The organism is Bradyrhizobium sp. AZCC 2289, from assembly GCF_036924615.1.
GTDB lineage: Bacteria > Pseudomonadota > Alphaproteobacteria > Rhizobiales > Xanthobacteraceae > Bradyrhizobium.
The window spans coordinates 6,951,234-7,007,592 of sequence record NZ_JAZHRY010000001.1 but is presented as its reverse complement, the minus strand read 5'-3'; the positions used below and the strand labels follow the sequence as shown (position 1 = coordinate 7,007,592).

56 protein-coding genes and 1 pseudogene (2 of these 57 only partly in view) are annotated in these 56,359 nt (G+C 61.2%); 23 read left to right on the top strand and 34 right to left on the bottom strand.

The genetic code is table 11. The features are described 5' to 3' along the window. Window positions 1-714: pseudogene (locus tag V1289_RS33305) on the top strand (hypothetical protein) (it extends 388 nt beyond the left edge of the window). 287 nt (window positions 715-1,001) lie between these two features. Here the strand turns inward: V1289_RS33305 and V1289_RS33300 are convergent. Beyond that, entirely contained in the window at window positions 1,002-2,027 is a 1,026-nt protein-coding gene (locus V1289_RS33300; RefSeq protein WP_334402399.1) for an alpha/beta hydrolase, read from the bottom strand. A 287-nt stretch (window positions 2,028-2,314) separates the two neighbouring features. Between V1289_RS33300 and V1289_RS33295 the strand changes: the two genes are divergently transcribed. Then, a complete protein-coding gene (locus tag V1289_RS33295; RefSeq protein ID WP_334402397.1) occupies window positions 2,315-3,535 on the top strand; it encodes a Vgb family protein in 1,221 nt (406 codons plus the stop codon). 68 nt (window positions 3,536-3,603) lie between these two features. Here the strand turns inward: V1289_RS33295 and V1289_RS33290 are convergent, their stop codons facing one another. Continuing rightward, entirely contained in the window at window positions 3,604-4,134 is a 531-nt protein-coding gene (locus V1289_RS33290) for a cupin domain-containing protein (protein WP_334407779.1), read from the bottom strand. Window positions 4,135-4,262: 128 nt separating this feature from the next. On the opposite strand from V1289_RS33290, the gene V1289_RS33285 reads away from it, so the two are divergent. Beyond that, window positions 4,263-4,478 carry a CsbD family protein gene (locus V1289_RS33285; RefSeq protein WP_334402396.1) on the top strand — a complete coding sequence of 72 codons (216 nt, stop codon included), beginning with the start codon at window positions 4,263-4,265 and terminating at the stop codon, window positions 4,476-4,478. A gap of 94 nt (window positions 4,479-4,572) precedes the next feature. Here V1289_RS33285 and V1289_RS33280 read toward each other — a convergent pair whose 3' ends face one another. The 4 genes from V1289_RS33280 to ggt form a co-directional block, all read right to left on the bottom strand. After that, entirely contained in the window at window positions 4,573-5,553 is a 981-nt protein-coding gene (locus V1289_RS33280; RefSeq protein ID WP_334402394.1) for a D-2-hydroxyacid dehydrogenase family protein, read from the bottom strand. Between the two features lie 27 nt (window positions 5,554-5,580). Further along, window positions 5,581-6,042, bottom strand: a complete 462-nt coding sequence (locus tag V1289_RS33275) for an FKBP-type peptidyl-prolyl cis-trans isomerase (RefSeq protein ID WP_334402392.1) — start codon at window positions 6,040-6,042, stop codon at window positions 5,581-5,583. A gap of 65 nt (window positions 6,043-6,107) precedes the next feature. Then, the gene (locus V1289_RS33270; RefSeq protein WP_334402390.1) at window positions 6,108-7,316 is read right to left on the bottom strand and encodes an NAD(P)/FAD-dependent oxidoreductase; all 1,209 of its coding nucleotides are present in this window, start codon (window positions 7,314-7,316) and stop codon (window positions 6,108-6,110) included. A 212-nt stretch (window positions 7,317-7,528) separates the two neighbouring features. Next, the gene (ggt, locus tag V1289_RS33265) at window positions 7,529-9,115 is read right to left on the bottom strand and encodes a gamma-glutamyltransferase (RefSeq protein ID WP_334402388.1); all 1,587 of its coding nucleotides are present in this window, start codon (window positions 9,113-9,115) and stop codon (window positions 7,529-7,531) included. A gap of 194 nt (window positions 9,116-9,309) precedes the next feature. Between ggt and trhO the strand changes: the two genes are divergently transcribed. Both trhO and V1289_RS33255 read left to right on the top strand, forming a co-directional pair. Continuing rightward, entirely contained in the window at window positions 9,310-10,062 is a 753-nt protein-coding gene (gene trhO, locus V1289_RS33260; protein WP_334402386.1) for an oxygen-dependent tRNA uridine(34) hydroxylase TrhO, read from the top strand. Then, a complete protein-coding gene (locus tag V1289_RS33255) occupies window positions 10,055-10,270 on the top strand; it encodes a SlyX family protein (RefSeq protein ID WP_334402384.1) in 216 nt (71 codons plus the stop codon). The genes trhO and V1289_RS33255 overlap by 8 nt, the downstream gene beginning before the upstream one ends. A gap of 63 nt (window positions 10,271-10,333) precedes the next feature. Here the strand turns inward: V1289_RS33255 and V1289_RS33250 are convergent, their stop codons facing one another. The 13 genes from V1289_RS33250 to V1289_RS33190 form a co-directional block, all read right to left on the bottom strand. After that, window positions 10,334-10,600, bottom strand: a complete 267-nt coding sequence (locus V1289_RS33250; protein WP_334402382.1) for a hypothetical protein — start codon at window positions 10,598-10,600, stop codon at window positions 10,334-10,336. Window positions 10,601-10,668: 68 nt separating this feature from the next. Continuing rightward, window positions 10,669-10,890 carry a hypothetical protein gene (locus V1289_RS33245; protein WP_334402381.1) on the bottom strand — a complete coding sequence of 74 codons (222 nt, stop codon included), beginning with the start codon at window positions 10,888-10,890 and terminating at the stop codon, window positions 10,669-10,671. A 205-nt stretch (window positions 10,891-11,095) separates the two neighbouring features. Beyond that, window positions 11,096-12,460, bottom strand: coding sequence for a sensor histidine kinase (locus V1289_RS33240; RefSeq protein WP_334402379.1), 1,365 nt, complete (start codon window positions 12,458-12,460; stop codon window positions 11,096-11,098). 36 nt (window positions 12,461-12,496) lie between these two features. Continuing rightward, window positions 12,497-13,174 (bottom strand): response regulator transcription factor, encoded by a 678-nt coding sequence (locus V1289_RS33235; protein ID WP_309184877.1) that lies wholly within the window; start codon window positions 13,172-13,174, stop codon window positions 12,497-12,499. A 142-nt stretch (window positions 13,175-13,316) separates the two neighbouring features. Beyond that, window positions 13,317-14,783 carry a YncE family protein gene (locus V1289_RS33230; RefSeq protein ID WP_334402378.1) on the bottom strand — a complete coding sequence of 489 codons (1,467 nt, stop codon included), beginning with the start codon at window positions 14,781-14,783 and terminating at the stop codon, window positions 13,317-13,319. 9 nt (window positions 14,784-14,792) lie between these two features. After that, window positions 14,793-15,332 carry a DUF305 domain-containing protein gene (locus V1289_RS33225; protein WP_334402376.1) on the bottom strand — a complete coding sequence of 180 codons (540 nt, stop codon included), beginning with the start codon at window positions 15,330-15,332 and terminating at the stop codon, window positions 14,793-14,795. A 170-nt stretch (window positions 15,333-15,502) separates the two neighbouring features. After that, on the bottom strand, window positions 15,503-17,116 hold the full coding sequence (locus V1289_RS33220; protein ID WP_334402374.1) for a GMC family oxidoreductase: 1,614 nt from the start codon (window positions 17,114-17,116) through the stop codon (window positions 15,503-15,505). A gap of 57 nt (window positions 17,117-17,173) precedes the next feature. Further along, window positions 17,174-17,302: a hypothetical protein gene (locus V1289_RS33215; protein WP_334402372.1), complete on the bottom strand. Its 129-nt coding sequence runs from the start codon at window positions 17,300-17,302 to the stop codon at window positions 17,174-17,176. A 113-nt stretch (window positions 17,303-17,415) separates the two neighbouring features. Continuing rightward, window positions 17,416-18,231 carry a GntR family transcriptional regulator gene (locus tag V1289_RS33210; protein ID WP_334402370.1) on the bottom strand — a complete coding sequence of 272 codons (816 nt, stop codon included), beginning with the start codon at window positions 18,229-18,231 and terminating at the stop codon, window positions 17,416-17,418. Between the two features lie 140 nt (window positions 18,232-18,371). Beyond that, the gene (locus V1289_RS33205; RefSeq protein ID WP_334402368.1) at window positions 18,372-18,713 is read right to left on the bottom strand and encodes a 2Fe-2S iron-sulfur cluster binding domain-containing protein; all 342 of its coding nucleotides are present in this window, start codon (window positions 18,711-18,713) and stop codon (window positions 18,372-18,374) included. A 37-nt stretch (window positions 18,714-18,750) separates the two neighbouring features. Next, window positions 18,751-19,104 (bottom strand): ferredoxin, encoded by a 354-nt coding sequence (locus V1289_RS33200; protein ID WP_334402366.1) that lies wholly within the window; start codon window positions 19,102-19,104, stop codon window positions 18,751-18,753. A gap of 28 nt (window positions 19,105-19,132) precedes the next feature. Beyond that, complete coding sequence (locus tag V1289_RS33195; RefSeq protein WP_334402363.1) at window positions 19,133-19,465, bottom strand: 2Fe-2S iron-sulfur cluster-binding protein; 333 nt, start codon at window positions 19,463-19,465, stop codon at window positions 19,133-19,135. 27 nt (window positions 19,466-19,492) lie between these two features. Further along, window positions 19,493-20,263, bottom strand: coding sequence for a TenA family transcriptional regulator (locus V1289_RS33190; protein ID WP_334402361.1), 771 nt, complete (start codon window positions 20,261-20,263; stop codon window positions 19,493-19,495). A 327-nt stretch (window positions 20,264-20,590) separates the two neighbouring features. On the opposite strand from V1289_RS33190, the gene V1289_RS33185 reads away from it, so the two are divergent. From V1289_RS33185 to V1289_RS33175, 3 genes are read left to right on the top strand one after another with little or no spacing between them, the layout of a single operon-like run. Then, a complete protein-coding gene (locus V1289_RS33185; RefSeq protein WP_334402359.1) occupies window positions 20,591-22,135 on the top strand; it encodes a hypothetical protein in 1,545 nt (514 codons plus the stop codon). A 14-nt stretch (window positions 22,136-22,149) separates the two neighbouring features. Further along, window positions 22,150-23,649 (top strand): aldehyde dehydrogenase family protein, encoded by a 1,500-nt coding sequence (locus V1289_RS33180; protein WP_334402357.1) that lies wholly within the window; start codon window positions 22,150-22,152, stop codon window positions 23,647-23,649. Between the two features lie 45 nt (window positions 23,650-23,694). Then, window positions 23,695-24,168: a GlcG/HbpS family heme-binding protein gene (locus V1289_RS33175; protein WP_334402355.1), complete on the top strand. Its 474-nt coding sequence runs from the start codon at window positions 23,695-23,697 to the stop codon at window positions 24,166-24,168. A gap of 58 nt (window positions 24,169-24,226) precedes the next feature. On the opposite strand, the gene V1289_RS33170 is transcribed toward V1289_RS33175, so the two are convergent. From V1289_RS33170 to V1289_RS33160, 3 genes are all read right to left on the bottom strand, one after another. Then, a complete protein-coding gene (locus V1289_RS33170; RefSeq protein WP_334402353.1) occupies window positions 24,227-25,009 on the bottom strand; it encodes an enoyl-CoA hydratase in 783 nt (260 codons plus the stop codon). Beyond that, a complete protein-coding gene (locus tag V1289_RS33165) occupies window positions 25,006-25,446 on the bottom strand; it encodes a MarR family winged helix-turn-helix transcriptional regulator (protein WP_334402351.1) in 441 nt (146 codons plus the stop codon). The genes V1289_RS33170 and V1289_RS33165 overlap by 4 nt, the downstream gene beginning before the upstream one ends. A 144-nt stretch (window positions 25,447-25,590) precedes the next feature. Continuing rightward, window positions 25,591-26,178 (bottom strand): TetR/AcrR family transcriptional regulator, encoded by a 588-nt coding sequence (locus V1289_RS33160; RefSeq protein ID WP_334402350.1) that lies wholly within the window; start codon window positions 26,176-26,178, stop codon window positions 25,591-25,593. A gap of 113 nt (window positions 26,179-26,291) precedes the next feature. Here V1289_RS33160 and V1289_RS33155 point away from each other — a divergent pair, with 113 nt between their 5' ends. The 5 genes from V1289_RS33155 (at window position 26,292) to V1289_RS33135 (ending at window position 31,242) form a co-directional block, all read left to right on the top strand. Then, window positions 26,292-26,657, top strand: a complete 366-nt coding sequence (locus tag V1289_RS33155; protein WP_334402348.1) for a nuclear transport factor 2 family protein — start codon at window positions 26,292-26,294, stop codon at window positions 26,655-26,657. Window positions 26,658-26,872: 215 nt separating this feature from the next. Further along, on the top strand, window positions 26,873-28,834 hold the full coding sequence (locus tag V1289_RS33150; RefSeq protein WP_334402346.1) for a putative bifunctional diguanylate cyclase/phosphodiesterase: 1,962 nt from the start codon (window positions 26,873-26,875) through the stop codon (window positions 28,832-28,834). Window positions 28,835-28,933: 99 nt separating this feature from the next. Next, window positions 28,934-29,299, top strand: coding sequence for a hypothetical protein (locus V1289_RS33145; protein WP_334402345.1), 366 nt, complete (start codon window positions 28,934-28,936; stop codon window positions 29,297-29,299). Next, the gene (locus V1289_RS33140; RefSeq protein WP_334402344.1) at window positions 29,296-30,165 is read left to right on the top strand and encodes a fumarylacetoacetate hydrolase family protein; all 870 of its coding nucleotides are present in this window, start codon (window positions 29,296-29,298) and stop codon (window positions 30,163-30,165) included. Before V1289_RS33145 ends, V1289_RS33140 begins: the two co-directional genes overlap by 4 nt. Window positions 30,166-30,201: 36 nt before the next feature. Further along, complete coding sequence (locus V1289_RS33135) at window positions 30,202-31,242, top strand: 5-methyltetrahydropteroyltriglutamate--homocysteine methyltransferase (protein ID WP_334402343.1); 1,041 nt, start codon at window positions 30,202-30,204, stop codon at window positions 31,240-31,242. 11 nt (window positions 31,243-31,253) lie between these two features. On the opposite strand, the gene V1289_RS33130 is transcribed toward V1289_RS33135, so the two are convergent. Together V1289_RS33130 and V1289_RS33125 are read right to left on the bottom strand one after the other, a co-directional pair. Then, window positions 31,254-31,520: a hypothetical protein gene (locus V1289_RS33130; protein ID WP_309182906.1), complete on the bottom strand. Its 267-nt coding sequence runs from the start codon at window positions 31,518-31,520 to the stop codon at window positions 31,254-31,256. Between the two features lie 390 nt (window positions 31,521-31,910). Further along, window positions 31,911-32,258 (bottom strand): hypothetical protein, encoded by a 348-nt coding sequence (locus V1289_RS33125; RefSeq protein ID WP_334402342.1) that lies wholly within the window; start codon window positions 32,256-32,258, stop codon window positions 31,911-31,913. Window positions 32,259-32,385: 127 nt separating this feature from the next. On the opposite strand from V1289_RS33125, the gene V1289_RS33120 reads away from it, so the two are divergent. Then, on the top strand, window positions 32,386-33,333 hold the full coding sequence (locus tag V1289_RS33120) for an IS481 family transposase (protein WP_334397941.1): 948 nt from the start codon (window positions 32,386-32,388) through the stop codon (window positions 33,331-33,333). Between the two features lie 113 nt (window positions 33,334-33,446). Here V1289_RS33120 and V1289_RS33115 read toward each other — a convergent pair whose 3' ends face one another. Next, window positions 33,447-34,874, bottom strand: coding sequence for a hypothetical protein (locus V1289_RS33115; RefSeq protein WP_334402340.1), 1,428 nt, complete (start codon window positions 34,872-34,874; stop codon window positions 33,447-33,449). A gap of 423 nt (window positions 34,875-35,297) precedes the next feature. Between V1289_RS33115 and V1289_RS33110 the strand changes: the two genes are divergently transcribed. Beyond that, entirely contained in the window at window positions 35,298-36,917 is a 1,620-nt protein-coding gene (locus V1289_RS33110) for a hypothetical protein (RefSeq protein ID WP_334402339.1), read from the top strand. A 6-nt stretch (window positions 36,918-36,923) separates the two neighbouring features. Here the strand turns inward: V1289_RS33110 and V1289_RS33105 are convergent, their stop codons facing one another. Further along, window positions 36,924-37,349 (bottom strand): DOPA 4,5-dioxygenase family protein, encoded by a 426-nt coding sequence (locus V1289_RS33105; RefSeq protein ID WP_334402337.1) that lies wholly within the window; start codon window positions 37,347-37,349, stop codon window positions 36,924-36,926. A gap of 224 nt (window positions 37,350-37,573) precedes the next feature. On the opposite strand from V1289_RS33105, the gene V1289_RS33100 reads away from it, so the two are divergent. The 3 genes from V1289_RS33100 (at window position 37,574) to V1289_RS33090 (ending at window position 40,936) form a co-directional block, all read left to right on the top strand. Beyond that, window positions 37,574-38,449 (top strand): S1C family serine protease, encoded by an 876-nt coding sequence (locus tag V1289_RS33100; protein WP_334402335.1) that lies wholly within the window; start codon window positions 37,574-37,576, stop codon window positions 38,447-38,449. Then, window positions 38,446-38,823 carry a response regulator transcription factor gene (locus V1289_RS33095; protein ID WP_309182900.1) on the top strand — a complete coding sequence of 126 codons (378 nt, stop codon included), beginning with the start codon at window positions 38,446-38,448 and terminating at the stop codon, window positions 38,821-38,823. The genes V1289_RS33100 and V1289_RS33095 overlap by 4 nt, the downstream gene beginning before the upstream one ends. A gap of 382 nt (window positions 38,824-39,205) precedes the next feature. Then, entirely contained in the window at window positions 39,206-40,936 is a 1,731-nt protein-coding gene (locus V1289_RS33090) for a site-specific integrase (protein WP_334402332.1), read from the top strand. A gap of 777 nt (window positions 40,937-41,713) precedes the next feature. On the opposite strand, the gene V1289_RS33085 is transcribed toward V1289_RS33090, so the two are convergent. Both V1289_RS33085 and V1289_RS33080 read right to left on the bottom strand, forming a co-directional pair. Further along, window positions 41,714-43,033 carry an MFS transporter gene (locus V1289_RS33085; RefSeq protein ID WP_334407778.1) on the bottom strand — a complete coding sequence of 440 codons (1,320 nt, stop codon included), beginning with the start codon at window positions 43,031-43,033 and terminating at the stop codon, window positions 41,714-41,716. Between the two features lie 77 nt (window positions 43,034-43,110). Next, on the bottom strand, window positions 43,111-43,962 hold the full coding sequence (locus V1289_RS33080) for an isocitrate lyase/PEP mutase family protein (RefSeq protein WP_334402330.1): 852 nt from the start codon (window positions 43,960-43,962) through the stop codon (window positions 43,111-43,113). 124 nt (window positions 43,963-44,086) lie between these two features. Between V1289_RS33080 and V1289_RS33075 the strand changes: the two genes are divergently transcribed. Further along, window positions 44,087-44,986 carry a LysR family transcriptional regulator gene (locus V1289_RS33075; RefSeq protein ID WP_334402328.1) on the top strand — a complete coding sequence of 300 codons (900 nt, stop codon included), beginning with the start codon at window positions 44,087-44,089 and terminating at the stop codon, window positions 44,984-44,986. A gap of 133 nt (window positions 44,987-45,119) precedes the next feature. On the opposite strand, the gene V1289_RS33070 is transcribed toward V1289_RS33075, so the two are convergent. From V1289_RS33070 to V1289_RS49920, 5 genes are all read right to left on the bottom strand, one after another. Continuing rightward, entirely contained in the window at window positions 45,120-46,577 is a 1,458-nt protein-coding gene (locus tag V1289_RS33070) for an MmgE/PrpD family protein (protein WP_334402326.1), read from the bottom strand. 361 nt (window positions 46,578-46,938) lie between these two features. Then, window positions 46,939-47,511 carry a cysteine hydrolase family protein gene (locus tag V1289_RS33065; RefSeq protein WP_334402324.1) on the bottom strand — a complete coding sequence of 191 codons (573 nt, stop codon included), beginning with the start codon at window positions 47,509-47,511 and terminating at the stop codon, window positions 46,939-46,941. Window positions 47,512-48,096: 585 nt separating this feature from the next. After that, a complete protein-coding gene (locus V1289_RS33060; protein ID WP_334402322.1) occupies window positions 48,097-49,662 on the bottom strand; it encodes a cytochrome-c peroxidase in 1,566 nt (521 codons plus the stop codon). Window positions 49,663-50,336: 674 nt separating this feature from the next. Next, complete coding sequence (locus V1289_RS33055) at window positions 50,337-51,107, bottom strand: alpha/beta fold hydrolase (RefSeq protein WP_334402320.1); 771 nt, start codon at window positions 51,105-51,107, stop codon at window positions 50,337-50,339. A gap of 322 nt (window positions 51,108-51,429) precedes the next feature. Then, window positions 51,430-51,540, bottom strand: a complete 111-nt coding sequence (locus V1289_RS49920; protein ID WP_442896099.1) for a DUF3050 domain-containing protein — start codon at window positions 51,538-51,540, stop codon at window positions 51,430-51,432. Between the two features lie 747 nt (window positions 51,541-52,287). On the opposite strand from V1289_RS49920, the gene V1289_RS33050 reads away from it, so the two are divergent. The 4 genes from V1289_RS33050 (at window position 52,288) to V1289_RS33035 (ending at window position 55,778) form a co-directional block, all read left to right on the top strand. After that, the gene (locus V1289_RS33050; protein WP_334402318.1) at window positions 52,288-53,166 is read left to right on the top strand and encodes a LysR family transcriptional regulator; all 879 of its coding nucleotides are present in this window, start codon (window positions 52,288-52,290) and stop codon (window positions 53,164-53,166) included. A 692-nt stretch (window positions 53,167-53,858) separates the two neighbouring features. Continuing rightward, window positions 53,859-54,431, top strand: a complete 573-nt coding sequence (locus tag V1289_RS33045; RefSeq protein ID WP_334402316.1) for an isochorismatase family cysteine hydrolase — start codon at window positions 53,859-53,861, stop codon at window positions 54,429-54,431. Then, a complete protein-coding gene (locus V1289_RS33040; RefSeq protein ID WP_334402314.1) occupies window positions 54,431-55,474 on the top strand; it encodes an FUSC family protein in 1,044 nt (347 codons plus the stop codon). The genes V1289_RS33045 and V1289_RS33040 overlap by 1 nt, the downstream gene beginning before the upstream one ends. Before the next feature lie 16 nt (window positions 55,475-55,490). Next, a complete protein-coding gene (locus V1289_RS33035) occupies window positions 55,491-55,778 on the top strand; it encodes an ATP-binding protein (protein WP_334402313.1) in 288 nt (95 codons plus the stop codon). Window positions 55,779-55,843: 65 nt separating this feature from the next. Here V1289_RS33035 and V1289_RS33030 read toward each other — a convergent pair whose 3' ends face one another. Next, a protein-coding gene (locus V1289_RS33030; RefSeq protein WP_334402311.1) for a thiamine pyrophosphate-dependent enzyme crosses the window boundary here: on the bottom strand, window positions 55,844-56,359 show its 3' portion. 372 nt of this gene lie beyond the right edge of the window; 516 of the gene's 888 nt are visible here — the last part of the coding sequence; the start codon falls outside the window, past its right edge; its stop codon occupies window positions 55,844-55,846.

The window sequence follows — 56,359 nt, the reverse complement described above, 5'->3', positions numbered from 1 at the left end:
AGCCTGACCGCCAATCTGTCGCTGCTGGCGGGCATCGCCTACACCCAATACAGCGAGGGCGGCTACAGCGTCACCAGCGCGCCGATCGGTGCGTTCGCGCTGCGCTATGATTTCGTCGACTGGGGCTCGTCGCGGCCGTTCTTCGATATCGGGGCGATCCTCACCCCCTATGAGAAAGTGCGCTATCGCCGCGGCTACATGACGAGCCTCGGGGCGGTGTCGCTGGATAGCCAGACAACGGCAGACAATTACGGCGCCTATGGCCGTGCGGGCTGGATCAGCCGGCTGTCGCCGCGCGATGAAGTCGCAGCCTCCGTCGAGGTCTGGCAGCTATGGCAGCGCGTCAAGGGCTACACGGATCCCGCCGCCGCGTTCAACCCGTTCGATGCCTCGATCGCCGGCGGCACCGATCGAACCAACCTGGTCAAGGTCGGCGGGCAATGGACGCATCTGTTCGGCTCCAGCGTCGAGGCCAATATCAATGGCGGGTTCGTGCAATCCTTTGCCTCGCATTCCGGCATTGTCGCCACCGTCACCGGCGATGGCCTGGTGGTGCCGACGATCGGAAACCAGAACTGGTTCGAATATGGCGGCCGCCTCGGCTTCCGGATCACCAATGGCTGGATTGCCGACCTCTTCGTCAACGGCACCGCCGGCCCGCAGCCGGTCGGCAACACCATCCACGGCGGCGTCGGCCTGCGGATCAGTTACTAGGCTGAGTACCAGACCGCGACCGTCATCCTGAGAGTCTGCGAAGTTATCTCGGACCTCATCCTGAGGAGCGGCGTCTTCGCCGCGTCTCGAAGGATGGCCGCGAGTACGTGTGTTGCGTCCATCCTTCGAGACGCTTGCTTCGCAAGCTCCTCAGGATGAGGTCCGTACTATCCGTCATCCTGAGGAGCCGCGCATTTGCGCGGCGTCTCGAAGGATCGACGGCCCGGGTGTCTCATCCTTCGAGGCTCGCGGAGCTAGCGGCACCTCGCGGCTATGTGCCGGTCAACTTACGTCGCAATCGGGGTCGGCATCGTCAGAAACGCCCGCGTGACGTGCCAGAACAATTGCCGGTTGGTCGCCAGCGTCACCGAATGGGCGGTGCCGGGCAGGATGATGAACTGGCGGTCGCCGCTCGGCAGCTTGTTATAGAATTCCTCGAGGTCGGCGACGGTGGCGATGCCGTCATATTCGCCGCGCACCAGCAGCACCGGCGCCAGCACCTTCTCCGGATGCACCACCGGCAGATTGGCGGTCATGTCGAGATAGGTGCCGGTCGGGATCTGGTCGCCGAACACCATCTCGGCGTCCGCCAGCGCCTCAATGGCGGCGGGATCGGAGGTGCCGGGCTTGTCGCGGGTAGCGATTGATCTGATCATCTCGCGGTCGCGTTTGCGCATGTTGTGCGAGCGATAATATTCAAGCTGCTCGGCGCGTTTTGTCAGGGTCGGCGATCCCTCGCCCTTGTAGGTGAAGGCTGCGAACACCAACCGGTCGATGTGCTCGGGCGCCGCCATGGCATAGGCGCCGGCGCGCAGTGCGCCGGAGGACTCGCCGAGGAAATGAAACTTCTTCCGGCCGGTTTCGCGGGTAACGACTTCGACGGCGACCTTGAGATCCTCGACGCCGCTGGCGATATCGGCATTGCCGGACGTGCGGCCCGACTTGCCGTAATTCTCGTGATCCATGGTCCAGCAGTCAAAACCGTAGCGGGCGAATTCGTTCATGACCGAATATTCGCCGTGCCCGGGCACGTTGAGATCGAACGTCCTGGATGTCACCGACGAGCCATGGACGAAGAACAGGACCGGCCGTGCCGGCTCGCCGGCCTTGGGCGCGCCGAGCCGCTTGCGATATATCCACAGCGGAATATCGCCCTTCTTGGCCCAGTATTCGCTGCTCCAGATTTCGCCGCCCTCGGATGCATCCGCGGTCGCGGCCTGCACCGGCATGGCGCCCGTCATCCCGGCGGCCACACCCACGCCAATGCCCTTGATCACCGCGCGCCGTGGCAGCGGATGCTTCGAACCAGTCATAGCTGATCTCCCTTTCGCTCCCGGATTCCTCGTCCGGTGTTGCTGTCGCCACGATAGCAGCCCGCGCGCTTGTTTGCGAGTGAACCGACGCAAGCGCGTGTCGCTCCATTCCACAATGTCGGATGAACCCACGATTTTGTGAACAAGGCCGCCAAAACAGCGCGCGCCTGCGCTCGGGAAGACGGCTTAGTCTTGGCGGCCTCCTGACCGGAAAAATCCGGCATGAAGCATGGGAGCGAATTGATGCGCAGCGGGGCACCGTAGAGCGCGAAACTCAGGGAGGAATCATGTTCAAAACATCATGCGCGGTTTTGACGACTGCGCTGCTCTGCTGCGGATTTCCCGCGATCGGCCAACAGCTGCCCGACGGACCCGGCAAGGAGTTAGCCGAGGCCAATTGCAACATCTGCCATACGTTGTTGAGCCGCGTGGGTTCGGGCTATACGGCGAGTGGCTGGAGCACCGTGCTGCGGATGATGGTCAATCAAGGCGCTCCGCTGCCGGCTGATCAGATCGAGCCGCTCAAGGCCTACCTGGTCAAGAGCTTCCCGGAAAAGGGCAAGCCCGACGGCGTGGTCATTCCGGGACCGGCCGAGGTTTCGTTCCAGAACTGGCAGGTCCCCACCCCGGGCTCACGACCGCATGACCCGTTGGCAACGAAGGACGGTGCGCTCTGGTACACCGGCCAATTGGCCAACGTGCTCGGCCGGCTGGATCCCGCGACCGGCAAATTCACGGAATTCAAGCTCAAGACGCCGCACTCCGGACCGCACGGGCTGCAGGAGGACCATGACGGCAACATCTGGTACACCGGCAACACCGGATCCTTGATCGGAAAGCTCGATCCGAAGACCGGAGCCGTCACCGAATACCCGACCCCGGAGCAGGGCGATCCGCATACGCTCATCTTCGACAAAAATGGAATCCTGTGGTTCACGATGCAGAACCTCAACCGGATCGGCCGTCTTGACCCGAAGAGTGGCGAGATCAAGCTGCTCACGCCACCGACAGCCAATTCGCGCCCCTACGGCATGGCGTTGAATTCGAAAGGCAGCATTTTCTTCGTGGAGTTCGGCACCAACCAGGTCGGCAGCATCGATCCAAAGACGATGGAATTTCACGAGTACCGGCTGCCGGATGCGGCATCGCGACCGCGCCGCATCACGATCACGAGCGACGACATCGTGTGGTACTCCGACTACGCGCGCGGTTATCTCGGCCGTCTCGATCCGGCGACCGGCAAGGTGACGGAATGGCAGTCGCCGAGTGGACCGAAGTCGGAGCCGTATGGCATCTCGGCGATCAACGATATCATCTGGTATAGCGAGTCCGGCTCGACCCCGAATACCGTGGTGCGCTTCGATCCCAAGACTGAAAAATTCCAGAGCTGGGCGATCCCCGGCGGCGGAAACATCGTGCGCAACACGTCGGTCACGCGCGACGGCAATTTCCTGCTGGCCGACAGCCTGATGAATGACATTACGCTGGTCACGATAAAACGGGACTGAGGCAAGACGACGGATATCGCATGCGATTCCGCGGGCGACGCTTAAGCGTCGCCGGCGGATAGACGCCCCTACTTCTTCTCCGCCGGGTCCCTGTGCACCGGGTCGACCCACAGCACGGTCTCCGGCTTCTCCACCGGCTCGATGTCGAGATTGATCGCGACTGCCTCGCCGTCGCTGCGCACCAGCACGCATTCGAGCGTCTCGTCGCGGCTGGCATTGATTTCCTGATGCGGCACGTAAGGCGGCACGAAAATGAAATCGCCGGGACCCGCTTCCGCGGTGAACTGCAGCTGCTCGCCCCAGCGCATCCGCGCCTTGCCCTTCACGACATAGATGATGCTTTCGAGATGGCCGTGGTGATGCGCGCCGGTCTTGGCGTCGGGCCTGATGGTGACGGTGCCCGCCCATAATTTCTGCGCCCCGACGCGCGCGAAGTTGATCGCGGCCTTGCGGTCCATGCCCGCGGTCGACGGCACGTTGGGATCGAGCTGATTGCCGGGAATGACACGGACGCCGTCATGCTTCCAGCGCTCGTCGTGATCGTGGGAATGATCGCCGTGGGAATGACCGGAATGGGTGTGATCGTGAGAGCCTGACATCATGCTGCTTTCGCTGAAATGTTCATTCGCGAACGGTACATAAAACCGTGATCGCAAGCCAGACGAATAAAGGAACGATCGCCGCATACGAGGCTTGTCCTGTCGACGCTTAACAAAGGAGAGTTCCCATGGGTTCAACGGCAGACAAGATCAAGGGCACCACCAACGAAGCCATCGGCAAGGCCAAGCAGGGCATCGGCGAAGCCACCGGTTCCGATCGCCTGCAGGGCGAAGGCGTGATTCAGGAAGTGAAGGGCAAGGGCCAGAAGGCCGTCGGCGACGCCAAGGAAGCGACGAAAGATGCCGTCAACAAGGCGGCCGCCGCGGCGAACAAGAATCTCTGATCGGCGCTGGTAAAACTGGAATCGAAGAGACCGGTCCATTTGGGCCGGTCTTTTTTGTTACCTCGCCCCGCTTGCGGGCGAGGGAGTTCGAACATCACCGCCGGTTGCCCATCACATCCGGATTAACGACATTCGTCGGTGTGCCCGCGGCGTAAGCCACGATCTGGTCGAAAATATCCGTGAACTGGATTTCGTATTCGTCGCGCGAGACGTAGCCGAGATGCGGGGTGCAAACGACGTTGTCCATGGTCAGCAGGGGATCGTTGACGTCGCGCAGCGGTTCCTTCTCGTAAACGTCCACCGCCGCCATGCCGGGCCGCCCGGCCCGCAGTGCATCGACCAGCGCATTCGGCTCGATCAGCGGCGCGCGGCTGGTATTGACCAGGAGCGCCGTCGGCTTCATGCGCGCGAGATCGTCCGCCCTGACGATGCCGCGGGTGCCATCGACCAGCCGCATATGCATCGAGAGCACATCGCATCGCTCGAAGAAGTCTGCCTTGCTGCTGGCGGTCTCGTAACCGTCGGCGCGCGCTTTCGCCAGTGCTGCTTCCCGCGCCCATACCAGCACCTTCATGCCGAACGCCTTGCCGTAACCGGCAACGACCGCCCCGATCCGCCCGTAGCCGTAGATGCCGAGCGTCTTGCCGCGCAAGGTGTGGCCGACACCGATCTGCCATTTGCCGGCCTTTAGCGCCGCCATCTGCTGCGGGATCGCGCGCATCGCCGAGAGGATCAGGCCCCAGGTGAATTCGGCGGTGGAATAGGACGGCGTATCGGCGTGCTGGCCCGACGACACGACGATGCCGAGCCGGGTGCAGGTGTCGATGTCGATATGGGGATAGACGCTGCGCTGACTAATCAGCTTCAGCTTCGGCAACCGCTCCAGAAGTGGCGTGCGGATTTGCGTCCGCTCGCGGATCAGCACCAGCGCTTCGGTGTCGCGCAGGCGTTCCGCCAGCGCGTCAACATCCTGAACGTGATCGTTCCAGATCGTGACGTCATGGCCGTCGAGCTTGCGAAAGCAGTCGAGGGTGCGCAGCGTGTCGAAATAGTCGTCGAGGATGGAGACCTTCACGATACGCGCTCCCTTCCCTCGCGGCGCTTATTTCACTGCGAGCAATTCGACATCGAACATCAGCGTCGCGTTGGGCGGGATCACACTGCCGGCGCCGCGGGCGCCATAGCCGAGCGCGGGCGGGATGATCAGCGTGCGCTTGCCGCCGACCTTCATGGTGGCGACGCCCGCGTCCCAGCCGGCGATCACCCTGTGCTGCCCGATCGGAAATTCGAACGGCTCGTTGCGGTCGACGGAAGAGTCGAATTTCTTGCCCTTCACGCCGTTTTCGTAGAGCCAGCCGGTGTAATGCATGACGCAGGTCTGGCCGGGTTTCGGCGAAGCGCCGGTGCCGACAGTGCTGTCGATGATCTGCAAACCTGATGCTGTGGTCATGGGTTTTCCTGCGGTCTGGGCTGATGCCATCGTGGCAATAACAACGGGCGTTGAAACCGCTGCCGCTATCGCGGCAAAGCTGGTTTTGATGATCGTGCGTCGGGAAGATCGCATATTGAATACCTCTTCTGAAGGACGGACGTCTCTAGCCCAAGACGGGCCATTTCCATAGCCATTTTTCAGAGAGCAGCCATTCCGTCATTCCGGTCCAGCGCGAAATCGCGCAGCAGTGGCGAGGTCGAGCCTGCGATCAAATCACCGATCAATTGCGCGGCCATAAAACTGAACGTGATCCCGTTGCCACCATAGCCGTAGGCGGCATAGATGCCTTTGGCGCCGGGGACGGGACCGATCAGCGGCAGGCCGTCGCGTGTGGTATCGAAGGTGCCGGACCAGCGGAATTCGATCTCTGTGTTCGCAACCGGCCAGAGTGCTGCGAGCTTTTTTGCCAATGCCCTGGATTTCTCCAGGATCAGGCGATCGCGCCGCTCGGGTTCGATCTCTTCCTCGCTGTCCTCGCCGCCGATGATGATCCGTCCCGCCCGCGTTGTTCGCGCATAGAGATAATCCTTGCTGTTCTCCCAGATCAGTGCGGCGTCCTTCCAGACATTCTGCGGCTGCGGCGTGGTCCCGATGGCCCAACTGGAAGATACAGTTTGAATGGTCGAATGGACGATATCGGGCATGACATAGCCGGTGGCGAGCACGACCGAACGGGCCTCGATCTGGCGGCCGTTATGGAGCTGAACGCCGACCGAGCGCGCGGCCGCGTCGAATTCGACGGCTTCTCCCTCGAACAGGCGGGCGCCGCGGGTAACAGCCAGCCGCAGCAGACCACGCACCAACTGCATGGGATCGGCGTCGGCCGCGCCCGGCGACACGATCGCACCGGCGCGTGCGATCCCATAGCCATCGAGCAGCGGCGCATGGTCCAGAAAATCGCCGGGCAGACCGGCGCGCATTCGAAGCTGATGTTCTCCAAGCAATTCAGCGCTGGTATCGCCCGCAGCCAGATAAAGTGAATCCTTGTCGCGCATGTCGCAGGCGACGCCGAGTTGCAGGACCAGCGATTTCAGGCCGGTAACCGCGGCAAGGCTGGCGCGATAGGCGCGCGATGCCCGCTCGAAGCCATAGGCCTCAGTCAATTCGGTCAGCGATCGATCGATCTCCCACAGCAGCATCGACGTGCTCGCGGCCGTGCTGCCGCGCCCGGGCAGTTCGCGATCGATGATGACGACATTCAGTCCCTGACGCGTCAGTCGCTCGGCGATCAGCGATCCGGTGATACCTGCGCCGATGATAAGTGCATCGCATTTGATGTTCTCGACGACTTCGCGGCGGACCGGTTGTCCGGCGACCGCAAACCACGGCGAACGGCCGCCGCGCAAATCGGCCTGTTCGGTATCGTCTGGATCGAGAACGCCGATAACAAACCCTCTAACGCTGGCGCAAAGTGTCGCGGCGCACGCCTGCGCCTCATCGTCTTAACAGAGACGATAAGATGTTGTTCCGAGTGGAGGAGCGCGGTGCCGTGAGGACGGCGCCGGTTCCACTTTCCTGCCGATGAAACGATCGGAAAGAGCTAAGAAACAGCGATGCCTCAATACCCCAGCGCGCAACCATCCTTGCGCGGATCGGAACCGCCGGTCAGCGTGCCCTTGTCCCAGTCGATCCAGATCGCCTGGCCGCCGCCGAGCGGGCCGACCACGCTGGTGGTCTTGTGCCCGATCTTTTTCAGGCCCTCGACGATGTCGGCCGGCACGCTGTCCTCGAGCTGGTAGACGCCCTCGTAATGCAAACCGCGCGGCATATCGATCGCTTCCTGCACGTCGCAGCCGTAGTCCAGCATGTTGGTCAGCACATGGGTCTGGCCGACCGGCTGATACTGCCCACCCATCACGCCGAACGGCATCACCGCGCGGCCGTTTTTGGTCGCAAGGCTGGGAATGATCGTGTGCAGCGGCCGCTTGCCCGGCGCGATGCAATTGGGATGGCCGGGCTGGATACGGAAGCCGCCGGCGCGATTCTGCAGCAGAATGCCGGTCTTGTTCGACACGATCGCCGAACCGAAGGAGTGCGCGATCGAGTTGATGAACGAGCAAACGTTGCGGTCCTTGTCGACCACGGTGATATAGACGGTCGAGGGATTCATCGGCGGCGCGACGTTGGGCAGATCAAGCAGCCCGTCCATCCGGATCTTGCTGATATGCTCCTCGGCGAATTCCTTTGCCAGAATGCCGGCGACGTCGACGTGAACCTGCTGGGGATCGCCGATATATTGCTCCCGCATCATGTAGGCGATGCGCGCCGCTTCAGCTTCCAGGTGGAAGCGCTCGACGCTGAGCGCCGGAAACTTCGTCAGGTCGAAGCGGGAGAGGATGTTCAGCATGACCAGCATGGTGATGCCCGGGCCGTTCGGCGGGCACTGCCAGACGTCATAGCCCTTGTAGATGGTGCCGATTGGCGACGTCGTCTCGGTGGTATGAGCTGCGAAATCTTCCAGCGTGTGCAGACCGCCGATGCCGCGCAGGGTATCGACCATGTCGGCGGCAATCTCGCCGCTGTAGAACGCATCGCGGCCGCCCTTGGCGATCGCGCGCAGTGTCTTGCCGAGTTCGGGCTGATGGATCACGTCGCCGGCGACCGCGGGCTTGCCATGCGGCAGCAAATAGCGCGCGGTGTTGGTGCCGTTCTTCAGCTTGTCAAAGCCGTTCTTCCAGTCGAAGGCGATGCGCGGGGCGACGATGTAGCCTTCTTCCGCGGCCTTGATCGCGGGCTGCAGCAAAGTGTCGAAACCGAGCTTGCCGTGATCGCGCAGCAGCGTGTCCCAGGCATCGATGGCGCCGGGAATGCTGACTGCATGCGCCGACGTCAGCGGCACCGAATGGATCTTGCGTTCCAGATACCAATCGGCCGTTGCCGCCATCGGCGCGCGGCCCGAGCCATTATAGGCTGTGATCTTGCCCTCGCCCTTGGGCTGCACCAACGCGAAGCAGTCGCCGCCGATCCCGGTCGATTGCGGCTCGATCACCGCCAGCAGCGCGGAGGCCGCGATCGCAGCGTCCACGGCGGTACCGCCGGCGCGCATCACGTCGACCGCCACCAGCGCCGCCGCCGGATGCGACGTCGCCACCATCGCGTTCTGGGTGTGGACCGTCGAACGGCCGGCGAAATGGAAATTCCTCATGACAGATTGCTCACTTGACCGTTGTTTTTGCTGCGTTTGCCCCTGCGGAAACGGGGTTACATGACACATTCATCCCGGGCAGGGCAATGGCTGGCATACCAGAGAATTGGCGCCCCAGCCCTGCTTGGTGAACGCTGGAATGATCCCTGTTTTGCGGGGTTTCCCCTGCCCTGGCTGGCTGATAAACCCCCGAGATGCCCCACAAGGTCGCCGCTCTCTATCAATTTGCCCGGGTCCCGGATTTCCGGGAGCTGCACGAACCGCTGCGCGCAATCTGCGCTCGCCTTGGGCTGAAGGGCAGCGTGCTGCTGGCGCCGGAGGGCATCAACGGCACCGTTGCCGGCACGCCGGAGGCCATCGATGCGTTCGTCGGCGAGTTGCAACATGGCCCCCTGTTCGGCGACCGACTCGACAATCTCGAGCTGAAATTCTCGTCCAGCTCAACCATGCCGTTTGGGCGTATGAAGGTGCGGCTGAAGAAGGAAATCGTCACGCTCGGCGATGCGGAGGTCGATCCGACGCGACAGGTCGGCACCTATGTCGATCCCGCCGACTGGAACGCGCTGATCGCGGCCCCCGACACGCTCGTGATCGATACCCGCAACGCCTTCGAGGTCGCGATGGGGACCTTTGAAGGCGCGGTCGATCCGGGCATCCGGAGCTTTGGCCAGTTCAAGGAATTTACCGCCCAACATCTCGATCCGGCAAAGCACCGGAAGATCGCGATGTTCTGTACCGGCGGTATCAGATGTGAAAAAGCCAGCGCCTATCTGCTCTCGCGCGGCTTTGCCGAGGTCTATCATCTCAAGGGTGGCATCCTGCGATATCTGGAGGGCGTGCCGGAAGACCAGAGCCGCTGGCGCGGTGACTGTTTTGTGTTCGACGAACGCGTCGCGCTGGGACACGGCTTGCGCGAGCGCGGAACGGACGGGGCTTCCGATGAGTGAGGCGAAGGCGCTGAGCGACCGCATCGACGCGCTGGAGGTGCGGCTGACATTCCAGGACGAGACCATCGAGATGCTGAACCTGACCATCACCGCGCAATGGCAGCAGATCGATGCGCTGACGCGCCAGATCGCGGCGCTGAAGGAGCGTGTGCAGGAAGCGGAAAGCAACGCGACCGGCCCGCCAAACGATCCGCCGCCGCATTATTGAGTGTCCACTTAAAAGAACGGCCTCCGCATCGGAGGCCGTTCCCTCAAACTCTACGCAACGCCGTTAGCGATCGCGGTCGATGATGACCTTGCGATCACGGTCGAAGTCGCGGTCGTGACCGCGCTTGATGACGACGGTTTCGTCGCGATCGCGATCCCGGTATTCACGCTCGCGGATCACCTCACGGTCGCGATCACGGTCATGTCCAGTACCGACGGTGACACCGACACCACCGGGACCGACCCCGACGCCGACTTCTTCAGCGCTAACCGGCATCGCCAGCGAAACTCCAGCCACCGCGACGGCAGCCACTACAAGACGCTTGATCATCGCATGTTCCTCGCAAGGAAATTATCAGGGACGCAATTCGCGGCAATATGAATCGTTCCGCGTCGCGTCTAGCGGAAAACCGCGAAAACCCTTTCCCAGAGCGATTCGTTTTCGCGATCGCGGTCATGTTTCGACGGCGCCGGTTGCGTGGCGCTGACGGGATCGGAAGCCGGAAAGCTGTCCATCAGGCCGGCCTCGAGTTTCGCATGGATCTCCCGATCGGCCGCATGCGCCTCACGGGGATTGGCGGCGTGCTTGTCGTGCGGCGCCGGATCGAATCTCTCAGCCATGGGATACCTCCGTTGCCGAGACAACGCGTGAGATTCGGAGGAGTTCCAGCGGGAACCATTGATTGGCCCGGAACGACGCCTCGCGCTCAAGGCAACGTCACAACCCTAAATCGCTTGATAATCGATTCCAGCGGCTACGGCGCCGCATCATGCTGTCGTTGAAACTCATCACCAGAGTGAACCATGGCGACATTTCACCGCATGATCACGGCACTTGATCCGGACAAACTATTTCCACCCGGCAACCGGGACCGGAAAAGATCGCCAGCCGAAAGCCGTGCAACTTCACAATCGCGGCAACCAGGTTGAGACCGAGGCCAACGCCCGGGGTATTCCGGTCTTTTTCCGAGCGATAAAAGCGACGCAATACGGCGTCGCGTTCGCCTTCACTGATACCGCGTCCGGTATCGCTGACGCGCACCACGCTTTCACCTTCGCCGCGGATCAGATCGATATCGACCCTTCCGCCCACCGGGGTAAACTTGATGGCGTTGTCGACGAGGTTGGCCACCGCCTCGATCAACAGGTCGCGATCGCCGTGGACCGATATTTCCGGCGAGGCCTTAACCTTCAGGGCGATGTCCTTGTTTTCCGCAATCGGTTCGTAGATGTCGCGGACCTCGCGCAGCAATTGATCGAGTGCAACGACACCGAAGCCGGCGGAGCGCCGGCTGTTCTCGATTTCCGCCAACCGCAGCAAGGCGGTGACGATCGCCAGCGATTGATCGATGCCGGTGATCGTCTTGTCGGCAGTGGCCTGAAGCTGCTCGAGGGTTACCGCGTTGGCGCGACCGCGTTCCAGGGTCAGGCGTGCGCGCGTCAACGGCGTTCGCAAATCATGGGCAATGTCGTTGCCGACGCCGGCGAGCGCATGGATCATGGTTTCCATTTCGTCGAGCATGCCGTTGACGATCGCGGCCAGTTTCGAGAACGGATCGCCGTCGTCGCTCTGGGGCAGCCGCTCGCGCAGGTCGCCGGCAACGATGCGCTGAACCCGCGTGCTGACCTCCTCGACCCGCTTGGCTGCACGAAGGCTCGCCAGCGTGCCCGCCACCAGGCAGAGGCCCAGAGCAAACACCAGACCAAGCCCGAGCGCCTGACCGATGACACGGGCGACATCGACGGTTTCATCGACCAGTCGCCCGATCACCAGCACTTCGCCATCCGGCAGTTGCCGCGCCACGCCCTGCACCACCTGATTTTCGAGGCTTGCCGCACGTATCGCCATGATCTGCACGCGGTGCGCCGGAGTTCCGGTTTTGAGGCCGCGCGGCAGCTTGGCGATGTTGCCAGCAATGCGGCTTCCGTCGGCTCCGAACAAGCCGGCGAACTGGACACCACGCGAATCCTCCCTCAGATGCGCGTCGATCGCGTCCAGCAGGCGCTGATCCGACAGCAGGGAAATGACGTTGAGTTGCGTCATGATCATCTGATCGGATCGCGCCGTCAGGTAGCTGTCGGTTTTCCAGTAGACGAAGCCGAACAGCGCGACGATGATCGCCGTCAACGCCGCAGCCAGCACCAGCGCCCGGCGAAACGAAGTCGAGCGCACGAGTTCAGGCCAGATCATGCGCTCGCTCCGCCCTGAGGATGACGTGGCACGGCATCAGGTCGGCGTACGCAGGATAAATCCGGCGCCGCGGACATTGTGGATCATGGGTGTTTCGTCCGGGCCGTCCACTTTGTGGCGCAGCCGGCCCATGTGCACGTCCACGAGATTGGTCGCCGGTACGAATTTGTAGTTCCAGACTTCTTCGAGCAGCATGGCCCGCGTCAGCAACTGGTCGCAGCGTTGCATCATGTATTCGAGCAGGCGAAATTCCCGCGGCAACAAATCGATCTCGCGGGCGCCGCGTCTGGCCGTTCGCTCGATCAGGTCGAGCTCCAGCGCCCCCACGCGAAGGATGGTCTCGCGTGATTGCGCCGGCCGGCGCAGCAGCGCCTCGATCCGCGCCACGAGTTCGAGGATCGCGAACGGCTTGGTGAGATAATCGTCGCCGCCCGCCCGCAATCCGCGCACGCGGTCGTCGATCGCACCCAACGCGCTCAGAACCAGCACTGGGGTGCGCACCTGCTCCTGCCGCAGTGTCTCAATGATCGAGAGGCCGTCCATGCCGGGCAGCATCCGATCCACGATCAAGACGTCGGGGCATGACGAACGGGCCGAGGCCAGCCCTGCCGTTCCATCAGCACTCCATTCCACGTCGAAACCACGCTCGACCAGCTCGGCGGTAACCTCTTGTGCCGTTTCATCGTCGTCCTCGATCAGCAAAATTTTTGTCATGAGCGACTTGCCGATGGCCGGAAATGCGAGGGCTCCGCTGGTGGTGGCGCCGATCCGCGGGATTGCTGCAGTCAACCTGATGGCTGCTGCTGCGGTCATCATATATCCCCTTTATTGGGCCTGTTTAAGGGCCGCGACGACGCTATCGCAACTGCACCTGTGCGATCGGGCCCGGACTGTCGGCACGACCCTGCGCGATCACAAGATAGCGGCGCTGGGTCTTGTCCTCGCCGCGCACGATTTGGCGGATCGGCCCGGTGGCATTGACGATCGCCGAGCCTGCCGGATTGGTCATGAATGCCGACAACGGCTCGAGCGGCCCTTTTCCATCAAACTCGCGGGCAAGCGCGAGGACGTAGGGCTGCTTCGGTTCAAGCCCGGTTACCGAGGCCTGCAATATCTGGATCAGGCCTTGATCGAACAGCGAAACGCTGGTCGCGGCCTTATCCTCCGCCGTGTTGCCTGAATGCACTGCGCCCAAAGCCAGATGCACGGCCTGGCCGGCGACACCCAGCGGCTGCAGGTGAGCGGTGCCGTCCCCCTCGGGCACGGCGTTGGGAACGTAGTTGATGGCCTGCGGCGCCTGACCGACAGGGCTCGTCGAAATGACCTTGTTGGTCATGGTATCGATCGCGGCCATGCCATCGGCATTTTCGAGCCCGACGTAAATCCGGCTGCCGTCGCCCGACGGCCAGACCCCATGCGGCAGCTTGCCGACCGGGATGGTCGCAGTTAGCGAGAAATCGTCGGTGCGGAATACCTTGACTTCGTTCAGTCCGCCGACCGTAACATAGGCGAATGTCCCATTAGCGTTGCGGGCGAAGTTGACATGATTGGTGATCGGACCGGTATCGATCGACTTCAATACATTGAACGGTGGCTGCGCATTGAACACCATGGTCCGGCCGATGTCCTTGAGCGTGAACCAGACCTGCTTGCCGTCCGGCGTCGCCGCGATGTTCGGGCAGAACGGGCTGTCCTGCTTGACGTGACCGACGATCTGATGATCGGCGACGCTCACAACGACGGTTTCCGGATTGAACGATGAACAGACATAACCGTATTTGCCGTCGGGCGAGAAGATCTGCATGCCCGGACCCGCCGGCACCTTGATGCGCGACTTCTCTTCAAAACTCTGTCCGTCGAGCACCGCGACATAGTCCTCGCCGCGAACGGTTACCCAGACCTCCTTGCCGTCTGGCGTGAAGAACGGCTCGTGCGGCGAACGGCCGACATAGGTCGTGTGTTTCACCGCATTGGTGGCGGTGTCGATGAAGGTCACGGAGTTGCTGCCGATCGAGACCACCGCGATGGTTTTGTGATCGGGCGAGAAACCCATGCCGTGAACAAGCACCTGGCCCTTGTAGAGCGGACTGAAATTGCCGGGCTGGGGATCGCCGAGCCGGATGACGCCGACCAGCCGGTTGTCGACGGGATCAGTCACCGAGACGGTGTTGGAAAATTGCTCCGCGGAATAAACCCGATCGCGGTGGCTGACCGGAATATCCTGATCCGAAGCCGCACCGGGCGCCTGTCCCGCCATCGCGGGTGCTACACCTGATATCGCCGTGCAAGCCAGAAACGCCAATGCAAGAGAGGTACGTTTCATCGTCGGCTCCTATTGCATCGTCATGGAATGATGGGACACGGCATCGCGCGACATATCCGTCGCGCCGGGGGCGTCCGGCTGCGTCGGCGCAGCCACCGAGGGCGGCAATCGATCGCCGACGGCGAGCCGCATCGCGGCAATCTCCTGCTGCTGCGTGACGACGATTTCCTGCGCCAGACGCCGAAGCTGCTCGTTGTGGCCATAGCGCAGCACGGCCTGCGCCATGTCGATGGCGCCCTGGTGATGCGGCACCATCATCGCGACAAAATCACGATCGATATCCCCGGTCGGCTTGACCGTCATGTCGGCCATCATCTTGCTCATGGCGGCATCGTTTTCCGACAGAAACGGCGTTTCATCGGAACCATCTGACCGATCGGCGACATATTGTATCGGTGCTACGGGACCTTGTATCGGTGCTACGGGACCGCGGACGTGGTGCGGCCGCGTCGGCCCGTGCGCCAGGGCAAGGGACGTGGCGCTAACAGACAGGGTCGTCGCCAGCGAAATCATACGTTTGCGAATAAAGGAACTGGACAGCGAGACCATCTTACCTCCAGACAAAATCGGGACCTGCCGCGAACGGCAGGACGATGCCAAGCGGGGGTGATGGTCTCAATTAAATAGCGATTTAGAATTCTAAAATGGAATTTAGGGAAGGTGACAATCGGCCATCGTAGCCCGGATGGTGCCATCCAGGCTACGCTCTCCCGCGACGTCTACCGCGCATCCTCCAAAATCATGTCGGAGGCTTTTTCGGCGATCATGATGGTCGGCGCGTTGGTATTGCCCGACATCAGGTCCGGCATGATGGAGGCGTCGACCACGCGCAGCCCCTCGATGCCGCGCACCTTCAGCCGTTGATCGACCACCGCCAGGGGATCGTTGCCCATCCGGCAGGTCGAGGTCGGATGATAGACCGTGCTGCCGGTGCGGCGGCAGAAGTCCAGCAACTCGTCGTCGCTCGCGACCTTCGGCCCGGGATCGACTTCGCCGACCGCGTAAGGCTTCAGCGCGGGGGCAGCGAGAATCTTGCGCAGGATCCGGATGCCGTCGATGAAGGCCCGGCGATCGGTCTCGGTCGCGAGATAGTTGATCCGGATTTCCGGCGGCACCGCGGGATCCGCGCTCTTGATCCGCAGCGAGCCGCGGCTCTCGGGGCGCAACTGGCAAACGGAGGCCGTAAAGCCGGACTGCGCATGCAGCTTTTCGCCCATCTTGTCGGTCGAAAACGGCAGGAAGTGGATCTGGATATCGGGCGTCGCCAGGCGTGGATTGGTCTTGAAAAACGCCCCGGACGTGCCCGCGGCGATCGTCAGCGGCCCCTTGCGAAGCGCCGCATATTGCACCCCGGCCATGATGCGCCGAACAGGATTATTGACGACGTCGTTGAGCGTGATGGCCTGCGTGCAGCGCGTCACCAGCCTCACCTGCAAATGATCCTGCAGATCGTTGCCGACGCCGGGCGCATCGAGCACGATGTCGATGCCGTGCTGCTTCAGAAGATCCGCGGGCCCGACGCCGGAGAGCTGCAGCAATTGCGGCGAGTTGTACGCGCCGCTCGAGACCAGAATTTCCTTGCGCGCCTTTGCGGTGCGCAACCGGCCTTCCTGCTTGTATTCGACGGCGCGTGCGCGGCGGCCTTCGAACAGGATGCGCTGCGCCAGCGCCGAGGTTTCCACACGCAGATTGCCGCGCTTGATGGCGGGGCGAAGATAGGAGAATGCCGTGCTGGCGCGCCGGCCGCGCCGGGTCGTGGTCTGGAAAAAACCCGCGCCCTCCTGGCGCTCGCCGTTGAAATCGGGGTTGGTCGGAATGCCGGCCTCGGCCGCGGCCACGACAAAGGCTTCGGACAGCGGATCGGCGTGGCGCCAGTCCGATACCGGCAGCGGACCGCCTGCGCCATGATATTTGTCGGCGCCGCGCTGCTGGTTTTCGGCCTTCCTGAAATAGGGCAGCACGTCGTCATAGCCCCAGCCGGCGTTGCCGCGCTGGCGCCAGCGGTCGTAATCCTCATGCTGGCCACGCACGTAAAGCAGGCCGTTGATCGAGCTCGAGCCGCCGAGCACTTTGCCGCGCGGCTGAAACACCTGCCGGCCGTTCAGCCCCGGCTCCGGCTCGGTCTGGTACATCCAGTTGACGGTTTTTTCCTTGAACAGTTTTCCGTAGCCGAGCGGCACGTGGATCCAGATATTGGTATCCTTCGGGCCGGCCTCGAGCAGCAGCACCGAATGCTTGCCGTCGGCGCTCAGGCGGTTGGCGAGCACGCAGCCGGCCGAGCCGGCGCCGACGATGACATAGTCGTATTCTGCAGCGTGATTGTTATTGTTCATTGGTTTCCCCGGCGGTCGCGTCACCGGTGGTACAGACAAAGCCGCGGTTTGAAAAGACTATCGCCCCGCGTGCAGGTTCTGGATCAATTGCTTAATCAGCATGTTCAATTGGCCGGCATTTTCCGCACCGGCGAAGACGTAGCGATCCGGCCGCACGATGACGGCCTCAATGGCATTGTCCCGCATCCAGTCCGCAAACAGCCGCTATTCAAGCGGCCATCTGAAGGAATTGGATTTCGCAACTCAAGGATTGGAATATCCGAGCACCGAGGGGTCCGGCGCCTGATCGAGATGGGGCATCAGCCCTGGACTTTTGGCCGCCGCGCACTTCCGCCGTTGTGACTGCGGCGAACGGATTTTACTTTGGACGGACGCGCGGAACGCAAAGGACCGGACGCCTTGTCGTCCGCGGCGGACAATTCGTCCAGCGGCGAATTGTCGTCGGGAATGTGGAGTGTCGCCAGAAAATCGGCGCCGGCGCGCATCACGTGCTCGGCGGCAAGCGTAGCCGCGGAGCGCTCGTCGCCGGCGATGATGGCGCGCAGGATGCCGGCATGCTCGTCCCAGCTGCGGGCCTGACGCACCGGATCGGTCGGCGCGAACAGCATCGCCGTTCGCTCGCGCAGCCGCTTCAGCAGATCGGCCAGCACGCGATTGTGGCCGGCAGCCGCCAGTTCCTGGTGAAACTGCTGGTTGAGATCGGAGAGCAGGTCATAACGTTTCGCCGCGACCGCCTCGTTGCCCTGCTTCAGCACGGCCGCGATCCGCTTGAGGATGTCTTGTTCGCGGCGCCGGGCCGCAAGCCGCGCGTTCTGGCCTTCGAGCAGGGCGCGGACCTCGATCGTCTCGCGCGCCTCTTCGTCGGTCATCGACAGCACCGACGCGCCGCGCCGCGCCGTCACTTCGACCAGGCCCTCCGATTCCAGCACACGGATGGCTTCGCGCACGGGATTGCGGGAGACACCGAGTTCATCGGCCAGGCGCCCCTCGATCAGCCGTTCGCCGGGCTTCAGCCGACGGCTCAGGATGGCCTGGCGCAGTTCCTCGATCACCCTGCCGTGCAGGGAGGGGTAATCGTCACCAAGACGTTTGGAGTTTCCCAGCGTGCCTGCCATGAAGTGACCCGTTCGGCCGCGCCCACGAGTTAGCTGAACCGCGAAACGAGATCCAGCCAGTCGTCGGATATCAAGCTGACGGCGACAACACCGTATCTAAACTGCCGTCTGTATACCATCAAGATACCATCAAGCCATTGTCATTCGCCGTCAACAGGTGGCGCTTGCGCGGCGAAGGCGTTGGCTGCTGCGGCCGGCTTCGGTGTCCAGGACACGCTCACATCGCCGTTGAGAAATGTCTGGCATGCCATCCTGTAGCCTGCCGCGAATTGCTCCTCGGTCAGGTGTTTGCGTTCCTTCGGCTTGATCGCATCGGTGTTCTCGAGGCCCTTCTCGATCCGGCACTTGCACGTCCCGCAAATCCCGCCCCCGCATTTGAACGGAATGCCGCCCTTCTCGCGCAAGGATACGCGCAGCAGATTGCTGTTTTCCGGCGCCGTCACGGTTTTCCCGCCATTGGTTAGAAATGTGACTTCGATCATGACGGCTTCCGCACGATGCAGACAGGTTGACGGGTGATCAAAGCTTGCGCAGCTTCGTGTCCATATGGCCGAAAGACGTGAGGTGCTGAAGTTCGCTGAACGCACGTTCCGGCGTCTCGAACTTTTCCAGGAATTTCGAGGGCACCTCGTTCACGATCTGCGGTGACCAGGCTTCGTCGATCACCCTGACCTTGGTATCCCTGAGCAGCTCGGCGATCACGAAGGTCGCTTTCTTCACCCCGTAGAACAGATAATCGTAAGCCGCCAGCGGCCGCAGACCGTCGACGATTTCGGTACGGAATTGCCCGGGCTTGCTTGTCAGTATCACATACATGGGATCGCGACCCTCCGGCTCTGTTTTGCCCGGCAATCCGGCGATGCCTCTTGGCATCTGCCCAGACTCCGCGCGCAGCGTTGCATCAACCCACCCCGCCCGGCGCGACGACGTCGGCCAGCGGCGTTGCCTCCTGTGACAGCTCAATGTCGTGGGTGATCCAGAGCTGACAAGCCAGGCGATATCCGCGCTCGATCCTGGCTCCGAGGCGCTTCTTCTCTTTCCAGTTCGGCTCCGGCAGGTGGTCGCCGCCCTTGATGATCAGGGACGCGCATTTCCCGCACTTGCCCATGCCGCAGCCATACAGAAAGTTCGGATACGGAAACTGCCGTATGCCGGCCCTGACGACGAGATTGGTGTTCTCCTTGATCTCGCCCTGAAAGATCTGGCCGTTCCTGTGAAAAACCACGTTCGGCACTCCGCCAGTCTCCGGTGATGGCGTCGATCAGGCCTGCAACAGGGCGCGTTCGTCAGCCGGCACCCTGGTTTCGGCCGTCTCCAGTTCCGCCAACGGAATGTCATTGGCGACATAGTCGTGATAGAGCGCAGTGGTGTAGAGCAGCCGCATCTGCGCGCCGATTTCGCAGATCTTGAGGCAGCGCTGCTGCAGCTCCACCGTGTTGGCGTGTTCGAGCACGATCTGGTAGCCGCGCTCGCCGTGGATTTCATCGGAGACGATGTGAAGGTGGAAGAACTCGACCTCCTCGTCGGTGAACTTGTATTTCTCGCGCAGGGTCGGCGTCTGCTTGCGATAGATCGAGGGCACCTGCGATTCGAGACCGACCACGAGACCTGCCACCGCGACGATCGGGTCCTCGCGCATCGCAACCGCGTAGCACCAGCTTTGCAGCCCGCGGGTCGTCGGGGTCATGTTGTCGGGATCCTTGACCCGCGCCGCTGACGTGCCGCAGGCCTCGGCGAAACGGATCAAGAGATCGGTATGGCGATCACCGCCGATTTCCTCCTCGTACATGTTGGCGAGCAGGAAATCCTTGGCTTCCTGATATTGTTCGGGCATCCGCGCATAGATGTAGCCGAGATAGTCGGCGAACGGCCCGACATAATGGTAGTGGTTCTCCGCCCAGCGCGCGAGATGCGCGCGGCTCAGCTTGCCGCTGGCCCAGGCGATACTGAAGGGCGCCTTGTTCGCGCTCTTGCCCTTGATCGCGCTTTCGAGTGCGGTGCGAAATTGAACATGATCCATAAGCTGCTGCATCGTCGCGCTCCTGTCGCGTGAGAGATGGCGTCCGGCATCAGGCTGCGGACCTCTTGGTGGGACGGCAGCTGCGCCAATCAGTATATTGTATACAAAATTGGCGCCCTGTCAACGGTTGGACGGCTGGGTTACTCACCGGATTTTCGCGCGAAGATTTTGCGCCTAACGCCTATATTTAGGACATATATTTCACCTATCAGGGCTCCCGTATCAGGGCTCCCGCCATTCCCTGCTCCAGCGACTTCCTGCGATCCGGTCACAATTAATTGTTGCAAATCTAGAATACAGTATACAAACTGCGTCTGTTCTTTTGGGGAGCAACCGACCATGCAACAGCACGTTCCGATCGTCTCCGCGCATTGGGTTTACCTATTCGGCGTCGCCACCATCGTCCTGACGATGATCTGGCGCGCCAACGTCGTCGTGCCGTCGGTGATCGCCACGTTCCTGGTCGCGCTCGCCTGGACGCATAGTCCGGTTTCGGCGCTGGCCAGCATCTTCAACGCCAGCTTCACCGCCGCCAAGGAACTCTTCAATATCTTCCTGGTAATCGCGCTGATGACGGCGCTGTTGAACGCGCTCAAGGTGCTACGCTCCGACATCCGCATGGTCGAGCCGTTTCGCGCGGTCATGAAGAACGGGCACGCCGCCTATTTCGTCCTCGCCGCCATCACCTACGTTATCTCGCTGTTCTTCTGGCCGACGCCCGCGGTGCCGCTGGTTTCGGCCGTGCTGTTGCCGGCGGCGATCGCAGCCGGCCTGCCGCCGCTCGGTGGCGCCCTCGCCATCGCGATCGCCGGACAGGGCATGGCGCTCTCGTCCGACTACGTCATCGGCGTCGCCCCCGGGATCAGCGCCAAGGCTGCCGGCATCGCAGTCAGCGCCGCCACGGTGGCTGACCGGGCACTGGTGCTGTCGCTGATCACCGGCGTGATAGCGATGATGTTGGCTTATCTGTCGATCCGCAAGTCGATCACCAAGCCGGACGACAGGTTGCTCGAACGTTGGCAGGCGCAGTCCGTCAATGGCGACCTGGCACGGGTCGAGGAGGAAGGCACTTTCGACAAGGCGGAGATTGCGCGCGGGACCGCCGAGGGCCAGAAGCCGTTCGCGACCCAGGCACAGATCGACAAGGAGCTTGCCTCCCTGCCGAGCCGCCGGGAGGCATGGTCCAAGTTCTTCGCCGTCGCCACGCCGCTCGCTTTCCTGTGCGTGATCGTCGTGATGGTGCTCGCGAAGGCCGGCATCGGCCATGATCTCAAGGGCGGCGACGCCGCCGCGCTGGTCGGCGGCGTCGCTGCGGTCCTGATGATCTGCGCATCGTTCGTTACCGACAATTTGCGCAAATTCCTCGATGCCAGCGCCGACCATGTCACCGAAGGCTTCGTCTTCGCGTTCAAGGCCATGGGCTCGGTGTTGCCGATTGCCGGCTTCTTCTTTCTCGGCGCCGAGCAGGGCCTGTCCTCGCCCATTCTCGGCGTTCCGGCGGCGCAGGCGCCGAATCTGCTGTTCGAACTCGTTCAGGCGGCACAGGGCTGGATTCCGCACAATCAGGTGTTCGTCGCCTTCGGCGTGCTGATCGCCGGTATGATCACCGGCATCGATGGCTCCGGTTTCGCCGGCCTGCCGCTCACCGGCTCGCTCTCGGGCGCGTTGGCGCCGGGGGTCGGACTCGATCCGGCGACGCTCGCCGCCGTCGGCCAGATGGGCGCGGTATGGACCGGCGGCGGCACGCTGGTGGCGTGGTCATCGCTGATCGCGGTAGCCGGGTTCGCACGCGTGCCGGTGTTCCAGATCGTTCAGACCGTGATGATCCCGGTTGTCACCGGACTGGTGGCGTCGACGATCTGCGCCGTCCTGATCTGGCATTGAAAGGGAGCGGAACGATGCGTGACATGGCGATGCGGGATGCACGGGCTTCCATTGTGAGCGCCACCGATGTCGAGGAGTTCCGCAACCTGATCAATGGTGAGTGGGTGCAAAGCTCGTCGAAACAGCCATTCGACAACGCCAATCCCGCCGACAGCGCCGACATCGTCGGCCGCTTTCAAGCATCTACCGCGGCGGATGCGTGCCTCGCCGTGGACGCGGCATCCGCTGCGTTCGAGGCCTGGAAGAAGACATCGGTCTCCAAGCGCGCTGCGATCCTCAACCGCGCCGCGGATTATCTCGAGGCGCACGCCGACCGGATCGCGCGGGAGATGACGCGGGAAATGGGCAAGGCGCTCAACCTCGCGCGGGATGAAGTGCTGCGTTCGGCGCAGACGCTGCGATTTTACGCGGTTGAAGGCCAGTCGTTGACGGGAGAGGTGTTTCCGAACGACGATGCCGACATGACGGTCTATACCCTGCGCGAGCCGCTCGGGGTCGTGTCGATCATCACGCCGTGGAACTTCCCGATCTCGATACCGGCCCGCAAGATCGCGCCCGCGCTCATCACCGGCAATACGGTCGTCTTCAAGCCGTCTTCCGACGCGCCGTTGAGCGGCTATCGGCTGGCCGAGGCGCTGGCGGTCGCCGGGCTGCCGAAGGGCGTCCTCAACTTCATCACCGGCAAGGCCGGCGAGATTGGTGCGGCCATTACCGAGCCGCCGGTCATCCGCGCCATCTCCTTCACCGGATCGACCGCGGCCGGCGAGCATATCTGCCGATCGGTGGGGTTCACCACCCGTACCCAGATGGAATTGGGCGGCAAGAACCCGTTGATCGTGATGGACGATGCCGACCTCGATCAGGCTGTCGACCTGACCGTCAAGGGCGGTCTCTCGCTGGCAGGCCAAGCCTGCACCGGCACCAGCCGGGTGCTGGTGATGAAACAGGTGCGCGCCGAATTCACCGCGAAACTCGCCGCCAGGGTGAAAGCACTGAAGATCGGCAGCGGCCTTGCGGCCGGCATGGATATGGGGCCGCTGGCGACCGCAAAGCAGCTCGAGACGGTGCTTCGCTACATCGCGATCGGCAGACGCGAGGCGACGCTGCTGTGCGGCGGCGAGCGGCTCACCGGCGCCGGCTATGACGGCGGCTATTACGTCTCGCCGGCGATCTTCACCGACGTCACCCAGCAGATGACGATTGCGCGCGAGGAGATCTTCGGTCCCGTCATCGCGATCATTGAAGTCGACAGCTATGCGGATGCGATCGCCAAGGCCAACGACACCGAATACGGGCTGTCGGCCGCAATCGTGACCCGCAATCCGCGGGTCATGCAGGATTTCGCCAATGACATTCAATCCGGAACGGTGAAGATCAACCGCACCACGACCGGCAACCTGATCAACGCGCCGTTCGGCGGCCTGAAGCGGTCGAGCACGTCGACGTTTCGCGAGTCCGGCCGCACCGGACTGGAATTCTACACGCAGATCAAGACGGTCTATCGCGGCACCTGAGCCGCACTGGACCGCCGGCCCAAATCGACACCTGGAAACAATGCGATGAGACGTTCATTCAAGCTGGAACTCGCCGAGGCCCGCCACATGGTCGCCGCTGCCATCAAAACATCCACCGAGATCGGCGTGCTGGAGACGGTGTGCGTGACCGACGAGGGCGGCTATCCGCTCGCGCTCGAACGGATGGATGGCGCGCGCGTCACCGGCCCCCAGATCGCATGGAACAAGGCGTTCACCGCCGCAGGACACAAGCGCTCCACACATCTGTTCAACCAGGCGCCGAACGGACCTGCGCTGCCCGGCAACGAGGCGTTCGGTATTCAATGGAGCTTTGAAGGCAAGTTCGCGGTTTTCGTCGGCGGCTTTCCGATCGTGGTCGATGACGAAGTCATCGGCGGCATCGGGCTCAGCGGCGGCAATGGCGAGCAGGATACGAAATGCGGTGTGGCGGCGCTGCAGGCCTTGCAAGACCTGTTGCGCGACCATCGCGTGCTCGTCGCCGCCGACATCAAGAAGTGATTTCTTGAAAAAGTGATTTCTTGGGGCCAGGGCGCAATGTGCGCCCCGGCCGCGGCGATCACGCCGGTTGCTTCGCGAGCTTCAGGAAGTCCGGCGGCCGGCGCTCGGCAAACGCCGTAAAGGCCTCACGCGCTTCCACGGTTTTCAGGCGTGCCGCGAACTGCTCGCTCTCGGCCAGGATCTGCGCCATCAGCACTTCCGGATTCCGCATCAGCCGCTTGGTCGTCGAGACGGCCCCGGCCGGCTGCTTGGCCAGACGCGCGGCAAGTGCCCGTGCCTCGCTATCGAGCTTGTCCAATGGGACGACCCTGTTGGCGAGACCCCAGGCGAGTGCGGAACCGGCATCCACCGCTTCGCCGAGCGCGAACATCTCGTAGGCGCGCGCATAACCGATACGCAACGGCATCAGCAGGCTGGAAGCGGCTTCCGGCACCAGCGCCAGGCTGACGAACGGCGTCGATAGCAGCGCATTGTCGGCAAGCACGACGAGGTCGCAATGCAGCAGCATCGTGGTGCCGATGCCGACGGCGCGGCCTTGTACGGCGGCGACCAGCGGGCGGCTCGATCGTGCGAGCGATTGAAGGAATCGGCTGACATGCCGTTCGCCCTGAACATTTCCGGCGGCAATCGCCGCGAACTCGCCGACGTCGTTGCCGGCCGTGAACATGTCGCCCTCGCCCCGGATCAGCACGACGCGGACGGCGGGGTCGGTCTCCGCGGCCTCAATCGCGTCGGCCAGCGCACCATACATCGCGTTGGTCAGCGCGTTCTTCTTGTCGGGCCGCGCCATGGTCAGGCTCAATATCCCGCCGTCGTTTGCGATCTTGATATGCTCGGTCATTGGTCTTCTCCTCTGGGAAATCTGGCTTGCAAACTGGTGAGCCAGCGCGCGACGACATCGATTTCGGCTTCGGTAAATCCCTCGGTGAGGCGCGCGTTGATTTCGGCAAGCCCGGCCTTCGCCTGCGCGAGCGCCCCGCGGCCGGTGGGCGTCAGCCAAAGGCGCCACGCGCGCCCGTCATCCGGATCGGCGCGCCGCCTGATCAGGTTCGCGGCCGTCATCCGGTCGACCAGTCCGCTGATGCCCGGCGGCCCCAAATCGAGCGCCGCGCCGGCTTCGCCCATCAGCACACCGTCGCGCTGGCCGAGGATGAACAGCAGCCCGGATTGCGCAGCCGTCACGCCGCTATCCTGCGTCCGCGCCGCCGCCCAGCGCTGCAGCCGGCGCTGCGCGACGTTGAGCAGGAAGACCAGCCGGCGGTCCTGACGGGAATTCACTTAAATCCCGGCTCCCGAAATTTAGTTCGCATGTGAACTATATAAGCGAAGGCCACGATGTTGTCACGATGAATCTTTGCCGCGCCGGGATGCCGTCGCGCTGCCGTCAGAACAGTCGGAGCGAGGCGTCGAGCGGTGGCGCCCTCACCGCAATCGAAGCGCTTCGAGCAGCGACTTGAAGGCGCGGCTATATTCGCCACCGGCTTTTAGAACATCGGATCGGCCCGCACAGGCGACCGCGGCTTCCGTCACGGCGCCAAGCAGCAGCCGCGCGAGCGGTTCCACGGGTTGGCGGGCGATCAACCCTGCGTCCATCGCCGCAGCGAGAGCCCGCGGAATCTTGCCGCCGAAATGCCGCGCGTCGATTTCACGCCAGCGCTCCCAGCCCAGCACGGCCGGACCATCGCGCAGGATGATCTGGCAGATATCTCCTTTCGCGCAAGCCGCGAAATAGTGCTGGGTGCCCGCGACCATTGCCGCCAGCACGTCCCTCTCGGTTCGCGCCGCGCGATCGATCTCCAGCACGAGATCGCGCGAGACCTGGTCGAACACCGCCTCGAACACCGTCTCTTTGGTCGCGAAGTGATGGTAGACCGCGCCCTTCGCCACTCGCGCGGCTTCCGCGATGTCGTCCATGGTTGTGGCGGCAAAGCCCTGCTCGCCGAACATCTGGCGCGCGGCTTTCAGGATTGCTTCCGTGGTGGCGGCGCTCCGCTCTGCCTGTTTCGCCATCGCGCCTTTCTAATTGAACTTCGCCGCGGCGGCCAGTTGACTTTTCGACCAGCGGTCGGTATTTACCGACCATAAGTCGGTTTATGCCTGCCCATGGTCGTGAGGACGTATCGATGCCAGACCGCCAAATTGTCGAGAGTTTCGTTGCACTGGTCGAAGCCGGCGACTATGTCGGCGCGATCGAGCACTTCTACGCGCCCGACGCCTCAACGCGGGAAAACACCGCCGATCCCGTCATCGGCCGCGACACGCTGATGGCGAAGGAGCGCGGCGTGATGGCAGCATTCCCTAAGATCGAGGCGCAACGGATCGGGCCAAGCCTGATTGACGGCGACACCGTTGCAGCGCGCTGGAAATTCACGTTCACCCGCCCCAACGGCACCGTGCAGGTGCTGGAGGAAATCGCCTGGCAGACCTGGCGCGGCGATCAGTTGATCGAGGAACGCTTCTTCTACGACCCGAAGCAAATGGCCGGCTGAAATCCGGATTGCGCGGAATTGCCTCCAGCCCTGTCAAAATTCCGTCCTGCCGGTACGGGCGGCATTTGTATCGATTTGTTACCTATGCCGCAGACGTGAAGTCACAACCCGGCGCTGTGACGCCGGACGGGCTCAATAATTCATATTTTGTCAAAGGTTTGCAGCGAATTTTCGCGTCCAAGGCCAGCGTTGGGGCCAAGCCCACCGGGTCAGAGATGCGATCGTATCTAGGTTCCTATTTCACGAGATTGTTCGCCGGCGATCTGACGGTGTTCGGTGGACCATCGACAGATGAAGTCCTCGCGGGTCACATCCGCGCCGAGCAGATTTGCCTCGTGCTCGGCTATTCGCTGGGCATCATGCTGGCCAATGCCTGCAACGCGATGGTGCTCGCGATAGCGCTGTGGCATTCGTCCGACAGAAACATGGCTCTGATCTGGGCGGCTGCGGTGGCCAGCGTCGCCATGTTCTTCGGCTGGCAAGCCCATTCATCGCGACGGATCGCAAAGCCGCAATTCGTGTCCCGCCGGGCCATGCACCGGCTGGTGCGAAACGCACTGATTCTCGGGACCGCCTGGGGAATAGTCCCGGTGGCCTTCTTCGCCGATGCCTCCAACGGCGCACAGTTGGTGATCACCTGTCTTTGCGCCGGAATGCTGGCGGGCGGCGCATTCGCTTTCGCCACGATCCCGGTAGCGGCGATCGCCTACACGGCGCCGATCTTTCTGGGTACGGCCATCTGCCTCGGCAGGAACGGCGATTTCGTCTATTTGCTGGTGGCCATCCTGGTCGTGGTCTATGGCAGCGTGCTTCTGCGCGGCGTTTTCGTGAATTCGTTCGCATTCACGCGACGCATCATTGCCCAGCTCGAAGCCGAAAGGACTGTCCGTCAGGATCCCCTGACGCATTTGCCAAACCGCATTGCCTTCAACGAAACCCTCGAAGGCGCCTTGCGGAGGCTGGCGCATTCCGGCGAGGAATTCGCCGTGCTTCTGCTCGACCTCGATCGCTTCAAGGAGGTGAACGACAGGTTCGGTCACCCCGCCGGCGACGAATTTCTCGTTCAAGTGGCGGCAAGATTACGACGGTGCACGCGGGCGGCCGAACATGTCGCCCGCATCGGCGGAGACGAATTTGCGCTGATCATGGCAAATCTGACCAGGCCGGAAGACGCATTCGAAATTGGCGAACGGTTCGTCGCCGCCTTTGCCGATCCATTCCTGATCGAGGGATGCGAGATCGTCGGTGCCACCGGTGTCGGAATTGCGCTGGCACCGCGAGACGGCAACACGCCCCACGATCTCCTGAAACATGCCGACATCGCGCTCTATCGCGCCAAGAAATCGGGGCCGGGCACGATCTGCTTCTTCGAGGCCAGCGACGACAAATCGGCGCGCGACCGCCGGGCGTTGCAGCGGGATCTGGAAGGAGCCATCGAGCGGAACGAGCTGTTTCTCGTCTACCAGCCGTTTCTCGGTCTACGCGCCAACCGGATAACCGGCTTCGAGGCATTGCTGCGTTGGCAGCACCCCGTGCGCGGACTGGTTCCACCAAGTGAATTCATTCCAGTTGCCGAGGAGACCGGACTGATCCACCAGATTGGCGAATGGGTCGTCCAGCGCGCCTGTTCGGCGCTTTCGAATTGGCCGGATGACATCAGGGTCGCCGTGAATTTCTCCGCGGCTCAATTTCGTAACACGGGCATTCTGCAGACCACCGTGCAGGCGCTCGCCCAGGCCGGGGTTTCACCCAGCCGCCTTGAAATCGAAATCACCGAATCGATGCTGATTTCCAAATACGGATCGGCATCCTCGATCCTGAATTCACTCCTGCAATTGGGAGTGACCGTGGCCCTCGACGATTTCGGGACGGGGTTCTCGTCGCTGACTTACTTGCGAAAATTGCCCTTGAGCCGTATCAAGATCGATCAGTCCTTCATCCGTGACATGCTGGAACAGCCGGATTGCGCGGCGATCGTGAAATCGGTGATCGGGCTGGCGCAAGACCTGCGGATTGGCGTGGTGGCGGAAGGCGTCGAAACGGCTGATCAGCTCGAGTATTTGCGTCAGACCGACTGCGACGAAGTTCAGGGCTATCTCATCGGCCGACCGATGGCAGCCGACCAGATCCTCGCCATGCTCAACCAGAAAAAGCCGCGGTCGACGCGAGCAGCGTAACCTGCGATCGGGCGCGAGCCGTCGCGGATATCTTCCGCCCCGTCACGACGATAAGGCAACCGCGGACATCCGGAGGAAACCAGCCAATGAAGAGGTGTGATGTCGAAAATCGTCGCCAACGCCGCGATGGGCAGTTTCGGCTGGCAGCTGATGGTGCCGGTGAAATCGGCCGCCGAACACAGCTGCGTGCTCTGGAACGCCATTCCACGCGACTGGGACGACCCGGATGGCTGGGCCGATCGCGCCCTCGACCAATGCCGCGCGCAGCCTTGGAGCCTGATGGTGCTGCACGATTTGCCATCCGGCGCGATGGATCATCTCGAACGTTTTCTGGACCGCGCCGAGGCGCTCGGCGCCCGTTTCCAACAGGACTTCCCGCCCGCCTGCGTTCCCATGCGCTCGGGCGAGATCGTGCTGCCCATCACCCCCTATGTTTCAACCATCGAAGAAGGTGTTCAACCATGAAGATCGCAAGTTTCAAGGCGGCCGGCGCGCCAAGCTACGGCATCGTAACGGACGCAGGCGTGATCGACGTCGCAAAGCGGCTAAAAGCCTATCCCACGCTGAAGGCGCTGCTTTCGAAAGGATCGCTCGACGAACTCAAGGCCTTGCAGGGCGAACGGACGGATTACCCGCTGAAAGACATCGAACTGCTGCCGACCGTGCCCGACCCAGACAAGATCTTCTGCATCGGCGTCAACTACGCCACGCACCTTGCGGAGAGCGGCCATCCCACCCCGCCGCATCCGATGATCTTTACCCGCTTCGCCAACAGCCAGGTCGGCGGCGGCCAGCCGATGATCCGTCCGCTGGAATCCGAGCGCTTCGATTACGAGGGCGAAATGGCCGTCATCATCGGCAAGGCCGGCCGGCGCATTTCGCGCGAGGCGGCGCTGAAACATGTCGCGGGCTATGCCTGCTACAATGACGGCAGCATTCGCGACTGGCAGCGCCACACCTCGCAATTCGCGCCGGGCAAGAACTTTGCCGGCACCGGCGGCTTCGGGCCGTGGATGGTCACGACGGACGAACTTCCCGATATCAGCAAGCAGACCATCGCCACCCGCCTCAACGGCGTCGAGGTGCAGGCCGCGCCGATCTCCGACCTGGTGTTCGACGTCCCCGCCTTGATCGCCTATTGCTCGACTTTCACCGAGCTCGCGCCCGGCGACGTCATCGTGACCGGCACGACAGGCGGCGTTGGGGCCTATCGCACGCCGCCGTTGTGGATGAAGGACGGCGACGTGGTCGAGGTTGAGGTTTCCGGCATCGGCATTTTGCGCAACCCGGTCAAGGACGAGGTGACAGCCGCGGCGACGCGGGCCGCTTGATTGGCCGCAAGCGAAAATAGCAAGAAGGAGGACATCATGAACCTGCCCAGACATCTGTTGCCGACCACCGTGGTCGGAAGTTACCCGCAGCCGGAATGGCTGGTCGATCGCGCGATGCTGTCGAAATCGGTGCCGCGCACCCGCATGCACGCAATGTGGCGGTTGCCGGCCGAACATCTCGAGGAAGCGCAGGACGACGCCACCATCGTTGCCATCAGAGACATGGAGCGCGCCGGCATCGACGTCGTGACCGACGGCGAAATCCGCCGCGAGAGCTATTCCAACCGCTTTGCGACCGCGCTTGACGGCATCGATGCCGACAATCCTGCCATCATCACCGCGCGCAACGGGACCCAGACGCCGGTGCCCCGCGTCGTGGGCCCGGTGAAGCGCGGTCAGCCGGTCGAACTGCACGACATGGAATTTTTGCGCAAAAACACCGATCGCGCCGCCAAGATCACCCTGCCCGGCCCGTTTACGATGAGCCAGCAGGCCAAGAACGAGTTCTACAAGGACGACGAAGAACTGGCGATGGCGTTCGCCGCAGCGGTCAATGCCGAAGCGCTCGACCTGCAGAAGGCCGGCGCCGATGTGATCCAGCTCGACGAGCCCTGGGTCCGCAACAATCCGGATCTGGCGAAGCGCTATGCGGTCAAGGCCATCAACCGTGCGCTACAAGGCATCACCGTGCCGACCGTGGTACATCTGTGCTTTGGCTATGCGGCGGTGGTGCCGGGCTCGACAAAACCCGCCGGCTATTCCTTCCTCGCCGAACTCGCCGACACCAGCGCCGAGCAGATTTCAATCGAGGCGGCGCAGCCGAAACTCGATCTCGGCGTGCTCAAGGATTTGTCCAACAAGAAGATCATGCTCGGCGTGCTCGACCTCGGCGATCCCGAAATCGAGAGGGCTGAAATCGTCGCCGGCCGGATTCGCAACGGCCTCAAGCATGTCGCCGCCGACCGGCTGGTGGTCGCGCCCGATTGCGGCATGAAATACATGCCGCGCCATGTCGCGTTCGGAAAACTGAAGGCGATGTGCGACGCCGCGGCGATGGTGCGGAAGGAGATCGGCTAGCCCCCAACGCGTTATCGCTCGTCTTCGGCCGCCATCAGTCCGAGGAATTGTTCGAATGGGTCGCCCTTAGTGTCGAGCGCATCGTAACGGTACGGGGTTGCGCGGCCGCGGTATCCGGCCAGCGCCGTTCCTTCTGCTACGACGGCATGGCCTGGCTCAAGCGAGAGGCGCGACCAGCTCTCTGCCTCCGCCAGCCAATAGGCCTTGCTGCTCGGCTCGCGCGCCGCGAGCCGCCTGCAAAGCGCCGCTCGCGAACTCAGCTCCAGATGACTTGTCATGAGCATCCCCCACCCGATGAATTCACGTCGCAGTATGAGCCGCCAAGGGGTCAGGATTCCTTGATCTGGCTCAAATCAAATTACCGATTCGTTCCGGCGGCGTCCGGGCGCCACCGGCGGAGGTTCTTTCGATGAGATCGCATGATGCACTCGTCCCGGCAAAACCGGAAGAGGCATTGCTTGGCCGTGATGTATCCATCGCAGCGTGCATATGGCACCCGCTGCGCCGTCGAACCAGCCACACAGCCGGGTCATCGCGGCGGATTCCCCTTCCCCGACCCGTGACCCTGGGAAAATGATTGATTGCTGAAAGGTGACACGGCCGGGACCGTCATGACGATGAAGCCGCGGCCGATCGATTGATGACAGGCGTTGCAGCCGGCGGTCAGCTCATTGAAAGCCTTTTTTGAATCCAGCGCCATTTTTGGCCGCGATGGGTTTGTCCAGCGACGTAATCGGCGGATCGATCATCCCGACATTTTCAACGGGTATATTGGTATAGAACGATATGGCCTCCGTCAGGCCGCCCTTGACCTGTTCCAGCTGATAGGCCGCCAGCTCCCAGTTCTGCTGTCGACCCGCAGTCCACAATTTCAAATGTCTGAACTGGACCGCGCTCATGATGTCGGCCAGCCGGGGCGCATATTTTTGCGCCGGCTGGGCGGTGACCAGGACCGGCGCTGCCAGTCCAACGATGACCACGGCTATCGCCGCGAGATATTTGGTGCATTTGCGCATGTTTAAGTGAATAGCGCTCGCGCGGCCGAGTAAATTGACCTAGCTGTGGGCTTTCAGGAGGTTGTCCATCTGGTCCGAACCGAGGAAGCTGAGGTTGCGAAGCTTCAGTGTTCCACGGAGAGACCAGATGAACAGCCATAAGAATGCTCCCCTGACGCCGAAAGGTCGAGAGGCCATGGTGCGGAGTGTGGCAGCGGGACTGAGCAAAGCGGCCGCCGCGCGCCAGTTCAACACCACGCCAAAGACCGTCGCCAAATGGGTCGGACGGTTCCGCGCAGGCGGTGTCGATGGTTTGCGCGACCGCTCCTCCAGGCCTCTTTCATTGCCAAGCCAAACGGCGCCCGCCACATGCGCCGTGGTTGAGGCCTTGCGCCGCCAGCGCTACACCGGCAAGCAGATCGCGGCCGAGGTCGGCGTGTCTCCGGCGACCGTCAGCCGCATCCTGCAGCGGCTCGGCATCAACAAGCTCTCGGCACTGGAGCCGGCCGAACCGGTGCGCCGGTACGAGCGCGAACACCCCGGCGAGATCATCCACATCGATATCAAAAAGCTGGGCCGTTTCGAGCAAGTCGGCCACCGCATCACCGGCGATCGCCAAAGCAAGAGCCGCAGGGTCGGTTGGGAATATCTGCACCTGGCAATCGACGACCATTCCCGCGTCGCCTATTCGGAAATCTTGCCCGATGAAAAACGTCGATCCTGCCTGAGCTTTCTCTTTAACGCGTTGCGCTTCTTCAGGGCCCATGGTGTCAAAGTCTATCGTGTCATGACCGACAACGGCACTAGCTTCCGATCCCGTCGTTACCCTAAGGCATTGCGCCTGCTCAAAATCAAGCACCTGCGCACTAAGCCCTATACGCCGAAAACCAACGGCAAGGCCGAGCGCTTCGTCCAAACCTCGTTGCGCGAATGGGCCTATGCCCAAGCCTATCTCACATCAGATCATCGGGCTCAGCACCTGCCGATCTGGCTGCATCGATATAACTGGCATCGACCACACAGCAGTCTAAAGTCCAAACCACCCATCAGCCGCCTCGGCTTGACCGAGGACAACCTGTTGAGGCTCCACACCTAGCTCAAACACTTCGGCGAAGAGGTCATGGCCGCATTCCCGCCCCCGGTCTTTTCGGCGAAGTTCAGCCCCGGACGGGCAGCTCTCACGCCTGCGACGGCCGGACTGACGCGAAGCTAGCGTCCCAAAACATCTTTGGCGACGGCGAGCGGATTCATCAAGCTCGCCAAATTCCGGTTCACGACGACCGCGACCTTGCTCGCATCCAGATCGATCTGGCCGACGGCTGTTCCGAGACGATAGTCGCTCAGATCCGAATCCCGATAGATCGTGCCGCCCACCTTGAATTCTCCGGAGTTAATCTGCTTGCGAAGATCGCTCATGCAGAAGAAATAATTGTTCTCACCGACCCGCGTTTGCAGGACCGGCGGATTTTTGCTGCCCAACTTTGCGGCGCGATAGACCTTCATCTCTTCATCCGACAGTTTCAACGTCAGGACCGCTTGCCAATTGTGCGGAGCCTGGTCGGCGTAATAGACCGCTATCACGCTGTTGCCGGCGCCCTCGCCCATCAGCAGGAAATTGTGAATCGTTTTTGGCACCGGGGCGTTTTTTAGATAATAGTCATGCTGGCAGGCATCTCCGGGCATCGCGACCACGCCGTCGGTCGCGATATAGGATTTATGTTGCGATGCCGTTTGCGCCGGCTCGGTGGCGAAGAGCGGAGCGTGTTGGAGCAGAGGTATTTCGGCCTCGGGATTTGCCTTGATCGCCTTGCGCAAGCTTTCCTGTGGCAAATAGGCAGGAAGATAGCGGTATACGATTAACTCGATGTCTTTGCGATCGAGCGAAAAATAAAGCCCGGGCACCACGGAAGCCTTGATCGCGAAGCCTCCCTCATGGTCGGCGTTCTTTTGCAATGACGCCCTGATCGGAAACAGCGACGAGAATTCATCCTTGTCTTTATGAGGCCCGAAAATCCTCGGCAAATCCTGCAGGCAGAAAAAGCTGCGGTCGCGTTGCACGCCGCCTTCATCGAAATAGATCGTCGTGAAGGCCGGCAGGGTTTTGGACCCCTTCAGGACCTTTTGGTATGCGGCGATCTCGTCTGGATCCAGGCGAATACGGAGCAAGAACTGATAATTATGCGGCGGCGTTCCCGAGCGGTGCTCTACGAGGATATGATCGGCATCCTCCTGCCCAAGAATCATGAACGAATGCGAGCCACGCCTCGCCGTCTCTCCTGGCAGCATATAGTCGGTGCCGCAGTCCTTCGATCCGGCCGGATGGCTTCCATCATGATTGTGCATATCGTCCTGGGCGTAAGGCTCGGCGGCCACGGCTGGCGACGCCGTCAGTTGGCTCACGCATCCCGCCATCAATATGAACAACATGACTCCGAAAGGCTTCATCGCGACTCCTGGACTGCTCACCTCCAAATTGTAAAGTACCCGCTGCCGTAGTACAAATAATAGATGCGCGTCATTTCGATAGCCTGTTTGTTGATTCTTGCAGCTACGCGCGGCTTCGCCGAGTCTCCGCGGCCCTCCATTCCGGTTACAACGCTGATCAGCCAGGCGTCGCTGCTTGCGGAGCTCGATCATGACAACACATCCCCACTTTCGCTGTTGACCCTGTTCAGGAAGATTCACGCCTCACAAAAGCTGCCGCTGCCGGCCGTCGCGACCGGGCCCACGCGCGCCAGCGATTTGCTGGGCTTCAACGAAACCTACGCACAATTCGCTGCCGTGATGTCCGCCGACGTTGCCCGGATCATCTCAGGGATGGGAATCGACTGGGAAAAGGAAATTCTTAGGACGTACGACCCGAAGTCGGCCAAAACGGACGCCGGAAAAACCCTGCGTCTGAACGGCAACGTCGCGCGCATGTTCAACGAGAAATGGCTCGGCTCCAGCGACGGGTTGTTCATATTGTCGGGTGTGGTCAACCGGATGGACCGCCGCGATTTCGACCGCGCCCATTGCGGCGAACTACGCTTCATCTACCGGCTCGGTTACGACGTCAAAATGAACGGCAAGACCTACGCGTCGCGCATGCCCTTCACCGTGAATATGGTCTTCAGTTACGGTGACGACGGCAAGAATTGCCGGGATATCGCCGCGCTCTGGCGCATCGATGGAATGGATAAAGACGATCCGACCGTCATTGCCCGGCGCCTGTTGCAGGGCCCACTCGATTTTTCAAACCTGACTTTCAAGCAGATGGAAATCAACGCCCAGGTGGCGCGCTTTCCATCGGACCTTGAAAACATGGAGAATCGCAAGTTCGCGGGTCAAGCGATCTACTGGATGAGGATATTCGCCTTTAGAGGCGGAAAATTTCAGCCCGCCAAACTGGAGAACACGCCGGACGTGCAGGCGATCCTGAAAGATCCCGCCAAGCAGAAGCAGTTGCAGGAATATCTCTCGGGCCACATGGCCGAAATCGACAACGGCGTGTTCAACCTGCCTGAAAGTCTGGAGGCCGACGTCGCGCTCAGTTTCTCCACCGCCGGCAGCTCGCGCGTGGCTAACAGGCCGTTTGATCTCTTGGTCGACAGGGAGCAAGCAGGAAAGATCGTCACGGCGGCCGGAATTCCGGCGAAATCTCTCAAATTCGTGCAATCCGGCGCCGGCCTGCTCGAACGTTTGAATACTTCGTCCTGCATGGGGTGCCATCAATCTTCTTCAACCGCAGGCTTTCATTTCCTGGGAGTGGACCGGTTTGATTTCGGCGGTGGTGCGGACGCAATCAAAAGCGCGCTTGACGGCAACAAACTGCAATTGCCGTTCTCGCCCCACGTCTACGCCGAACTTGCCCGCCGCAAGGATTATGTCGAGAGAGTTTCGTCGGGCCAGACGCCGAACATGTTTCGGCCGCACCCTTCCGCGCCCGCGGCGGTCTGGGAGAACGGAGGCCCGGCCTACGCTCCCGCCGGCGACAATATGCCGTGTCCCTTGAACGCGGATCTTGCGAATTCCGCAAAATGGAGCTGCAGTTCCACCCGCAATCTCAGTTGCCTGGCAGTAGTGACGAACGCCTCGGCTTCTTCCCACCTTGGCCAATGCCTGCCCGGTGCACAGAACATCTACGCGGGCCTGAGTTGCCGCTCGAATGTCATCGACGACTCGACCGCAAAGAGTGACGCAAAAGAGTCGTTGAGTTTCAACCTGCGTTCGTTCAATGATCGCGTCAGCAAAGATGAACTCATCTATAAAATGCCGGAAGGAAAATTGAGCGGCTACGATTACAACTGCCGTCCAACAAGAATTGGCGTGCCACTGGGCCGTATCACCCGTCCGTGCAAGCCCGACGAGTCGAAATTGGCGGCAATTCAGCCCGGGAGCATACCCGACGAAATCTGCGCGATTGTCGGCGGCAAGGGCTTTGAACAAATGGCCAAGGGATATTTCGACAGCGCCGTCTTCGCCGCCGGTGTCGGCCGCGGCCTTTTGAACGTATGCACGCCGTCGCGGTTTTGCCGGGAAGACTATATTTGCCAGGAGATGCCGGACCTTTTGACCGGCGCAAAATTCAACGTCAGTACGCAAACCCTGAATATCCTGAAAAGCCGGAAGATCGGATTTTGCACGCCGACTTATTTCGTCTACCAGCTTCGGCTCGACGGCCATCCGAATCCGAGATAACGCGATCTAGGGCCGGAGAACCGGCGCCGTATTCGGCGCAGGCGCCTGTTCCATCTCGGCATGGTCCGGCAGCTTCTCGCCATGCAGCGCAAGCGGCGACCCGATCCAGAGGGGATCGGCAAGATGGTCCCGGCGCGGGTTGGTCGTGTTGGGGTGGACGAGAATGCTCAAGGGGCCGTGGTTGAGCATCAGCCACGGCACCAGTTCGGGGAAAATCTCCTTGGCAAAGGCGACTTGATACATCGCTTGATCGTGCGGACCGACCTTCACGTCGTGCCATCTCCCCAAGGTGACGGAAAACCGCTCACCCAGCCATCCGCGCAGCCGCTCCGCCTCCGCGCGCGTCGTCGCCGGATCGTAATAGACGTGGGCGTGGAAACTTGCGATCTCGCGCGTCGACCGCGGCGCATCACTCTCGGAAAAATCGGTCATTTCGGTATCCTTCGGATACGGATTGGCATGGAATACCGCTGCAACGCAGCCGCATTTCCAGGAAACTGTCCATCCGAGCTAACAGGGAAAATGTTTTGGAGGAAAGGCCATTTGTGCGGGGGACAAGGAAAGTTGGCCTGCAAGGCATGCTCCTGCCTATCCGGGTAGTTCCCGAATGCATCCGGTATCCCCAGATTAGGATCAGCCCAACCGGAGTTTTTCCCATGACCGATCCCAGTGCAGCCATCCTTTCTTCGTTCTCTTCCGCGCTCGCCAGCGTGGTTGCCCGGGCGACGCCGTCGATCGTCTCGGTGCACTCGCATCGATCGCGCGCTTCCGGCTTCGTCTGGAAACCTGGTCTCGTCGTGACCGCCGACGAGGCGCTGGCGGAAGAAGGCGAGATCTCGATCAAGCTTGCCGATGGAACGGCACGGTCCGGCAGCATCGTCGGCCGCGATCACACGACCGACATCGCTCTTGTGCGGTTCGACGCCAAAGACATCGCGCCGATCAAGCTCTCGCCCGAGGTGCCGGCGCTCGGTTCGCTCTCGATCGTGGTCGCCGCCGAGCGTGGCGCACCTGCCGCAGCGCTCGGCACAATTTCGCTCACCGGCGGCCGCTGGCGCAGCCTTCGCGGCGGCGACATCGACGCCAGGATCGAGCTCGACGTCCGGCTGCGTCACAGCCACCAAGGCGGCCTCGCGCTGAATGCCGCCGGCGAACCGATCGGCATGGCGGTGCTGGGGGCGCGACGGGTGATCGTCATCCCGGCGGCGACGATCGATCGTGTCGCGGCCAGACTCGAAACCCACGGCCGGATCGCGCGCGGCTATCTCGGGGTGGGCCTTCAGCCTATCAAACTCGACGACGGCATCGGCGCGATGGTGATGAGCGTCGACAAGACGGGGCCATCGGCTGCCGCCGGCATCCGGCAAGGCGACGTGATCGTCGGCTGGAACGACGAGAAACTCTCCGGCGTGCGCGCACTGTTGCGGGCCCTCGGCCCCGACAGCGTCGGCTCGGTCGTCGACGTGGCGATCCGGCGCGGCGGCGAGCCTGTGCGGGTCAAGCTGACGATCGGTGAAAGGCCGGAGGCGTGAGCGAGGAGACCGCGCCTGCCATCGTCGTTGCCGTCGAGATCGACGATCCCGTGCTCGCGGACCGGCTCGCATCGCTGCTCGGCGGCGTCGCCGGTCTCCGCCTCGCCGCCCCGGGCGAGACGGCGACCGTCACGGTCGTGTCACGCGATCCGCAAAGCGCCATTGAGCCGCATGGCATCGAGCTTACGCCGCGCGAACGCGACGTGCTGGCACTGATGGCCGAAGGCGCGTCGAACAAGACCATCGCAAGGCAGCTCGGAATATCGGTCCATACCGCCAAATTCCATGTCGGCTCGCTGCTCGACAAGCTCGACGCCACCGGCCGCACCGACGCGGTGGCGCACGCGGCGCGCCGCGGTGTCATCGACCTGTAGCGATGATTACCGAACCCGTCCGCATCAAAACCGTACGGCAAAGGAACAATGAGCAAGGAACAATGAGATTGTAGAGTTTTGGTAGCGAGAGAGGGACTCGCTATCACATCCCACACTTCGGTAAATATTCCGTAATTTCAATATCTTGACCGGATCGGAAGTGCGAGTCCGAGGGTGATACATCTCTACCGGATGTATCACCCTCGCCCGCGCCTTCCGGGAAGGTATAGACGTGGCCCGCCCCTCTTATCTCGGCCGTCGCCCCGACGGCCGGTACTGTATCCAAATAAGGCTGGGGAAACGCGCCGCCGCGATCTATGGCCGCCCCCTGCTCCGTGTCAGCCTCAGGACGGCCGATTTTAGTGAAGCCCGGAGGAGGCTCGTGGACAATCTCGAATGGGTGGTGGAGGTCGTTCAGGCCGCCGACCTTGAGCAACTGGGCGGTATTCTGCACCACCGCCTAGGCCTATACGTCGTAGACGGCGTTCCGGGGAACGAGAGGCGGCTGGCCGAACGGCTGGCGTTCGAACACCAGGTCCGAACCTATATCGCTCGGGCGCAGGAGCGCGGCTACCTGTTCGCACGGCATTTTCCTGGTTTCGCCAGCGGCTGGGTCGATTTCGTCGACCAGAATAAGGTTGCCGAGACGGAAATCGCCAAAAACCTCGGGCGCCGCGCCTATGAGACCGGCCGCGCCGATGAACGGGCTACGACGACCCAAGCCCAGAGCCGCGACCAGCCAGCCATTTTGTCGAACTCCCCTCTGCTGGCCCCGCTTGACCCCGTCGCCCTGATCGAACGGATTGTGCAGAACGAGGTGGCTAGGCGCCTTGGGCCCGGGCCGGCGCCGCGAGTGGAACCCCAGCACTTGTTGCTGCCCCCGACCGCTGGCGATGCCGGTAGTGACACGGAGGCCGGGTCCGGCGATAAACTTATTTCGGTGGCGGCAGCCGAATTTCTGAAACCCGCCGACCGCAAACGCCAGCGCACGACCAAGGGACGAAGCGACGCCGAGCCGGTGATCCGGTTCGCCGTCGAATTCCTTACAGATCCGGTCTTTAATAATGTGACGCCGGGCGATTGGAAGCGACTGGACGAAGCGCTCACCGATATTCCGAAAACAAAGGGAATTCCGCGCGAAAAGGCCAATACTCTATACGACCGCTACAAATATGCGGAACTGCACGGCTGGTCCAAGCTGACCCGCATCACAGAAAAAACCATCAGGTCGAAATATTGGGGTGGCCTGTATAAATTTATTGACTGGGCAATCGCAGAAAAAATCTACCTTGGGCCGAGGCCGCAATTTGAATGCGTCGACCCGGAAAACATGGCAAGCCTGCCACGGGACGCCTTCGAAGACGAAGAGCTCCTGAACCTCCTCAGGCTTCCGCTGTTTACGGGCTGCCGCAACCGATCGCACGTCTGGAAGCCCGGGGACTATTTCGTTCAGTCGGCAATCTATTGGGGCTTTCTGATTTGCATTTTTACGGGAATGCGCCCTGGCGAAGTCGGACAACTTCAGTGCTCACAGATTCGGACCGACGGCACTTTCTATTACTTTGACCTTCGCGACTTCGATGCCCGAGACGGCCGGGTCGCTCTAAAGGACCTGCGCAGTTTAAAAACCAACGCAGCAGGACGCGTGGTGCCGATTCATCCGATCTTGATTGAGTTGGGACTGCTCGATCGAATGCAGGATCACCTCGATCAAGGAGAGCGCCTCTTTCCAGAGTGGGAAAAATATACTCGAAAAGACGGAACCGTGCGCTGGTCACAGCCGCTTTCAAAATCCTGGCAGTATGTGAAGAAGATTTTGAAAATCGAGCGCGCCGATGTCAGCCTTTATTCAACCCGTCATTTCTTTGCGGATCTGCTCGACAATGAGGCGATTGCGCAGCGGACGCGAGACCGAATTCTCGGCCATGCTGGTGACGTCAGCCGACGATACGGCCGCAAAGGTATTCTAGATCCGGCGGTAGCGGCACTCATAGAGGCGCTGGAGCCACCTGTTATCAAGATGGCACGCGAAATATTGTTAGGTGCAAAAGCCAAAGCGGATCGCGGTGAATTGACCGTTCTCAAGACGTACTCAACTGATCGCCAAGGATGAGACGTCGTTCCACCTGACCCTTCTAGCGCGTAGGCTATCTCACAGATTCATGCGGCGGAGAATTTCGCGATGCTGGCTCTGGGCGCAGCAGCGCTTGGGCCGCCGTGACGGGTGTCAGCGGCAAATCTCACTTTGTTAGTTTGTGCGGTCTTGGGAAGTGGAATTGTGTCGCCGGTTCTCCGCCTGCGACGGCCCATAGGTGACAGCAGCGTACTAAGGAACGGCCGCTTTGCGCCAGGAGCAGCCTTTGAGAGTTTCCGCACACTGCGACCGCGCCCGTAGCTATCGTCCTGCGGGCCTTCGAAAAATAGCTCTCGGGAGGTGCTTCAGAGCGAAGTCAAAAGGACGGCTTCACACCGGGCCTCGACGATCTACATTGCCACTGGGTCCCCGCGCCGTGGCAGATTACGGCCTATCCTTGGGACTACCCCGGTAAACCCGGGTGTGCAAAAAGGCCTTATTTTATCTGACTTTCTCGAAGCTACTTTAGGAATGGCGGAGAGGGAGGCATTTCTGCAGCCGGTCGACCAAGCGAAATCGAGGTGCGAGATCGCTCATCCGGACGCCCCCGGTGGGCAACTTTTTTTCACTCGATGGGCCGCTCTAACGATGGCAACCTAGGCCGCCGCGGTGCCCTAGTAGGTGCTCCACCGTCAAAAACCGACAGGGCCAAGGAGTTGGGGAACAGCGCGGTCTACTGCTCGACCGTGATTATTGCGAGCTGCCTGAATTTCCATTCCGCAAGCCATTTTAATAATGCCGACGGTGTTTCGATCGCTACTTTCGACTGGCGTCAGTCGCGCCATCAAGTGTCGATGTCCGGCGTGTCTCGGGCATAATTAGGTATACGACGAGCGAGATCAGGATGGCACCGGTCACGTACCAAAAGAACCACTCCTCTCGGCCAATGGCCTTGAACTGAAGAGCGACCCATTCGGTGCTCCCCCCGAGCAGCGCCGTGGTGATCGCATATGGCAGCCCGACGCCGAGGGCTCTCACCTCAGCGGGAAAGAGTTCGGACTTGACCAGCATGTGGATCGAGGTGAATCCACTGAGAATGAAGAGGGCGCAGAAATTTAGAGCAAATGCTTCCCACGCACTTGCGGCATGGCTCATGGCGGTCAGAAGCGGAACGGTTAGCGTTGCACCAGCGACACCGAAGAAGATCATTACCGGACGGCGTCCGACAAGATCAGACACCAAGCCAAACAATGGCTGAAGGGGGAGATAGCACAATAGTGCCGCTGCGGCGGTCAGCGAGGCCGCTTCCTTCGTCATTCCGACGGTGTTGACCATGAATTTCTGCATGTAGACGGTGTAGGTATAGAATGAGATTGTTCCACCCACCGTGATGCCAACCGCCAGCAGTATTACTTTCCACTGCGTGAGAAGGGCCGCAATCGATCCGCGGTTCTGTTTCTTGATCCCGGTTTCCCGGAAGGCATCGGTTTCGGCGATACCGCGCCGCAGGTAGAGCGCAACGAGCGCGAAGACGCCGCCGATGAAGAATGGAATGCGCCAGCCCCAGGCCTCCATTTGTCCGGGACGAAGGATTGCGTGCTGTAAGAGCAGGAGAAGAGCGAGGGCGGCAAGCTGACCGGACACCACACTTACCTGCAAGAATCCAACGAAAAAGCCGCGGCGCTCCCTTGGCGCCATCTCGCTCAGATAGGTGGCGCTGGTCCCGTACTCTCCACCCATGCTCAAACCCTGGAGCAGACGCGCCACCACCAGAAGGGCCGGTGCCGCGACGCCGATCGTCGCAAATGTCGGCGTCACCGCGATCAGAAGCGAACCGAAACACATAAGGGAGACGGACACCGCAAGCGTTACCCGCCGCCCCTTTCGGTCGGCGTAGCGGCCCATCAGCCAGCTGCCGAGTGGGCGCGCGACATAGCCGACCGCCGCCACCGCAGTGACGTTGAGCAACTGAGCGGTCTGGTCGCCTTGGGGAAAGAACGAGCTGGCGAAATAGATCGAGAATATCGAGTAGACGAGGAAATCGTACCACTCGATCAAGTTCCCGATACATCCGCCGATGATGGATCTCAACTGGATTCGTGTAACAGCGAACCGTTTCCCCGACGCTGTAGCCATCGGCACATCATGCGCTGTGCTGGTCACGACTTTCCTCCCATGTAAGATTTTTTGTTGTTCGCGGATCTCCTGCCGACTTACGTCGCGTAGCGCCGCTCGAGTTCGTCATAGTGGTCCTTCCGGACCAGACGCTGCCGCTCCGCGAAGCTCGCCACGATGGTGCCGTCCTCATCCATGCGCCCGTGCCGGATCAGCGTACCCAGCGCGTTCTGCATTCCGAGGATCGCCCCCTGCAGCGCCACATTGGCGTAGAGCACCATGGCGAACCCGATTTCTGCCAATTCGGCCTGGCCGAAGATCGGGGTACGGCCGCCGACCACAAGATTGACCAGCTGCGGGACCGGCAGCGAGGCGGGAATGCGTCGGACCTCCTCCTCGCTCTCCGGCGCTTCGATGAAAATCAGGTCGGCGCCGGCCTCGACATAGAGCGCCGCGCGATCGAGCGCGGCCTGGAAACCCTCAGTCGCGCGCGCGTCCGTGCGGGCAATGATCAGAAACTCATCGGATCGGCGGGCATCGACCGCCGCCTTGACCTTTGCGGCCATCTCCCGCGGCGCAACCAACTCCTTGCCGGCGAAATGACCGCAGCGCTTCGGCATCTTCTGATCTTCAATCTGCACGGCACACGCTCCGGCCCGTTCCAGCATGCGGACCGTATGCGCCACATTGACGGCGTTGCCGAAGCCGGTGTCGGCATCGACCACAAGCGGCAGGTCGGTGACATTTCGGATTGCCATGGTGTGCTGAACGATCTGCGTCAGATCGACGAAGGACAGGTCAGGAAGCCCGAGCGACATATTGGTCACCCCGGCACCGGTGACGTAGATCGCCTCGAAGCCGAGGTCCGTGATTACGCGGGCCGCCAGCGCGTTGGGAGCACCGGGCACGAGGATGGCTCGCTTCTGCTGTAGCTTCTGTTTGAATGACATGAGTTGGGTCTCCCCGGCATTTGGCGCGTTCGCCGCACTATTCGCTTGCCAGTCCAAATCGGCCCATTAATGCTGCCAGTCAAATATCTAGATACGGGCCAGTCCATACGTCCTGGATATAATTATGGAACTCAGACATCTGCGCTACTTCCTCGCACTCGCCGAGGAGCTCAGTTTCACCCGCGCGGCCGAGCGGGTCGGCATCGCGCAACCGCCGTTCTCCCAGCAGATTCAGGCGCTGGAGCAGGAGATCGGCGTCCGGCTCGTGGACCGAACCCCGCGCCGTGTGGTCTTGACAGAGGCTGGTACTGTCTTGGCAGAACGGGTCCGCTTCATCCTCTCGCGCATCGGGGACGCCGTGGTGGTGACGCAACAGGTTGGGCGGGGTCTGTCAGGCCACGTCTGCGTTGGCTTCACGGAATCCGGCTGCTTTCACCCTGCGGTGACCCGAACCCTGCTTGAGTTTCGCCAAGCCTATCCCGCCCTTCACGTCACTTTGCAAGAGAACAAGTCGACCAATCTCGTGGCCATGATCCGAGAAGGTACGGTCGACGCCGCCTTCATCCGTCCGCCCTTCGAGGCAGACGAGGTCGTGGCCTATACCCCGTTGCTGCACGAGAAAATGGTGGTCGCGGTACCGAGGGGGCATCGACTGGCGTCGCGCAAGGCAACGACACTCGCAGGTCTCTCCGAAGAGGTCTTCGTGTTCTATCATCGAGACGTGCGCCCGGGACTGACCGATACCGTGATCGCCGCCTGCGAACGTTCGGGTTTCCGCCCTCGGCTCAGCCAGGAAGCCCCGCAACTGACCTCGACCTTGAACCTCGTAGCAGCCGGGCTCGGCATTTCTATCGTGCCAGAATCCCTGAAGCATCTTCGCACGAATGACATCGTCTATCTTCGGCTGACCGGCGACGCGCCGCAGGCGGCCCTGGGGTTGGCATCTCGGGCCGACGGGCGATCAGCGGCGGTCGGCAACTTCATCGCAGTCGCACTGAGGATCGCAGATGATCCCAATAGATAGCGACGGCTCGATCGGCGCGAAGCACATCCTACTCATAAGGGCAATGTCGATGCGGCTGTACGATTCGACGGACTTTATCACATGCAACCGAAGCGAATGCTCAATTTTGGTTGCCGTTCGAATGTCGCATTGCCTATTCGATCGCGGATCGGACGTTTGGAGTAAGAAGATCAACGAGCGACGAGATATCGCGGACGGACTCGAGATTCAGGACCATGTTTTCGATCGCGGATTGGCGATCAACCGAAACGATCGGGCGCGTCAAACTCCGGTACTTGTCCAGAATCTCGTCGTTCGTAAGAGCACGTGGGCCGGCTCCTCTCGGATGAGCGACGACCTTGCTGCGCTTACTACCGTCCTTTGAGATGATGGAAACGCGCGTCGTCTCCCTCTCACCGACCGGAAGCTTATCGTAATCTTTGTCATGGTAGGTTCTTGTACGACCAATCAGACCCCAGACGTCGTCCTTGTTGATTCGCTTCTCGGAGAACTGTTCAACCAGGACCTGTCCATCCAGTAACGCCGCGGCAACAGCGTAGGCTACGTTCATTTGCGCCCCGATCGGCTCCAACGGACGGACAGCCTTCCAACCACCATGCCCATAGGCGGCCTCGGGCATGAAGATATCGACCTGCTCGATCTCGCCTACCTTCACCTCCGGCCTCAATTCAAGTGCGGCTCCGATCGCCGCATGCAACAGGCCCATAGCGGCATACGCCTTGACGGCGATGCGATCGGTCTCCCATTCCTCTCCCAGATTAGCATAAATTTGGGAAGCATCGGGGTGATGGCCTTCGCCAAAGACCGATAGCCATCCCCCGTATTCACGTTCGAAAACGCGTTTGATCCCTACGTAACCCACTGCGGCCAAGGCCGCAGCCGTCAGTCCATTCCGCGACGCGAATCCGTGTTGCATGCGCTTGACCATAGATTCGAATTGCGCCGACATCAGACCGCATGATTGTGTGGCGGCACTGCCAAGCGCATCTTCAAACTGCGCCGCATTCAAACCATAGAGACAGCCGGCGGAGGCTGCAGCCGCAAGGGTGCCAAAGACAACGCCCGAATGCCAACCTCTCGACAGCATATCCAGTCCGCCGAGAGCCATACCCACCCGAGGGCCCGTCTCGTAACCAAGGATCGCACCAAGCAAAAACCGCGCGCCGTCTACCGGCCCTACGTGCGGAACCGCTGCGAGCATCGCGGGTAGCACGATCGCATTACTGTGCAGAGGCGCCAGCGGGTGATAGTCGTCCAACTCGAAGCCTTGAATAAAGCTTGAGTTGAGCATGGCCGCAGACGATGAGCTAGTTGTACGTCCGCCCCAACCGATGAGTACGCCCTTACCGACTTCGTCAAGCGCCGTGATGCCTTCTACTCCCTTGCGAGATACGGGCAACTGCGCGCCGACCAACGCGCAGGCGACGCCATCCAAGATCAGATATTTTGCATGCTCGCGCACCGACGACGGAACGTCCTCAATTCTGGTTGCAGCAAGCCACGTCGCGAGCCTACCTGTCGGTCCATGAGGATCCGTTACGGCGCGCGGGTTCTGAAGCGAACTATGAGCATCGGCTTTTGCAGTTCTCATTCGGATTCTCCTGGGGTTGCCGTTCCAACATTTCCGAGACGCCCATCATCCAGCCTCGATTCAAGCCACTGACGAATGCGCATACTTTCTCTCTATTTCGTCGAATTTTGCCTTGCCGACCAGACGCTGCCGCTCCGCGAAGGGCGCGATGCAGCCGTCCTGCTCGAGAAGCCGAGGTCAGCGATCACGCGGGCGGCAAGCGCGTTCGGCGCTCCTGGAAGGATGACGCCTCGATCGCTTTTCAGCATTTTGCGCAGGACCTGAATATGTTCTCTCGCCATCCTTGTCTCCCCGGAGCGCGACTCCCGAGATCGCATTCGCTCCGGTCCGTCGAATCGCCTCACGGAATAAGCCTCGGGGCCTATAGTTGGATCAGCTCTTCGGTTTTTATGATCTGGGCAATTCGGCTCAATAGCCCTATCGACTCGCGATGAGCCTCTTGCGACGCCGCCGCACAAGCGTCTTCAACAATTACCACCGAATAGTCTCGATCATGAGCGTCGCGCGCGGTTGCTTGCACGGCCCAAGGCGTACTGACCCCCGCTAACACAAGCCGATCGATCTTGTTTGCGCGGAGTGCGGACTCCAGGCTCGTGCAATAGAATGCGCTGACTCTCGGTTTTTGGACGATCATATCAACGAGATCAGCTCGCAAATCGGGATGAAAATCGGTACCGTTACTGCCCAGCTCCAACGCTCCAAGCGTTTGGACTGCCCCGAAGAAAGGTGATTGCTTGGGCAGATTTACATAACCGGGCACAAACCCCACTTTGACGAGAATTTTGAGCCAATTTTTCTCACCAGACAAAGATATGATCCGGTTGACCCGGGCGATCGTTTCGCCGTCGAGCGGATGGCCGCCCTTTTGGACGAGCTTGCCGCTTGGGTGGACGATATCGACTATGTAATCCAGTCCAACGAAGGCGGTCCTCAAAGGCATCTCCTCGGTTTGGTCGGTGGCGCGGTTAGAACGTAGCGGTGCGGCCAAGCTCGCGCTTATCTGCGACGCTGCCATTCGCGGCCTGCATCGAGAGCGAGCTCTCGCGTACAACGAGAAGATAGCCGACTGGGTCCGCTCACGTCGCGTTAGAATGTGTTAGAATTGGTTAGCGCGACCGCCATTCGGACGACTGAGGACACGGAGTCTGCTCCGCGCAGGCTCAATGAAAAGCGTTTATGACACCGATAGCGGTTTGTATTGCAACTTTGATTGCAACGACGGATTCTGACGCAGCCGAGACGCCGGCTCCGCCGCGCGGCCATTGCCTGTTGCATGACCATGGCGGCGCAGACTGCAGCTTTACGAGCAAGGCGCAGTGCGAAGCAACTGCCTTCGACCAAGGCGCCGAATGCTACCCGGACAACGGGGACGTCTATCTAGCAAGCTGGAGCGGCCACTGCTTTGCGAGCATCACCGGCGACCCATCCTCTTGTCCAAAGTCGTATAACTCCGAGGAGCCAGCCGCGGCCCGTTAGGGTAGCCTAACGACGTCAATAGCTCGACGAATTGCCGCAGCAGCTATTTCTGGGTTGGTGCATACCCGTCGGTAAGCGTTTGCGTGAAAGCGACCAACGTGTCCTCTTCCTGATCGGTCAGACCCAGGTGCCCAGTCTTGCTCGTATTCATGTTCTCGGTGGTCTCCGGCGCCGGCCAGCAACCCGTGCCCTCGCGGGGATCGTGCGCCGCGCAGCGCGGCAGTACGTCGCGCGTGTTGTAGAAATGGACGATCTCCCTCAGGCTCTTGAAGTAGCCGTTGTGACCGTACGCCTTGACGAAGTCCGGCGAAGGCCGCTTGTCGACATTACGCAGCGTCGGCACCCGGAATCTACCGCGATTCTGCGCTGCCAATGGCTTCCAGCGCGCATCGACGGCCGACGGCTGACTGAGCGGATGGCCGTTAAGCAGGAAGGCCCCTACCCCTCCATCGACGAATCCGGACCCATCCTTGTTTGCGACGTAGCCGCGATCGTCCGGCAGGTTTTCGGAATAGTAAGGAAGGCTCGGATTGGCCGGCGTCCCGATATTGCTCGCGGTAAAGTCCGTAAACAAGGGATCTTCGCCGGGGCCGCCGTCGCGATGACATTCGTTGCATCGTCCCTTCCCGCGGAATATCTCGTTGCCCTGCTGCTCCTCCGGCGTGAACCGTGCCTTGCCAGCGAGCACGGCATCATATTTCGAGGAAAATGCCGTGACTTCGTGCGAGGCTTCGTAACCAGCGATTGATTGCGCCATTTGATCGAAGGTTGCAGCGGCTCGACCGCGGTCCACGGCACTCAGATGCACGGGCGCGGGATCGTCGGACGGCGGCGGACCCGGCGTATTGCAGACCTGCTCAACGTTAGCGGGCCACGCGATCGCGAAAGCCTGCGCACCCCACACGGACTCGAACAGGCCCCGATAGGGTCTGAGTGAGGCGCGATACACCGAGCATGCGGTATCGGGAAGTCCCATCTCTGTCGGATTGACCGGCGGGCCCTCGGCCTGTTCGGCCGCGGGATTGCCAAGACGTCGCCCGGTCGCGCGCATGTCCCAGAAGTTGCCGCCCACGAGATCACCCTGGCCCTCATTGTAGTGCAACACCGGCGCCAGCGGCGCATAGGTGTGGGTCTGCGGCTTGCGTTCGCTGAAACGGGTCCGGACGGATCCGGGATATGAGCCGGTGGTCCGATTGAATTCAGAGACTGGTCCGGTAAACCCGGTTTCAGGCGTGTGGCAGAATGCGCAGGCCTCGTTGCGATTGACCGAAAGCTCCTTGTCGAACAGCATCAGCTTACCGAGCAACTCGATCTGCTGGACCTGATTGTCGGGGACGGTGGTCAGGCGCTTCAAAGTATCTGCTTCGATCCGATCTATATCGGCCTCCACACGGGCAATCTCGGCGAGAGTCGCCGGCGAAAACGGTTCTGAGCTATCCCGCGCGAAAAGGATGGGGATCGCCATAGACATGCAGGCAACAACGGCCACGCAAGCCCCAACTCTTCGGATCATTACATGCGCGATCGCGCGATAGATCCATTTGCGAGTTCTCGCAATCGACATCTGGCCGATCGGACCGCAGAATGCGAACAAAGCGGAGATCAGCATCGATGGCTCCTGCACGGAACTCGCGGATGCGAATGCCCGGTTGTATGTTGCGTTCTATGGCATCCACGCCACCTAGGACAGTAACACCCCTTCAACATTGCGTTGATTGGGCCATCAAATTTCCAACCCCCATTCGGCTAATTTCTTCTTGAACCATGCGCAGATGGATCCAGAGACGGTGTAGATTGACTTCGAACGAGCGCGCAACCTTGAGCGACCGCACGGCGAATTCAACTTCGGCGAGACGTGTCCGATAGTCCGCGAATCGCGACTTGTCTGCGTCCTGTGTAAGTTCGTGTTCGAGCTCCCCTAAAGCCCGGTGCAATTGGTCGATACGAAGATTGTGCAGCCATTTCCAAAAGGGGAGGCGCGAAGCCGATGACCGGGACCATCGTCGCGACAACCGGAATGACAAAGAACACGATTCGATTGAGGAGTAGCCAAAAGGATGTGTACCGTCGCCAAAAGGTCGAGCCCGAGCGGTAAAACGCCTCTGCCGTTGGAAAGAGGGGAAAATCATTAGGTTGCTCGGACGGAAAAGGCGATCAACTTTTGTGGAATATGGGCTGGCCGTAGCAGATATGCCTTCTTCGCTAGGATTCGCTCACTTGAGACCCGTCGTCCGGACTGTCGCCGCAACACCTTGGCAAACAGCCCGTGCACGACAACACCGCCTAGTCGGGCTGTCCGGCGGCTTCCAGGATCAACCGCGTGATCTCGTCGGGATGAGAGATCAGCGAGAGATGGCTCGCCTTCACTTCGATGGTCTTGGCGCCCATCCGCTTGGCCATGAAGCGTTCGAGATCGGGATTGATCGTCCGGTCTTCCGTCGAGACGGCGTAGAAACTCGGTTTAAACCGCCAGGCCGCATGCGTCGTCTTGCCCGCGAGCAGAGTCTTCTGGAACGGCTCCTGGACCGCATAGAGGACCTTGGCCTTCGCTTCCGGCAGGTCGCCCGCGAAATCGCGCAAGAACGCAGCCTCGCTGAGACGCCCTTCATCGCCGTCGAAGACAATCCCGGCGGACGCCGGTGGCGCCGGAAATGTCTTGGCCAACGCCGTGTAATCCTCGCCCGCATCCGGCGCCCGCGCCGCCACATAGACAAGAGCCGACACGTTCGGATGCATGCCGGCCTCTGTCACGATCATTCCGGAGAAGGAATGCCCAACCAGGACCGTCGGACCATTCTGTCGCGCCAGCACCCGCTCTGCCGAGGCCACCGCTTCAGGCAGCGTTGTCAGAGGGTTTTGCACGGAAGTGGCATTGAGGCCCGCTGCCTGCAATCGTGCGATCACCTCGGACCAAGATGACCCGTCGGCGAATAGCCCGTGCACCAGGACGACGTTTCGGGCCTTCGGCACCGGCTGTGCAGCGGCGGCGCTACCCCGGATAAGAGTGCTTGCCGCCCCCGCAGCCACCATGCTTACGAACATGCGTCGATTCATTGGATGCCTCGGCTGAAGACCGTCGTGGTTATTCATGGAAGTTCTCCTTTGCGTAAAGTTGGAGTTGGCTACTGGGAGAGTTTGAGTTAGCTAAGGGTGAGTTTGACCCGGGGCCGCACATCAATGCGGTTCTGACTGCTGTCCGCTGGTTCTGATTTCGCTCTGCCGGTCCCTTCCCCTGAAGCCTCCGAGATAGGACGCGATCGAAACAGAAGGATTGCCACCCCGAACTCAGTGGCGACGTAATGAGTGTCGATACGCGGAGCGGTAAATGGCCCGTCCAGCCGAGCCACGTTGCGTGAAACTTGCCCTTTGCTACTATTCAGCATGCGCCGAAATGCCAGACGGCGAAGACATGATCTTCCAAGAATCGGCTCACATCGTCGACGGAAGCAATCTCCGCGTAGATGGGTGATCTCGCAGCCCCGCGCATACAATTTGCTCAAAAGGCTTTGAGCTCACATTGGCCTAGCCCTCCTGCTGCTGTTGCGGCACATTGGCTTCGGTCGACATAAGAACAATCGATCGCGTCCGCTGAATAGTTGTGGAGGCACCAGGAATGGCTGGCAACTCCTGACGAAGCGTAGTTGTGACGTGCTTGCCTCTCCAATGTTCTTGAGAAAACGGGCGTACTCGCCGCCGCCGACAACAACGCCAGAGCGGCAAGAGTTTTGAATGAAGTCATGATGTTCTCCTATTGCTTTCGTAGGCGCCGCGGGCGAGCTCGAAGAACCTGGTTGCACGCGCAGGCGTCGCGCGAGGCATTGAACAAATCCGATTGAGAACGTCGCGTGATCTTGCGAAGTAAGCGAGTTTGAAGTTGTTAGATTTTGCTAGTCGTGTCGCCGAGAACGCGCGTTTTGGGCGACGCATCGACTCCAAACGGAGCCCCAGTTGGATGAGGTTCGCTGATCACAGTGGCGGTTGCCGTCGACGTTAGCCGTCACAATGAAGTTCCCATATTGATCGATCGCCTTGGTTACGTTCATCGTCAGTCTCTCTCCGATGAGATCTCCCTTCGCGTACTTCGTGATGGCCGGCTTTCCCCAGCCGTGCTGCACCTGATCATTGACGAGAGCGTCTTCGGAAAAAGCGCCCAGTACTGCCCCAAAACATAGAACTGTGCCCCCATTGGTCCAATATGTGATAGAGGCAATTGTGATCTGTTTGGGAGATGGCCATGGAACTGCGCCACATCCGATATTTTCTGGCTGTCGCCGAGGAGCGGCATTTCACGAGGGCGGCGGCCAGGGTTGGCATCGGCCAGCCGCCGCTCAGCCAGCAGATCAAGGACCTGGAAGGAGAGATCGGTGCAGCGCTGTTCCATCGCGTGCCCCACGGCGTGGAGCTTACCGAGGCCGGCAAGGCGTTCTTGGCCGGTGTGAAGGAGATGCCCTTGTTCGCGGAAAGGGCGACCATGGCGGCGCAACGCGCGGCGCGCGGCGAATTGGGGTCGCTACGTGTCGGCTTTACCTCAACGGCGACGTTCAACGTCGTCGTACCCTCGGCGATCCGTACCTTTCGCCGCGCCTATCCCGAAATCTATCTCACGCTCGAGGAGGCCAATACGACACGGCTCGTTATCGGCTTGCAGGAGGGAACGCTCGATGCCGTGTTCCTGCGACCAGGCACGTCCGGTACCGAAGAGCTGCAGCTGCGCCGGCTCCCGGAGGAGCCGATGGTAGTCGCCCTTCCCGAGCGTCACTCCGCTGCCGGTCAGCGAGAGATCGATCTCGCACTATTGAAGGATGATCCGTTTTTGCTGTTCCCGCGGGAAATCGCTCCGATGATCTACGACACAGTTGTCGACGCCTGTCGAAAGGCCGGCTTCGAGCCTATTCTCGGCCAGGTCGCGCCGCACTTTACATCGATCGTGAATCTCGTGGCCGCAGAGCTCGGCGTATCGATCGTCCCGGCGTCCATGATGCAAGTGCGCGTGACGGGCATCGCTTATCGGCAGATTGCCGGCCAGCCGCCGACGACAGGGCTTGCTCTCGCCTTCCGGCGAGGAGAGACGTCGCCCGTGGTGCGCAATTTCATCGCGCGAGCCATTTCCTGACGCGATCTGCCGCCCACCGGTGTCCTCATCGAATGATGCTGATGCAGCTCACCAATGTCGGTTACAGGGCCCGTCAAGCCGGCCCGTTCCGAGCAGCCAGCCGAGGCGTTGCCTTGATGTCTTTTCGCCGGCCGGGCGCAGCCCCCGCGCCAATGATTTTGCATGCTCATTCTTGAAACTTCCAACGAAGCTTATTCGAGCGCACCAATTGCAGCGGACGAATCGGCTGTCGTCATCTGTACGTTTCTAATTTGACGATAGCAACGGGGCAACGCTCCCAGCCATCCGAACACTGCTGCCGGCGCGTACCTGCTGATTTGGATTGATCCCAAAGAGCCCCCGCGAGGCTTTGCCAGGTAGATCATCTCGCCATCTACAAAAGCTATCGCGTTCGCCAGCATCATATATTGGACATAACCAACGCACGCGTCCACGTTTGGATGCACGGAGACCGCTTGACCACAGACAAGCTATGAGTACAGCGAAGACGGTGATGCACGGGACAAGAGAAACGGCACGGGTGCATAGCGAGCTTCATACCAAGTCACACCGCCTCTCAAAGCACCCGCCGTCCTGTTCACGTTAGCTGGCGTCTTATCACCAAAAAATAGAGCGTGCGCCAAGCACATCGATACCTACGAACGGGATCAAACGTCGCGGAGGCGACACTCCCCATCAGAAAAGGAACGATCATGAAAACAGCCTTTGTCGGATTGGACTACATCTTTGACATCGTGCATCCGGACGGAAAGCTGTCCCGGAATTCTAGCCAGGTGCTGAAGCGGTCAATCATTGCCAACGTCAACCGCGCGCTCCACATCTCCCGCGACAAGGGCTGGCTAACCGTGCTGGTCAAGGTCGGCTTTGCACCCGGCTACGTGAACCACCCGAAGGATTCGCCTTTTTTCGGCAACGCGAATAAGGCCGGCGCCATCGAACTTGGCACCAGAGGCACCGACTTTCATCCTGATCTGGAATCTGATTTCGCCGATGTCATCGTGGTGAAGCCACGAGTCAGCGCCTTTTACTGCACCGATCTGGAAGCGGCGCTCCGAGCTAACAAGGTCCAGCGCCTCGTCCTTGCGGGCGTCAGCACGGCATGGGCGGTTCAGGCGACCGCGCGCGACGCTCACGACCGAGATTACCAAGTGGTCATTGTTGAGGACGCCTGCGCCGCCGCAACGGAGGAAGAACATCAAGAATCGATGAAGCTGCTGAGCCAAATCGCGAGGGTCGTCGATGTCGAGGAATTGGTGTCGCTTTGATGGCCTGGACTCACAATCTCGGTGAGGAGTTCGAAACGAGAACGGTGATGCACGCCGCCCTCGTACTGGCACCGCTTGTCGCCGTCGCGACCGCTTCTGGACAGCCGATTTGGCTCGAGGCGGCGATCGTATCGGGTTCAGCCTTCATCGTCATGGAAAAAACGAACCTCGCGCCGCTTGGTGTCGCGCTGCATGGCGTCGCCATCGCCGTGGGTTTTCTCGTACTCTTGGCCGCCATTTCGACGCCGCCGGCGTTCGTCGGCGCGACCGCGGCGATGGCGGGCGCGTCGATCCTTGTTACCGCCAAGGGCGACAAGCTTAGATCTCTCGGCAATTTCACCTTTATCCCCGCGCTTTATTTGGCTTGCAAAGCGGCCGAGGGGACTCCGCGCGCCGCTCTATTAGAGCGTGGGTTGTCCTTCCTCCCTTATATAGCTGCTGCTCTGCTCCCGGTGATTGCCCTGGCCGCGGCAGAACACGTGCGCGACCGCGATCTTGGGGTCAGCCACATCCGGCACCTCACCCGCTTTCGCCGTCGGGTGGTCGACCACGGTGTCGCGGCCTCCTTTGCCGAGGCCATGGTCGCGGTTACTTTTGCCGTTGCTTGTGCGTCGATCTTTGTGGAGTGGCGCCATGTAGAACACGGTCAATGGGTCATATGGTCCGCGGCGAGTGTGGTGACCGGCGATGCCGCAAGCGCAAGACGAAAGCTAGGCGACCGCCTCCTTGGCGCCTTCGTAGGCGTTCCGATCGGCGTAAGCCTAGGATTCCTGATGCCTCACAATGGCATCGTCATAGAACTGGCCACCGTTGGCACGGTGTTGTCCCTAGTGGCATTCCGGCGATACCCGCTCGCTTTCGGCCTACGCTGCGCGCTCGTCGCGCTTGCTATAATCGACGCCGATCAGTCCATTGCGTTCGCCGTGGAGCGCGTCGAAAACGTCGTGCTCGGCGGGGTGATCGGATTAGCCTTCGTATTTGGCATCCACGGCTTGACGCTTGTTGGACAGCTGCGGGCGTCAAGGGGACAGCCGCCCGAGTGACACTGCCATCCAGTCGATGCATGGCGTTCGGGACGGCAACCGCGAATTACACATCAGCACCGAGAGTATCGAGTCTGAGGGCGTGTGCGTCGCGGTGCGGGACACCGGCCCGGGGCTGAGCCCGGAGAGCCTCTCGCGTCTCTTTGAAACTTTTTACACGACAAAGCCGGACGGCATGGGCCTGGGCCTCTCGATCAGCCGCTCGATTATCGAAGCCCATGATGGGCGGCTGTGGGCGACCAGGTGCGAGCCGGGGGGCGCTCTTTCAGTTTACGATCCCCGCCGACTGAGCCGCCATCCGTGATCGACCGCTTTGTACCTTTCGAGCCCACGCCTCGTCGAGTGTCCGCTCCAGCGTTTAAAATCTACTTACACCAGTTCCTTCCAATACTCACTCACATCATACCTCCGCACCTCCTCCACGCAGGCCGTTTCCAGGCCTTGCCGCGGAATTAGCCGGTTATAAAAATCGGGAATGTCGTCACGTTGATAGAGAATGCCGCAGGCGATTCGATCCTGAACCTGCGTAGCGAGTGCCCTCGCCTGCTGCAAATCGCTCGGGTCGTGACCATCGGCATTTGCATCGAAGTACCTGTCGAGCAGATAGCCGTGCGTCGCGAAGTGATTGTATGTCGGACACGCCTGCAACATCTCGACGAAGGCAAAGCCGCGGTGCTGAATGGCGGCTTTGAGAATGCGGGTCATCAATTTGATGTCACCGCTAAAGCCACGGGCAACGAAGGTGGGATTGAGCGAGAAGATCAGCTCCATGCTCGCCAACGTATGCTCGGGGATACCGTTGGGGCTCGTGTTCATGGGCTGGCCCTGTGGCGTGAGCGAACTCGCCTGCCCGGTCGTCAGCCCGAAGTTTGTGTTGTTGTGCAG

Coding starts and splice junctions, on each gene's coding strand:
- V1289_RS33300 (WP_334402399.1), bottom strand. CDS start 2,027: ATGACTGGTTCGAAGCATCCGCTGCCACGGCGCGCGGTGATCAAGGGC.
- V1289_RS33295 (WP_334402397.1), top strand. CDS start 2,315: ATGTTCAAAACATCATGCGCGGTTTTGACGACTGCGCTGCTCTGCTGC.
- V1289_RS33290 (WP_334407779.1), bottom strand. CDS start 4,134: ATGTCAGGCTCTCACGATCACACCCATTCCGGTCATTCCCACGGCGAT.
- V1289_RS33285 (WP_334402396.1), top strand. CDS start 4,263: ATGGGTTCAACGGCAGACAAGATCAAGGGCACCACCAACGAAGCCATC.
- V1289_RS33275 (WP_334402392.1), bottom strand. CDS start 6,042: ATGCGATCTTCCCGACGCACGATCATCAAAACCAGCTTTGCCGCGATA.
- ggt (WP_334402388.1), bottom strand. CDS start 9,115: ATGAGGAATTTCCATTTCGCCGGCCGTTCGACGGTCCACACCCAGAAC.
- trhO (WP_334402386.1), top strand. CDS start 9,310: ATGCCCCACAAGGTCGCCGCTCTCTATCAATTTGCCCGGGTCCCGGAT.
- V1289_RS33255 (WP_334402384.1), top strand. CDS start 10,055: ATGAGTGAGGCGAAGGCGCTGAGCGACCGCATCGACGCGCTGGAGGTG.
- V1289_RS33250 (WP_334402382.1), bottom strand. CDS start 10,600: ATGATCAAGCGTCTTGTAGTGGCTGCCGTCGCGGTGGCTGGAGTTTCG.
- V1289_RS33245 (WP_334402381.1), bottom strand. CDS start 10,890: ATGGCTGAGAGATTCGATCCGGCGCCGCACGACAAGCACGCCGCCAAT.
- V1289_RS33240 (WP_334402379.1), bottom strand. CDS start 12,460: ATGATCTGGCCTGAACTCGTGCGCTCGACTTCGTTTCGCCGGGCGCTG.
- V1289_RS33235 (WP_309184877.1), bottom strand. CDS start 13,174: ATGACAAAAATTTTGCTGATCGAGGACGACGATGAAACGGCACAAGAG.
- V1289_RS33230 (WP_334402378.1), bottom strand. CDS start 14,783: ATGAAACGTACCTCTCTTGCATTGGCGTTTCTGGCTTGCACGGCGATA.
- V1289_RS33225 (WP_334402376.1), bottom strand. CDS start 15,332: ATGGTCTCGCTGTCCAGTTCCTTTATTCGCAAACGTATGATTTCGCTG.
- V1289_RS33220 (WP_334402374.1), bottom strand. CDS start 17,116: ATGAACAATAACAATCACGCTGCAGAATACGACTATGTCATCGTCGGC.
- V1289_RS33215 (WP_334402372.1), bottom strand. CDS start 17,302: ATGCGGGACAATGCCATTGAGGCCGTCATCGTGCGGCCGGATCGCTAC.
- V1289_RS33210 (WP_334402370.1), bottom strand. CDS start 18,231: ATGGCAGGCACGCTGGGAAACTCCAAACGTCTTGGTGACGATTACCCC.
- V1289_RS33205 (WP_334402368.1), bottom strand. CDS start 18,713: ATGATCGAAGTCACATTTCTAACCAATGGCGGGAAAACCGTGACGGCG.
- V1289_RS33200 (WP_334402366.1), bottom strand. CDS start 19,104: ATGCCAAGAGGCATCGCCGGATTGCCGGGCAAAACAGAGCCGGAGGGT.
- V1289_RS33190 (WP_334402361.1), bottom strand. CDS start 20,263: ATGCAGCAGCTTATGGATCATGTTCAATTTCGCACCGCACTCGAAAGC.
- V1289_RS33185 (WP_334402359.1), top strand. CDS start 20,591: ATGCAACAGCACGTTCCGATCGTCTCCGCGCATTGGGTTTACCTATTC.
- V1289_RS33180 (WP_334402357.1), top strand. CDS start 22,150: ATGCGTGACATGGCGATGCGGGATGCACGGGCTTCCATTGTGAGCGCC.
- V1289_RS33175 (WP_334402355.1), top strand. CDS start 23,695: ATGAGACGTTCATTCAAGCTGGAACTCGCCGAGGCCCGCCACATGGTC.
- V1289_RS33170 (WP_334402353.1), bottom strand. CDS start 25,009: ATGACCGAGCATATCAAGATCGCAAACGACGGCGGGATATTGAGCCTG.
- V1289_RS33160 (WP_334402350.1), bottom strand. CDS start 26,178: ATGGCGAAACAGGCAGAGCGGAGCGCCGCCACCACGGAAGCAATCCTG.
- V1289_RS33155 (WP_334402348.1), top strand. CDS start 26,292: ATGCCAGACCGCCAAATTGTCGAGAGTTTCGTTGCACTGGTCGAAGCC.
- V1289_RS33150 (WP_334402346.1), top strand. CDS start 26,873: ATGCGATCGTATCTAGGTTCCTATTTCACGAGATTGTTCGCCGGCGAT.
- V1289_RS33145 (WP_334402345.1), top strand. CDS start 28,934: ATGTCGAAAATCGTCGCCAACGCCGCGATGGGCAGTTTCGGCTGGCAG.
- V1289_RS33140 (WP_334402344.1), top strand. CDS start 29,296: ATGAAGATCGCAAGTTTCAAGGCGGCCGGCGCGCCAAGCTACGGCATC.
- V1289_RS33135 (WP_334402343.1), top strand. CDS start 30,202: ATGAACCTGCCCAGACATCTGTTGCCGACCACCGTGGTCGGAAGTTAC.
- V1289_RS33130 (WP_309182906.1), bottom strand. CDS start 31,520: ATGACAAGTCATCTGGAGCTGAGTTCGCGAGCGGCGCTTTGCAGGCGG.
- V1289_RS33125 (WP_334402342.1), bottom strand. CDS start 32,258: ATGCGCAAATGCACCAAATATCTCGCGGCGATAGCCGTGGTCATCGTT.
- V1289_RS33120 (WP_334397941.1), top strand. CDS start 32,386: ATGAACAGCCATAAGAATGCTCCCCTGACGCCGAAAGGTCGAGAGGCC.
- V1289_RS33115 (WP_334402340.1), bottom strand. CDS start 34,874: ATGATCGAGCTCCGCAAGCAGCGACGCCTGGCTGATCAGCGTTGTAAC.
- V1289_RS33110 (WP_334402339.1), top strand. CDS start 35,298: ATGAACGGCAAGACCTACGCGTCGCGCATGCCCTTCACCGTGAATATG.
- V1289_RS33105 (WP_334402337.1), bottom strand. CDS start 37,349: ATGACCGATTTTTCCGAGAGTGATGCGCCGCGGTCGACGCGCGAGATC.
- V1289_RS33100 (WP_334402335.1), top strand. CDS start 37,574: ATGACCGATCCCAGTGCAGCCATCCTTTCTTCGTTCTCTTCCGCGCTC.
- V1289_RS33085 (WP_334407778.1), bottom strand. CDS start 43,033: ATGGCTACAGCGTCGGGGAAACGGTTCGCTGTTACACGAATCCAGTTG.
- V1289_RS33080 (WP_334402330.1), bottom strand. CDS start 43,962: ATGTCATTCAAACAGAAGCTACAGCAGAAGCGAGCCATCCTCGTGCCC.
- V1289_RS33075 (WP_334402328.1), top strand. CDS start 44,087: ATGGAACTCAGACATCTGCGCTACTTCCTCGCACTCGCCGAGGAGCTC.
- V1289_RS33070 (WP_334402326.1), bottom strand. CDS start 46,577: ATGAGAACTGCAAAAGCCGATGCTCATAGTTCGCTTCAGAACCCGCGC.
- V1289_RS33060 (WP_334402322.1), bottom strand. CDS start 49,662: ATGCTGATCTCCGCTTTGTTCGCATTCTGCGGTCCGATCGGCCAGATG.
- V1289_RS33055 (WP_334402320.1), bottom strand. CDS start 51,107: ATGAATCGACGCATGTTCGTAAGCATGGTGGCTGCGGGGGCGGCAAGC.
- V1289_RS49920 (WP_442896099.1), bottom strand. CDS start 51,540: ATGCGCGGGGCTGCGAGATCACCCATCTACGCGGAGATTGCTTCCGTC.
- V1289_RS33050 (WP_334402318.1), top strand. CDS start 52,288: ATGGAACTGCGCCACATCCGATATTTTCTGGCTGTCGCCGAGGAGCGG.
- V1289_RS33045 (WP_334402316.1), top strand. CDS start 53,859: ATGAAAACAGCCTTTGTCGGATTGGACTACATCTTTGACATCGTGCAT.
- V1289_RS33040 (WP_334402314.1), top strand. CDS start 54,431: ATGGCCTGGACTCACAATCTCGGTGAGGAGTTCGAAACGAGAACGGTG.
- V1289_RS33035 (WP_334402313.1), top strand. CDS start 55,491: ATGCATGGCGTTCGGGACGGCAACCGCGAATTACACATCAGCACCGAG.